The sequence below is a fragment of the Pseudomonas sp. 7SR1 genome (genome assembly GCF_900156465.1).
GTDB lineage: Bacteria > Pseudomonadota > Gammaproteobacteria > Pseudomonadales > Pseudomonadaceae > Aquipseudomonas.
The window spans coordinates 1980503-2037025 of sequence record NZ_LT707064.1; the positions used below are offsets into that span (position 1 = coordinate 1980503).

Sequence of the window (56523 nt, forward strand, 5' to 3'; positions counted from 1 at the left end):
CCGGCAACGGGCCAAGGCCCTGCTCGATGACGGTACGTTCCGTGAACTGCTCGACCCGTTCCAGCGAATCATGTCGCCGTGGCTGCTGCGCCAGGGTGTGGTGCCGCAAAGCGACGATGGCGTGGTGATCGCCAAGGGTTGCCTCGATGGCCTGCCGGTGGTGATCGCCGCCATCGAAGGCGCGTTCCAGGGCGGCAGCCTCGGCGAGGTCGGCGGAGCGAAAATCGCCGGTGCGCTGGAGCTGGCGGCCGAAGACAACCGCAAGGGCATCCCGACTCGCGCGGTGCTGCTGCTGGAAACCGGTGGCGTGCGTTTGCAGGAGGCCAACCTCGGGCTGGCTGCCATTGCCGAGATCCATTCGGCGATTGTCGACCTGCGCCAGTACCAGCCGGTGGTGGGTGTGGTGGCCGGCAGCGTCGGTTGTTTTGGCGGCATGTCCATCGCCGCCGGGTTGTGCAGCTACCTGCTCGTGACCCAGGAAGCGCGGCTGGGCCTCAATGGCCCGCAAGTGATCGAGCAGGAAGCGGGGATCGATGAATACGACTCTCGCGACCGGCCGTTCATCTGGAGCCTGACCGGCGGCGAACAGCGTTTCGCCACGGGCCTGGTAGACCGTTACGTGGCCGATGATGTGGCGCAGATTCGCCAGCAGGTCGGTCAGCTGCTGCACCTGGGAGTGCCCGCCGAATACCGCAGCGGCCAGGCCGAGCTGTTCCTGCAACGCCTGGCGCGGCTGGACACTGAAGTGCAAATCGAGCCGGCGGCGGTTCGTCAGCTGTATCAGGGAGAACGCCCATGAGTTCGTATTCATTGAGAGGCTTGCGCTGGTTCGAGGCCCTGAGTGGCGGTGCCGAGCCGCTACAAGGCCTGCCTGCTTCATTGAAAGTGGCCGATGTCAGGCTGGCGGGGCATGACGTTCGCCTGCTGGCGGTGGTGGCCGATCCCGACAGTCGCTTTCCCCGTGCTCGCAGCGGTGAAGTCGGTTTGCTGGAGGGCTGGGGGCTGGCCAAGGCAGTGGATGACGCCATCGCCGCGGACCGCGATGCGTCCGGCAAGCGTGCCTTGGTCGCCATTGTCGACGTGCCCAGCCAGGCCTATGGCCGGCGCGAAGAAGCCCTTGGCATTCATCAGGCCCTGGCGGGGGCGGCGGACAGCTATGCCCGTGCCCGGTTGGCCGGGCATCCGGTGATCGGCCTGCTGGTGGGCAAGGCAATGTCCGGAGCCTTCCTGGCCCACGGTTATCAGGCCAACCGGCTGATCGCCCTGCGCGATCCGGGGGTGATGGTCCATGCCATGGGCAAGGCATCCGCGGCGCGGGTGACGCTGCGCAGCGTCGAAGAGCTGGAAGCCCTGGCCGCCAGCGTGCCGCCTATGGCCTATGACATCGACAGCTACGCCAGCCTGGGGCTGTTATGGGAAACCCTGGAAGTCGAGCGTATCGAACAGCCATCGGCGGCCGATCTGGCGCGGGTGAGCGATTGCCTGCAGCAGGCGATCAATGATCTTGCCGGTGCGCCTCGAGACTTGAGCAGCCGTCTGGGGGCGCCTCATCGGGCGGCCTCCAGTATGGTTCGCCAGTTGTTGAGAGCGCAGTGGTGAGCCACCTCATGGCCCACGACCTGCTCTGGGGGATGACCCCGCAGCGGTTGCCTGCGGATGCACCAGCCTGGGTTGTCGAGATCCTGGGCCTCGGGCAGCCGGTGGTGGTGCGCAGGGCGACGAGCGCTGCGGGATACGTCGCGGTAGGCGTGCGCGGGCAATCCCGGGAGCAACGTTATGCCACGACGATGCCGGTGGCGGCGATCCAACGCCGGGTGCGCCCCGAGGACCTGTGTCACATCGAAAGCCGTCGCGACCTGCCTGCCTTGCAGGCACTGTCCCGACTGCGTCCGTTGCTCGACGCCAGCGGTTGGACCTGGGGCGTCGGTGGTAGCGCCGGGTTCGAGCTCGCCAGCGGCGTCGAGGCATTGCATGAGGGCAGCGACCTGGATTTGATCCTGCGCACACCAAGCCCCTTGGATCGCCTTCGGGCCAGGGAACTACTGGCGCAACTGGACGGCTCGGCATGCACCGTGGACATGCAATTGCAGACCCCCTGCGGTGCCGTCGCCTTGCGCGAATGGGCGGGCGTGTCGCGCCGGGTCTTGCTCAAGGACGACGTTCAGGCACGGCTGGTGAGCGATCCCTGGCAGTCGACGCGGGAGCAGGTCGCATGAGCAGCCTGTTGGTGTTTCCCGGCCAAGGTGCGCAACGAGCCGGCATGCTCCACGGGCTGTCGCCGCAAGTCTTGGATGAGGCGAGTGATGCCCTCGGCGAAGACGTGTTGCAACTGGACAACGCCGAGGCGTTGCAATCGACCCGCGCCGTGCAACTGTGCCTGTTGATCGCCGGCGTGGCGGCTTCCCGGCGCTTGCTGGAGCAGGCGCCTGCGCCGGACTACGTGGCGGGGCTGTCCATCGGTGCCTATCCGGCGGCGGTGGTGGCCGGTGCGCTGGGGTTCGAGGATGCGTTGCGGCTGGTCAGCCTGCGCGGCGAGCTGATGCAACAGGCGTTTCCCCAAGGCTATGGCATGACCGCCATCATCGGCCTGGACCTCGCCGCGGTGGAGGCATTACTGGCAAGGGTACACAGCGAGCAGACACCGGTTTACCTGGGCAATATCAATGCCGACAACCAGGTGGTCATCGCCGGCAGCGACGAGGCCATGAGTATCGTTGCCCGGGAGGCGCGAAGCCAGGGAGCCGCCAAGGCATGTCGTCTGGCGGTAAGCGTGCCGTCCCACTGCCCGCTGTTGGAGGCGCCGGCCCGCGCACTGGCCCAGGCCTTCGCCGACGTACCCTTGAAAGCGCCCAGCCTGGGTTATCTCAGCGGCAGTCGCGCCCGGCCGATGGCCAATATCGAGGCCTTGCGCGACGACCTGGCGTTCAACATGTGCCGCGTCGTCGATTGGCGCGGCACGGTGCAAAGCGCCTACGAGCGAGGCGCGCGGCTACAGATCGAACTGCCACCCGGCGCGGTGCTCACCGGCCTGGCGCGCCGGGTGTTCGAGCAGGGCACTGTCATTGCTTTCGACGGGGCTCGGCTCGATACCTTGCAGGCGCTACTGCGTGAGGAGGGCCGCCGCCGACCCTAGACACCGACTCAAGCTGGCGAAGCACAAAAACAACAACTTCGACGATGCACTTTGAGGATTACAACAATGATTATCTACGGTGTGGCATTTCTGGCTTTTTGTACCCTGGCGGGCATCTTCATTGGTGAGCTACTGGGTAAATTGATTGGTGTGCCGGCCAACGTCGGTGGCGTCGGCATTGCGATGCTGCTGTTGATCGGCCTGGGCAGTTACCTGAGCAAACACGGCTTTTTCAAAGGCAAGACCGAAGCCGGCGTCGAGTTCTGGAGTGCGGTCTACATTCCCATCGTGGTGGCCATGGCGGCCCAGCAGAATGTCTACGGAGCGCTCAAGGGGGGGCCGATGGCGGTACTGGCGGGCACCCTGGCCGTGGTGATCGGCTTCGCGATGGTGCCGGTGCTGGTGCGCATTGGCAACAAGGGGCCTGAAGCCAACGTTTCCGTCAAGACGCTCGGGTGATCGCCATGTACGAATCCATGATGAAGGTGATTACCGGGTACGGTCTGATCAGCGGTTTTGCGATTGTCGGCATCACGATGTGGGTGTCGTACTGGATCAGCGACACGTTCACCAGGGGCCGCCTGCACGGCTCGGCCATTGCGATCCTGCTCGGCCTGGTGCTGTCGTACATAGGCGGTGCAATGACCGGTGGACAGAAGGGCGTGGTGGACGTCCCGCTGTTATCGGGGATCGGGTTGCTGGGTGGAGCGATGCTGCGGGACTTCGCCATTGTCGCCACGGCGTTCGGCGTGAGTGTCGAGGAACTCAAGCGCGCCGGTTTCGTCGGCGTCCTTGCGCTGTTCGTCGGGGTGGCCACCTCATTCATCGCCGGCGTCGGCGTGGCGATGGCTTTCGGGTACACCGATGCGGTAAGCCTGACCACCATCGGTGCCGGCGCGGTGACCTACATCGTCGGCCCCGTTACCGGCGCCGCCATTGGTGCCAGTTCCGAAGTGATGGCCTTGTCCATCGCCGCAGGCCTGATCAAGGCGATCCTGGTCATGGTGGCGACGCCTTTCGTGGCGCCCCTGATCGGTCTGAACAATCCCCGCAGCGCGGTGATCTTCGGCGGCCTGATGGGCACTTCCAGTGGCGTGGCCGGCGGCCTGGCCGCCACGGATCCGAAGCTGGTGCCCTATGGCTGCCTGACGGCGGCGTTCTATACGGCCCTTGGATGCCTGCTGGGGCCTTCGTTGCTGTTTCTGGTCATGCGGGGATTGATGGGGTAGGGCTTTGGATTTTCGCTGAGCGGGCAGCCCTTGTTGCGAGCAAGCTCGTTCCCACATTGGATCGGCGTTCACATATTCCTTGTGGGAACGAGCTTGCTCGCGATGGGGGACGGCGCGATTTCAGGCCTGGCGATTGGCATACATCCGGCACTCGGCCAATAGCGCCAACAGGTTCGGATCGCGCTCCTTGGCCTTGAGGAACACCAGGCCGATGTGTTGCTGCAACCGGTACTTTTCCTGCAAAGGGATCAGCCTCACCCGGTTTTCGTATACCGCTGCGATCCGCCCCGGCAGCAAGGCGTAGCCCACGCCCGAACTGACCATGCTCAACAGGGTGAAGATATCGTTGACCTGCATCGCCACCTTCGGCTCGAAGCCCGCCTGCCTGAACACCCGCACCCCGTCCTGATGAGTGGCGAAACCCTGGGTCAAGGTGATGAACGTCTCGTCGCGCACCTCGGCCAGATCGACTTCGCTGCGTTGGGCAAAGGGAGAATCCGCTGGCGTAGCAAGAAAGATGTCGTCGCAAAACAGCTCGATATGTTCGCAGTCGGGGTCGTTCACGCTGTCGTCCAAGGAGATCAGGATCGCGTCCACCTCCATGTTCTTGAGCTTGTACAACAGGTCGATGTTCGAGCCCAGGATCAGGTCGATATTGAGTTCACTGCGGCGGATCTTCAGGCCCATGATCAACTGCGGGACGGTCTTGACCGTCAACGAATACAGCGAACCAAGCTTGAAGCGCTCGGCGGAGAACCCGGCGGCCTCGCGGGTCAGGCGCACGCTGTCGACCACATCCTGGATCAGTTTCTGTGCCCGCTCCTCCAGTACATAGGCACTCTCCAGCGGCGTGAGGTTGCGCCCCTCATGCTTGAACAGCGGACAACGCAGGGCGCTTTCCAGGGAATGAATGGCCCGGTGCACGCTGACATTGCTGGTCTGCAGCTCGGCCGCCGCCCGGGCCAGGTTGCCGGTGCGCATGAAGGCCAGGAACACCTCGAGTTTCTTCAGGGTCAATTCTTCGTCGATCAGCATGGGGCGGACTCTTATTCGTATCGCCTGATTGTGCCCCAATTGGCTTCTTTTTAGAGGGTGTCTGTGTGGCGCGGGGATTTATCCCCTCGCCACAGGGGTTCCAACCGGTCCAGACAGCTCGGGCCCAGGGGCAAGCAGCAAACCATTGCACTTTGCAGCGCCAGGCCTGAGCCTTGGCGTCTGTTTTGGAATGTGAGGGGGGATTGGATGTATCACGGGGAACGACTCAACGCCTGGACGCACCTGGTGGGGGCGGTGGCAGCGTTCATCGGTGCGGTGTGGTTGCTGGTGATCGCCGGAATGGCCGGCGATCCCTGGAAGATCGTCAGCGTGGCGATCTATGGCTTTACCTTGCTGGTGCTGTACAGCGCCTCGACCGTCTACCACAGCGTGCGCGGGCGCAAGAAAGCGATCATGCAGAAGGTCGATCATTTTTCGATCTACCTGCTGATCGCTGGCAGTTACACACCCTTTTGCCTGGTGACCCTGCGCGGGCCATGGGGCTGGACCTTGTTCGGGATTGTCTGGGGGCTGGCGCTGATCGGGATCCTGCAGGAGATCAAGCCGCGCTCCGAGGCACGGATCCTGTCCATCGTGATCTATGCCGTGATGGGCTGGATCGTGCTGGTGGCGGTCAAGCCGTTGTTGGCGGCCCTGGGCGGTGCCGGATTCGCCTGGCTGGCCTCGGGTGGAGTGTTGTACACCGTGGGCATTATCTTTTTCGCCCTCGACAGCCGGCTGCGGCATGCCCATGGCATCTGGCACCTGTTCGTGATTGCCGGAAGCCTGCTGCATTTCGTGGCGATCCTGTTCTACGTGCTCTAGGTCCTGTACGAAGTGTCTTGAGACGAGCCCGAGGGGCAAGGCTTTTCGCACAGGGCCTAGGACAAACGATCCAGCTGCTCCTGCGCCCGAGTGGCGAAAATCTCCAGCAGCGCGCCCAGGGCATGTGCCGGCGCCTCGTTGGCCCGGGTCACGGCATACAGCGAAATGGGCAGCGCTGGCGACAGCGGCCGGATGGCCGTGCGACTGGCCGAAGCGCCCAGGGCCGTGAACGGATCGATCACCGCCAAGCCGGTGCCGGCCTCCACCATGGCCCGGGCCAGGGAATAGGTCTGCACGGCGATGCTGACACGTGGTGGCGGCTGGACGGCTTCGAGGTAGCTGTCCAACCGGGCTGACAACGGGTCGGCGCTGGACAGGCCGATCAGCGGCGCGCCTGCCAGCTCCTGCAGCGGCATTGGCCTGCCCAGCGCCGCCTCGGCCCAATGTCCTTTCGGTGCCAGGGCCACCAGCACGCCGCTGGCCAGGACCTGGGCCTTGAGTCCGGGATGATCGGGCGGTTGCAGGGTCAGGGCGACATCGATTTCGCGCATCAGCAGGTTCTGCACCAGTTCGCGGCTGTGGGCGCTGGACAATTCACAGGCGATGTCCGGGTAGCGGCCGGTCCACTGGTGGATCGCGGTGGGTAACAACGACAGGGCCAGGGCCGGCGTCGCACCGATGCGCAAGCGCTGGCCAGGCGCGCGACGCAGGCTCTGGGCCAGCCGACGGACGCCCTGCAGGCTCTCGCTGACCTTGTCGACTTCACGTTCCAGTTCCAGCGCTTCGGGCGTGGGCTGCAGTTTGCCGCGCATTCGCAGGAACAGGGCAAACCCCAGTTGCTGCTCGGCGTGCTGCAAGACCTTGGTCACCGCCGGCTGGGATACGTGCAGCAATTGCGCGGCGCCGCTGATGGTGCCGGCCTGGCGGATGGCCTGGAAAATCTCGATGTGGCGAAGGCGCATGGCGAGCCCATAACCTTTGTCTATAGGTGGTCCATCTTTATTCATTGTCCCGACCCTGTCACCTGCTCCTACTCTCGGGCCATTGGAAACCGGGGCGAGACAGATATGGTTCAGCGGGTTTGTATCATCGGGGGCGGAGTGATCGGGTTGGCGACAGCCTACGCACTGGTGCGCGACGGCATCGACGTGACGCTGGTGGAGGCGCGGGAGACGCTGGGTCGTGAAACCAGTTTCGCCAATGGCGGCCAGTTGTCCTACCGCTACGTCGCGCCCCTGGCGGATGCCGGCGTGCCCTGGCAGGCGCTGGGCTGGATGCTGCGCGGTGATTCGCCGCTCAGGCTGCGACCGCGCCTGGACCCGGCGCAGTGGCGCTGGATGGCCTCGTTCCTGGCCGCCTGCCGGACGTCGATCAACCGTCGCAACGGTGGCCACCTGTTGCGCCTGGCGCTGTTGAGCCAGGCCACGTTGCAGGGCTGGCGCGAGGAGGATCACCTCGACGGTTTCCACTGGCGACGCAACGGCAAGCTGGTGACATTTCGCAATGGCGGACATTTCCAGCGCGCTCGCCAACGGATAACGCAGACGGCCTGTCAGCAGGTGCTGGACGCTGCCGAATGCGCGCGCCTGGAGCCGGCACTGAGCGGCGTGCCCTACGTGGGCGGCATCTACACACCGGATGAGGAAGTCGCTGACTGCCATGCCTTCTGCCTGAGACTGGCGGAGCGTTTGCGCTCATCGGGGCGCTGCGAGTTCCTGCTGGGCCGACCGGTGACCGGCATTCGCCATGCCGGCGACCGGGTGCAGGCCCTCGAGCGCGGTGGGCAATGGTTGCCGGTGGACAACCTGGTGATCGCCGCCGGCCACCGCAGTGGGGCGCTGGGGTTGCCGGGAGTGCCGATGCCCCTTTATCCGCTCAAGGGCTATAGCCTGACCGTGCCGATCGGCGCGCAGCATCGGGCGCCAGAATTGAGCATCACCGATTACGACCGCAAGGTGGTCTACTCTCGCATCGGTGAGCGATTGCGGGTGGCGGCCATGGTGGACATCGTCGGCTTCGACCCGGCGCCGGATCCCCGGCGCCTGGCCCTGATCAGGCGCCAGGCCCGGGAAACCTTCCCCCGGGCCGGCGACTACGAGCACGCCATCGAGTGGGCCGGCATGCGCCCGGCCACGCCCAGTGGCGTGCCGCTGATCGGGGCCACCCGCTACCGCAACCTGTGGCTCAACCTCGGCCATGGCGCGCTGGGTTTCACCCTGGCGTGCGGCAGTGCTCGCCTGCTCAGCGAACTGATTCGCCAGCGCACACCGTCCATCGATTTGCAGGGCCTCACGCCCCGCGCCGCCTGACCCACCCGCAACGGAGAATAACAATGCGAAAAATCACGTTGATCGGCTGCACCCTGAGCCTGCTGTTGGGCGTCCAGGCCCAGGCCACGCAAGCGCCTTCGGGCACCCTGGAAAAGATCGCCAGCAGCCAAGGCATCACCCTGGGCTATCGCGATGCGTCGGTGCCGTTTTCCTACATAGGCGACAGCAGCGGTAAACCCATGGGGTATTCGGTGGAACTGGCGAACAGGATCGTCGAGCGCATCAAGACACAGCTGGGGTTGTCGCGACTGGACGTGAAGTACAACCTGGTCACGTCCCAGACCCGTATCCCGCTGGTGCAGAACGGCACTGTGGATCTGGAATGCGGCTCCACCGGGGTCACCGCCGAGCGGCAGAAGCAGGTGGCCTTCTCCTACGGCTTCATCTACGTCAAGGGCCAGTTGCTGACGGCCAGGGACAGTGGCATCCAGCGTTTCGCCGACCTGCGCGGCAAGAACGTGGTCACCACCGCCGGCACCACCAACGAACGTTTCCTGAAAAACTACAACCAGGATAACAAGGCCGAGATGTTCGTCATCAGCGCCAAGGACCATGGCGAAGCGTTCCAGATGCTGGAGACGGGCCGGGCGGCGGCGTTCTACATGGACGATGCGCTGCTGTACGGTGAACGGGCCAAGGCCCGCGATCCGCACAAGTGGGTGGTGGTGGGAGAAGAGCAATCGCGGGAAATCTACAGCTGCATGGTGCGCAAGGACGATCCGCAATTCCTGGCCCTGATCAACGCGGCCCTGGGGGACTTGTACAAGTCAGGCGAGATCAACGCCATCTACGACCGCTGGTTCCAGCAACCGATTCCGCCCAAGGGCCTGAACCTGGAATTCCCGATGACCAATGAGTTGAAGGCGATTATTGCCAGGCCGACCAGTGATCCGGTGCAGTAGGTCGTCCGGATCCCCACGGCTCCACTGTGACTGATCGTTCCCACGCTGGCGCCCGGGAACGCCGCCAGGGAGGCCCCGCGTTCCGCTTCTGGAACGTGGCCCAGAGCCTTGCGGGATGCATTCCCACGTAGAGCGTGGGCGATCGACAGAGGTCTGTCAGAAGTCCCCCCACAACTGCTGTGCCACCGCAAGGGCCACCACCGGCGCGGTTTCGGTGCGCAGCACGCGGGGGCCGAGGCGGGCGGCGTGGTAGCCGGCGGTCTTGGCTTGTTCGACTTCGGCATCCGACAGGCCGCCCTCGGGGCCGATCAGGAATGCCAGTGCCTGCGGTCTGGCGTGGCTGACCAGCGGCTCGGCCACCGGGTGCAGGACCAGCTTCAGTTCGGCCGCGGTCTGCTTCAGCCAATCGGCCAGCAGCAGCGGTGGATGGATCACCGGCACGGTGGAGCGCCCGCACTGCTCGCAAGCGCTGATCGCCACCTGGCGCCAGTGCAGCAGGCGCTTGTCGGCGCGTTCGTCCTTGAGGCGCACTTCGCAGCGCTCGCTGAAAATCGGCGTGATCTCGCTGACCCCCAGTTCCGTGGCTTTCTGAATGGCCCAATCCATGCGCTCGCCCCGGGACAAGCCCTGGCCAAGGTGAATATGCAACGGTGACTCCACCTGGCCGGCGAATTGTTCGTCCAATTGCACCCGCACGCGTTTCTTGCCGACTTCCACCAGGGTGCCGCGAAATTCCTGACCGGAGCCGTCGAACACCTGCAGCGCATCGCCTTCGGCCATGCGCAGCACCCTGCCGATGTAGTGGGCCTGGGCTTCGGGCAGTTCGTGGTCACCGAGGCTCAAGGGGGAGTCGATGAAGAAGCGGGACAGTCTCATTTCGAATCTCTGCAAAAGTTAACGGTGCCATGGGGGCGGCACCTGTGGCGAGGGGATTCATCCCCTCGCCACCACGGTGTTCTCGCCAATGGAATCGAGGGCTCAGCCCGGGTCACGGAACCCAGGGTGGAAGTCCTTGGGCACCGCCACGCTGACCGTGTCCCGGGTGGCGATGTCGATGCCTTCGCTGGCGACCTGCGCCAGGAAATCGATCTGCTCCGGAGTGATGACATATGGCGGCAGGAAATACACCACGCTGCCCAGCGGACGCAGCAACGCACCGCGCTCCAGGGCATGCTGGAACACTGTCAGGCCGCGCCGCTCCTGCCATGGGTAGGCGGTCTTGCTGGCCTTGTCCTTGACCATCTCGATGGCCAGCACCATGCCGGTCTGGCGTACTTCGGCCACGTTCGGGTGGTCGGCCAGGTGCGCGGTGGCACTCGCCATGCGCTGGGCCAGCACCTTGTTGTTTTCGATGACGTTGTCTTCTTCGAAGATGTCCAGCGTCGCCAGGGCAGCCGCGCAGGCCAGGGGGTTGCCCGTGTAGCTGTGGGAATGCAGGAAGGCGCGCAGGGTCGGGTAGTCGTCGTAGAAGGCGCCGTAGACGTCGTCGGTGGTAAGACACGCCGCCAATGGCAGGTAGCCGCCGGTCAGGGCCTTGGACAGGCAGAGGAAGTCCGGGGTGATACCGGCCTGTTCACAGGCGAACATCGTCCCGGTACGGCCGAAGCCGACGGCGATCTCGTCGTGGATCAAGTGGACGCCATAACGATCGCACGCTTCGCGCAGCAGCTTCAGGTACACCGGGTGATACATGCGCATGCCGCCGGCGCCCTGAATCAGCGGCTCGACAATCACCGCGGCCACGCTGTCGTGGTGCTCGGCGAGGGTCTGTTCCATGGCGGCGAACATTGCCCGTGAATGTGCTTCCCAGCTCATGCCCTCGGGCCTGTGATAGCAGTCGGGGCTCGGCACCTTGAGGGTGTCCAGCAGCAATGCCTTGTAGGTTTCGGTGAACAGCGGCACATCGCCCACCGACATCGCCGCGATGGTTTCGCCGTGGTAGCTGTTGCTCAGGGTCACGAAGCGCTTCTTGCCGGGCTGGCCACGATTGACCCAGTAGTGAAAGCTCATCTTCATCGCCACTTCGATGCAGGACGAGCCGTTATCGGCGTAGAAGCACCGCGTCAGGCCTTCAGGTGTCATGCCCACCAGGCGTTCGGACAGCTCGATCACCGGCTGATGGCTGAAACCGGCGAGAATCACATGCTCCAGCTGATCGACCTGATCCTTGATCCGCTGATTGATCCGTGGATTGGCATGGCCGAATACATTGACCCACCAGGAGCTGACGGCGTCGAGGTATCGCTTGCCTTCGAAGTCTTCCAGCCACACGCCCTCACCACGCTTGATGGGGATCAGCGGCAGTCGTTCGTGGTCTTTCATCTGGGTGCAGGGATGCCACAGCACCGCGAGATCGCGTTGCATCCACTGGTTATTCAGGCCCATGTACAGTCTCCTCGAGGCGGCTCGCGGCGGGCGCGGGCAAAACAGTCGGGCAAGCCTATGCAATGGCGGCCCTGCGGACAACCCATTGTGTCGTTGCCGCTACTTTGTGCGAGGCGATAGACGCCGCTGGCGGCGCTTTGATGGCTGACGTATTCTTCGCCGTTCTCTGAGCCGGCTGGCTCGTAAACAGAAGTTTTCCCTGGTTTTATTCCGGAGTTTGCAGAATGTCTGCTGGTTGGCTGCGCGCGTGTGCGTTGATGATGCTGGTGATGGTGGGGCTGGGCAGCGTTTCGGCGTCGGCCAAGGATAAACAACCGACGGCCATCGTCATCGGCGGCGGCCTGGCGGGGTTGACCGCAGCTTATGAACTGCAGAACAAAGGCTGGGGCGTGACGCTGCTGGAGGCCCGGCCGAGCCTGGGCGGTCGTTCGGGCATGGCCACCAGCGAGTGGATCGGCAACGACAAGACCCAACCGGTGCTGAACAACTACGTGTCGACCTTCAAGCTGGGCACCACGCCGGCACCCGAATTCGTGCGCACTCCCAGCTACCTGATCGACGGCACTTATTTCACCGCTGCGGACCTTGCGACCAAGCAGCCGGCCACCGCCGAAGCCCTCAAGCGCTACGAGAGCACCCTGGACGACCTGGCGCGCTCCATCGAAGATCCACAAAACCCGACGGCCACCAGTACGTTGCATTCCCTGGACCAGATCACCGTGTCCAACTGGCTCGACCGACTGCAGTTGCCGGCCACCGCGCGGCAGTTGGTGAACCAGCAGATCCGTACTCGCTATGACGAACCGTCGCGCCTGTCCCTGCTGTATTTCGCCCAGCAGACCCGGGTCTATCGCGGTGTCTCCGACCGTGACCTGCGCGCATCGCGCCTGTTGGGCGGTAGCCCGGTACTGGCCCAGGCCTTCGTCAAGCAGCTGAAAACCATCAAGACCAACTCGCCCGTATCGGCGATTTCCCAGGACAAGGATGGCGTGACCGTCAAGGTCGGCAGCGTCGGCTACCAGGCTGACTATGTGGTGCTGGCGGTGCCGCTGCGGGCCCTGAACAAGATCCAGCTGACCCCGGCCCTGGACGCCCAGCACCTGGCTGCGATCAAGGGCACCAACTACGGCTGGCGCGACCAGATCATGCTCAAGTTCAAGACTCCGGTCTGGGACAGCAAGGCACGTATGTCGGGCGAGATCTACAGCAACACCGGCCTGGGCATGATGTGGATCGAGCCGGCCCTCAAGGGCGGCGCCAACGTGGTGATCAACCTGTCCGGTGACAATGCCCGGGTGATGCAGGCCTTTGGTGACAAACAGATGGTCGACCAGGTGCTGATCCGCCTGCATGCGTTCTACCCGCAGGCCCGCGGGGCGTTCACCGGCTACGAGATCCGCCGCTACAGCACCGACCCTTCTACAGGCGGCTCGTACTTGGCCTATGGCCCGGGACAGATCAGCAAGTTCTGGCGCTTGTGGGAAAAGCCATTGCAACGCGTAGCCTTTGCCGGCGAACACACCGATGCCCTGTATCCGGGCACCCTGGAAGGCGCGTTGCGCAGCGGCCAGCGGGCGGCCAGCCAGGTGCAGGACCTTGCGGCGGGCAAGTCGTTTGAACCGGCCAAGGTCGCACCGGCTGCGACGGCGGCAGCAGCGGCAGGTGCGGTGGCAGCGAAGAAAGGCAACTTCTTCACCAACCTGTTCGGTGGCTCGGATGACGAGAAGAAACCAGAGCCCGTCAAGGCGCCTGAGCCGGTAGCGCCGCCAGTACCGACGCCCGCGCCAACTCCGGCACCTGCGCCGGTAGAAGCGCCGAAGGTCGCGACCCCGGTAAAAGCCGAGCCGACCAAAAAGGCCGCAGCCAAAGCCACGCCGAAGAAGCCGGCAGCCAAGGCTCCGGCGAAAAAAGTCCCAGCCAAGGCGCCGGTGAAAAAGGCTGAAGCGGTGAAAAAGCCGGCGGTCAAGCCGGCGACGACCACTGAGCCCCAGGCTCAGTAACGCCCAGACAAAAAAAGCGCGACCCGAGGGTCGCGCTTTTTTTTGCCCATTCATGTAGCCCTTCGGTGTGTATGTACCGTGCCTTGGAATCGCACAATTCATAACCCCGGTCCTACACGCTATGCGATATATCAGCTGCTTCCCACAAGAGAGTCGGAAGGGAGCGATAGATTGCGCCAAGTGTTGCGCTCTAATCTGTGCAACCAAAAAGGTTGGAGTATTTATGAGATTATTAATTGCGGTTATAGCGGTGAGCGTACTTTCTGGTTGTGTGTATGGTGAATGTAGAGATCCTCTTATGATTCCGATGATTCCAAAAAAAGATCCTCATTTGGCTTATAAATGTCAAATGGATCCATACAAGCCAGAGTGCTCGGTCAACTAGTAGTGTAAAAACCTATTAGAACGGTCCTAATGAGAATTTCCATGTATGAATCGGTACATCTTCGAATAGGACCGTGACTCGCCTTGGCTTGGATAGGCGCCCGGGTGCAAAGCCAAAGCGAGCCCAGCATATCTTTCCCGTTCGCCTGTCATGGATGACCAGGTTGCCGTCATCCTGAATGCCCAGACAGGTGTTATACCAAAGCGATTTGTCTCTGCTATGAGTACTTTCCGCGATCCATAAGCGTCTTCTGGATGGATCATAGAGAAAGCCACTGTTGCTGATTACGAACTGTAGAGGCTCACGCATTCTTTTGAGGTGCAGAGTTACGCTATAACGCCGGTTGCCATCTGCGGTCCAGACTACAGCCTCGCCATCCTTGAGGACTAAGTTTCCATCAGTTTGCAATACCAGTCGAAATCGTCCGTTAGGTGATTGAAGGTATTGTCCCGCTGACATGGTTTGATTGGGAGGCAGTATGGGAGAACCGTCCCCTCTAAATGGAGTATAAGGAACTGCCATGTGATTCACCTTGTTAAATGAATGTCGAGCACTCATTTAATCAAAGATAGAAAATTGAAAGGGAGTACATATATATTACAGGGCCAATAACCGGGATGGTGGTTACGGCTCAGTGCGGTTCCTTACGGGAAGCTTGCAAGCGATGCGGTCCGTTTCACAGCCTGATGGTTGCTGGCCCCTCTCGACATCGTGCACCGTATTTGGCGTTAATCTTTCCTTAACCCACCTTACCCAGACTCATGATCGTATTTCTCGATATTTCAAAGCAAAAATTTCCGCTTTAAATCGATAGATAACTCGTTAGTCTTGGTGACAGTTCTTACAGGATATGAGCAATGCAGCTACGCAACTCTTCTTCTCGCTATGGCTGGGTCAGCATCGTCATGCACTGGGGTGTAGCGCTGGTGGTGTACGGATTGTTCGCCCTGGGGCTGTGGATGGTTGGACTGGACTACTACAGCAGCTGGCGTAAAGACGCACCGGACCTGCACAAGAGCATTGGGCTGGTGCTGCTGGCGGTGATGCTGCTGCGGGTGGTCTGGCGTTTTGTCAGCCCACCGCCACCGACCCTGGACACCTATGGGCGCATGACCCGTATTGGTGCAAAGCTCGGTCATAGTGCCCTGTATCTCGGGTTGTTTGCCGTGATGTTTGCCGGTTACCTGATTTCCACCGCAGACGGTGTCGGGATTCCGGTGTTTGGTTTGTTTGAAGTTCCCGCGCTGGTGTCCGGACTGCCCGATCAGGCAGACGTCGCCGGCCAGATCCACCTGTACCTGGCATGGGCGCTGGTAATTTTTTCCGGCCTCCATGCGTTGGCAGCATTGAAGCACCACTTTATCGACCGTGACGCGACCCTCAAGCGCATGCTGGGACGCCAAGCCTGATGTTCAACCTCGACTCCAAAGGAATAGAAAGCATGTTGAAAAAGACGCTCGCCGCCCTGGCAATCGGTTCCGCTCTGCTGACCGCCGGTCAGGCCATGGCTGCCGACTACGTGGTCGACAAGGAAGGCCAGCACGCCTTCGTCGACTTCAAGATCAGCCACCTGGGCTATAGCTACATCACCGGTACCTTCAAGGATATCGACGGCAAGTTCAGCTTCGACGCCGCCAAGCCTGAAGACAGCAAGATCGAGTTCAACGTCCGCACCGCCAGCGTGTTCACCAATCACGCCGAGCGTGACAAGCATATCGCCAGTGGCGATTTCCTCAATGTGAGCAAGTTCGGCGATGCCAAGTTCGTCTCCACCAGCGTCAAGCCCACCGGCAAGAACGCCGATGGCAAGCAAACCGCTGACGTTGCCGGCGACCTGACCCTGCTGGGCGTGACCAAGCCGATCGTGGTCAAGGCCACGTTCCTGGGTGAAGGCAAGGATCCTTGGGGTGGCTACCGTGCCGGATTCGAAGGCACCACCAGCATCAAGCGTTCCGACTTCGGCAAGCAGAAGGACCTGGGTCCATCTTCCGATGTGGTCGAGCTGTACGTGACGTTCGAAGGTGTCAAGGCGAAGTAAGATTCGCATGCGATAAAAAAGCCCCTGATCTCGCGATCAGGGGCTTTTTTTCGGCCTGGGAAAACTCAGCGATTGCGGGTCAGCAACGCAGGTTTTTCGCCCCGTGGGCGGCTTGGCAACTGGTCCAGCTGTTCAGGCGTCGGGAAGCGATCGAGCTTCGATTCCTTGTGCATGATTTTCGGCTGGTTGCTGCGAGGGTTCTGCACGGCAGGTTCCTGGCGGGCCTGGTCATCGCGGGCCGGGCGGCGCGGGCGGGAGTCTTCGCGACGGGCCTGACCATCACGGGAACCGCCGCTACGTGGGCCGCTGCGCTTGCCCGACGGGTTGCCGCTGGAAGGGCCGCTGCCATTGCGCGGACCGTTCTGGCGGCCCTGGGACTGGCCGCGTGGGGCGCCTGCGCCAGCGCCTTGGGCCGGTGCGCCCGGACGGCGACCGCGACCCTGGGCCGGTTTCTGCTGAGGCACGTAGTCGACGCGGTTGCCGAAGTTATCGATTTCGTCGTCCAGGAACTCGTCCGGGGCACGATCGGCAGCGGCGCGAGGAACCTGGCGCTGCGGCTCACGGGCCGGGGTGCCTTCGCGAGGCTTCTGCTCGCGGGCCGGACGTTCGCCACGACCATTGCTGGCCGGTTTTTCCTTGCCCTTGTCCTTGCCTTTATCCTTGCGACCGCCACCGCCGCCATTCGGGCCGTCGCCCCGCGGGCCGCGTGGATTGCGTGGGTTGCGTACGTCAGGACGCTCGCGCACTTCAGGCTTCTCGGCCTCGATGGTGCTGGCATCGAAGCCCATCAGATCACCATCAGGGATCTTCTGCTTGGTCATGCGCTCGATGCTCTTGAGCAGCTTCTCTTCGTCCGGGGCGACCAGCGAAATCGCTTCGCCCGAACGACCGGCCCGGCCGGTACGACCGATACGGTGCACATAGTCTTCATCGACGTTCGGCAGCTCGAAGTTGACCACGTGGGGCAACTGGTCGATGTCCAGGCCGCGGGCGGCGATGTCGGTGGCAACGAGGATGCGTACTTCGCCGGCCTTGAAGTCGGCCAGGGCCTTGGTGCGGGCGTTCTGGCTCTTGTTGCCGTGGATCGCCACGGCGGGCAGGCCGTGCTTGTCCAGGTACTCGGCCAGGCGGTTGGCGCCGTGCTTGGTGCGGGTGAACACCAGGACCTGTTCCCACGCCCCCGTGGTGATCAGGTGTGCCAGCAGCGCACGCTTGTGGCTGGCGGGCAGGCGGAACACCCGTTGCTCGATACGCTCGACCGTAGTGTTCGGCGGCGTGACTTCGATGCGCTCCGGGTTGTGCAGCAGTTTGCCGGCCAGGTCGGTGATGTCCTTGGAGAACGTCGCCGAAAACAGCAGGTTCTGGCGCTTGGCGGGCAGGCGGGCCAGGACTTTCTTCACGTCATGGACAAAGCCCATGTCGAGCATCCGGTCGGCTTCGTCCAGTACCAGGATCTCGACGTGGGACAGGTCGACGCTGCCCTGGCCAGCCAGGTCCAGGAGGCGGCCGGGGCAGGCCACCAGTACGTCGACGCCACGGGCCATGGCCTGGACCTGAGGGTTCATGCCGACGCCGCCGAAAATGCAGGCGCTGACGAATTTCAGGTCGCGAGCGTAGATCTTGAAGCTCTCGTGCACCTGGGCGGCCAGTTCGCGGGTTGGGGTCAGGACCAGTACACGCGGTTGGCGCGGACCGTGACGCTGGGATTTGTCTGGGTGACCGTTGGGAAATAGCCGCTCCAGGATCGGAAGGGCGAAACCGCCAGTCTTACCAGTACCTGTCTGTGCTGCGACCATCAGGTCGCGACCTTGCAACACGGCGGGGATGGCCCGCTGTTGCACCGGGGTAGGCTGGGTGTAGCCGGCGGCCTCGATGGCGCGGACTAAAGCCTCGGAGAGACCGAGGGAAGCAAAGGACATGAGCAATCCTGTATTAGTGAGGGCCTGGCCCAAGGGATGTCTTGCCTGGCGCGAATGACGTTCAACAAGAAGACGTCATCCCGTCCGGTCCTGCCGGGTCTGGAAGACAGCTCCGGACAAGGCTCGCGCGGGCTGGAAGCTGCGCTGTAGCGGTGTCGGGATGCCTTTCGCAAGACCGGGCGTCCGGGCGTGAGCCTGGCGGGAAGGGGCGAGTATAACAGAGCAATCGCCGTGCGTTGCTTTCCTGCTGCTCAACGGCTGATTTCAGCGTCGCACCGGTTGTGGCGGTGCGGCCTGGGGCGCAAGGGCGGTGTCATAACGGGCGCTCAGCTCGGCGTAGCCCGGTTCGCGCTTGAAGCGCTTGAGCTCGGCACTGAAGCGTTGCACCAGTAAATCCATCCCGGCCTTGCGGCGCACCGCCAGGTATTGGCTCTGGCGGCTCACCACGGTCGGGTTTTCGCTGATCTGGTCACCCAGTTGCATCTGCTTGAGCAGGTGGCGGCCCACTCGACGGTCAGTAATGAGCAGGTCGATCCGGCCCAGCTGCAACTTGCCGAAATTGGCTTCGTGGGTGGGCGCCGTTTCACGCCTGAACTGGGTCGACTCCCGGAAGGCCTGGCTGTAGAGATAGCCGGGAGAGGTGCCGACAGTGAGGCCGTTCAGGTCATCGAGCGTGCGAAACGGATGGGGCCGGGCGTTGGCATGGAATATCACGAATTCGACTTCCGACAACGGTTCACTGGGGTATAGCAGAAGGGCATCGCGTTCGTCGCTGCGAAAGATGTCCAGCGCACCATCGGCCAGCCCCTGCTCCAGCATCGCCAGGCAGCGTTTCCAGGGAAGGAGCTGCCATTCGACATCGATCCCCAGCCGCTTGAACACGATGGCGGTGGTTTCGTAGTCCAGGCCCATGAGCTTGCCACCTTCCTCATAGACATAAGGCGCCCAGGGCTCGGTGACAATGCGCAACTTCTCGGCCCGGACAGCCAGGCTCAGGCAGGAGAGAAAGAGGACGGTCAGCAGCTGGGCAATGACGGGCATGGCCTGAGGTTACGACGAGTGCCTATCAAATAGCTAGAGCGCTCTGGCACGAGGGTTGGGCTTTCGTTCAGGACAGGTCGTGGGCGTTGGAAGTCATCGGATGAAAAAGGCCCTAGTGTTCACCAGGGCCTGTCACAGCGCCACTTCGTCGTATCAACGCGGCAGCTTGAGGTTGTTCCAGATGGCGAGGCTGGGCTCGGCCTGGTTCAGGGTGTAGAAGTGCAGCCCCGGCGCCCCGCCTTGCAGCAGACGCTCGCACATTTGCGTGATGACTTCCTCGCCGAAGCTTTGGATGCTCGAAGAGTCGTCGCCGTAGGCTTCCAGTTGCTTGCGAATCCAGCGTGGGATTTCCGCACCGCATGCGTCGGAGAAACGCGCCAGCTTGCTGTAGTTGGTGATAGGCATGATTCCCGGTACGACAGGAATATCCACGCCCAGTCTGCGCACGCGCTCGACGAAGTAGAAGTAGCTGTCGGCGTTGAAGAAATACTGGGTGATGGCACTGTTGGCGCCGGCGTTAGCCTTGCGCACGAAGTTGAGCAGATCGTCTTCGAAATTGCGTGCCTGTGGATGCATCTCCGGATAGGCAGCCACTTCGATGTGGAAGTGATCGCCGGTTTCTTCACGGATGAAGCTCACCAGGTCGTTGGCATGGCGCAGTTCGCCGCTGGCCATGCCCATGCCCGAGGGCAGGTCACCGCGCAGGGCGACGATACGCTCGATGCCGGCAGCCTTGTACTGGGTCAACAGGCTGCGCAAGTCATCCTTGCTGTCACCAACGCAGGACAGGTGGGGGGCGGCGGGGATTTTGACTTCGCTTTCGAGCTGCAACACGGTGTTCAGGGTGCGGTCGCGGGTCGAGCCGCCGGCGCCATAGGTGCAGGAGAAGAAGTCGGGGTTGTAGCTGGCCAGCTGGCGCGCAGTGGCGATCAGTTTTTCATGCCCAGCATCGGTCTTCGTCGGGAAGAACTCGAAGCTGTAGCGACGTTCTTGGGACATGGTCGGGCTCCCAGCGACAAGCTGCAAGCGACAAGCTGCAAGAGGGCGGGGCGCCGTATTCTTGTGCTTTGGACTTGCAGCTCATGGCTGCGTAATAGCGATGAAGAAGTAAGCTCCAAGCCCCCAGTCGCAAGTAAACACACCGCTCTTACTTGCCGTTTGGGACTTGAAGCTTGCAGCTGCTGTCAGTACCTGTAAGCGTGCGGCTTGAACGGGCCTTCGACGGTGACGCCGATGTAGTCAGCCTGTTGCTTGGTCAGCTTGGTGACCACGCCGCCGAAACCGCGGACCATTTCCAGGGCCACTTCTTCGTCGAGTTTCTTGGGCAGCACTTCCACGGTCAGGCGTTCGGCTTTCTGGGCCGGCGGCAGGTCGGCGTACTTCTGGCCGAACAGGAAGATCTGGGCCAGGACCTGGTTGGCGAACGAGCCGTCCATGATGCGGCTTGGGTGGCCGGTGGCGTTGCCCAGGTTGACCAGGCGGCCTTCGGCCAGCAGGATCAGGTAGTCGTCGTTCTGCGGATCGAAGCTACCGGCGCCGGTGCGATGAACCTTGTGCACCTGTGGCTTCACTTCTTCCCATGCCCAGTTCTTGCGCATGAAGGCGGTGTCGATTTCATTGTCGAAGTGGCCGATGTTGCAGACCACGGCGCGCTTCTTCAGGGCCTTGAGCATGTTGGCGTCGCAGACGTTGACGTTGCCGGTGGTGGTCACGATCAGGTCGATCTTGCCCAGCAGTGCCTTGTCGATGCTGGCCTCGGTGCCATCGTTGTTGCCGTCGATGAATGGCGAGACCACTTCGAAACCGTCCATGCAGGCTTGCATGGCGCAGATCGGGTCCACTTCGGACACCTTGACGATCATGCCTTCCTGGCGCAGGGACTGGGCCGAACCCTTGCCCACGTCACCGTAGCCGATCACCAGGGCCTGCTTGCCCGACAGCAAGTGGTCGGTGCCGCGCTTGATGGCGTCGTTCAGGCTGTGACGGCAGCCGTACTTGTTGTCGTTCTTGCTCTTGGTCACCGAGTCGTTGACGTTGATGGCCGGGATCTTCAGCTCGCCCTTGGCCAGCATGTCCAGCAGGCGGTGCACGCCGGTGGTGGTTTCCTCGGTCACGCCATGGACCTTGTCCAGTACGGCTGGGTATTTCTTGTGCAGCAGCTCGGTCAGGTCGCCGCCGTCGTCGAGAACCATGTTGGTGTCCCATGGCTGGCCATCCTTGAGGATGGTCTGCTCCAGGCACCATTCATATTCCTGCTCGGTCTCGCCTTTCCAGGCGAACACCGGGATACCGGCTGCGGCGATGGCGGCAGCGGCCTGGTCCTGGGTCGAGAAGATGTTGCAGGACGACCAGCGCACTTCGGCACCCAGGGCTACCAGGGTTTCGATCAGCACGGCGGTCTGGATGGTCATGTGGATGCAGCCGAGGATCTTCGCGCCCTTGAGCGGCTGTTCGCCGGCATACTTGCGACGCAGGCCCATCAGGGCTGGCATTTCGGATTCGGCGATGATGATTTCGCGACGACCCCAGGCGGCCAGGGACATATCGGCGACTTTGTAATCGGTAAAAGCTGCAGGCGTGATGACAGCGCTCATGAAGAGCCTCCATTCGTAATGTATGCGAATGGGCGCCGTTGTGCGTTTTAGTGTCTGCGCGGGGTGCTCCGTACAAACAACGCCCCATCCGAGCCTGACAGGTCGAGCCTGCTGCAGCGCCCCTCGGACAGGTGGCGGGAACGGCCCAGTGGGTGGGCCGGATAAAACGGGGCGATTATAACGGGCTAATCGGATCTTCCAAAGGGTTTCTGTCGGCAAATCGAAATTGCCGATGAGCGTCATTGAACCAGCGGCATAGAGCGCTGCCCGGCCAATCTGCCATGATGCGGGCATCCATCGGCCAGACACTCAAGGAGTGATCATGAATTTCCACACCCGCAAATGGGTCAAGCCCGAAGACCTCAATCCCAATGGCACGCTGTTCGGCGGCAGCCTGTTGCGCTGGATCGACGAAGAAGCGGCGATCTATGCCATCGTCCAGCTCGGCAACCAGCGTGTGGTGACCAAATACATCTCCGAGATCAATTTCGTCAGCGCCTCTCGCCAGGGCGACATCATCGAGCTGGGCATTACCGCCACCGAGTTCGGCCGCACCTCCATCACCCTGACCTGCGAAGTGCGCAACAAGATCACCCGCAAGAGCATCCTGACCGTCGAGAAGATGGTCTTCGTCAATCTCGGCGAAGATGGCTTGCCGGCGCCCCATGGCCGGACCGAGATCAAGTACGTCAAGGATCAGTTCAAGGATGCCGTTGTCGAGTGAGAGGGTGGCGGTTTCAAGTTCCGGGAACTTCAGTGCACCACTGAACAGCTCCGGACGCCGCGTGTCGTAGCTACATCACGCCACCGGTTCAGGAGCTGTATGGACACCCACGAAGAAGGCAAGACCCCTGACCTGTCGGCTCAGGAGCAACACGATGTGGACCGCAACCAGCCCCCGCGGGCGGCGGTGCTGCACGAAATCATCCGTACCCAGGGCAACCAGGAATTGGAGCGCAGTATTGCCGCGCTCTGGTGGTCGGCCCTGGCGGCGGGGTTGACCATGGGCCTGTCGTTGATGGCGATGGGGTTGCTCAACTCCCGGCTGCCGGACCACGAAGGTTTCAAGGTGATCGCCAGTCTCGGCTACTGCGCCGGTTTTCTCGCGGTCATTCTTGCGCGCCAGCAGCTTTTCACGGAAAACACCCTGACTGCCGTGCTGCCGATCATGAGCAAGCCCACCCTGGGCAATTTCGGCCGTTTGTTGCGGCTGTGGGGAGTGGTGCTGGTGGGCAACCTGTGCGGCACCCTGCTGGTGGCCTACGTGATGTTGCACCTGCCGATCTTCGACCGCCGCACCGACCTGGCTTTCCTGGAAATCGGCCGCAAGGTCATGGAAAACGACACGGGCCAGATGTTCGCCAAGGGCATCATTTCCGGGTGGATGATCGCCACCATGGTCTGGATGATCCCCTCCATGGAGAGCGCCAAGATGTGGATCATCATCCTCATCACCTACCTCATGGCGCTCGGGGACTTCACCCACATCGTCGTCGGCTCGGCCGAAGTGTCCTACCTGGTCTTCGCCGGCCAGTTGTCATGGGAGGACTTCTGGCTGGTGTTCGCCGCGCCGACCCTGGCGGGGAACATCATCGGCGGCAGTTGCATCTTCGCGCTGATCAGCCACGCACAGGTGCGCAGCGAGAGCGGCACGCCTAGTCGGCCGCGCCCAGCGGGACCTCCTGGCGACGCTGGCGATAAATGAAATACACCGCGGTCAGCACGGTCAATCCGCCGACCAGGGCGCCGGTCCACGGCAGGTCGGCCAGGTTGACCCCGCTGGCCACCACCAGGCCGCCGATCCACGCACCGGTGGCATTGCCGAGGTTGAACGCGCTCTGGTTCAGGGTCGAGCCGAGGTTCGGCGCTTCGTGGGCCTGATCGATGATCAGCAACTGCAGGATCGGGCACAGGGCGAAGGCGAAGATTCCCCACAGCACCAGCGTGATCGCCGCTGGAATCACCGATTGACTGGTCTGGCTGAATGCCGCCAGTACCAGCACCACGGCCAGGGCCATGCCCACCAGTGACGGCAGCAGGCGTCGGTCGGCCAGGCGCCCGCCAAGAAAACTGCCGGCGGTCAGGCCGACGCCGAACAACAGCAACATGATCGTGATGCCGTGGGGGCTGACGCCGGTGATGTCCTGCAGGATGGGCGCGATGTAGGTGAAGACGCTGAAGAGACTGGTGGACGCCAGCACGCTCATGCCCAGGGCGAGCAACACATTGGCCTTGCCCAGGACCTTGAACTCACTGGCCAGGTCGGCTTTCTCCATGGGAATTTCCTTGGGCAACCAGGCCCATTGGGCAATGGCGGCGATCACTCCGATCACCGATACCGCCCAGAACGTCGAACGCCAGCCGGCGTATTGTCCCAACGCCGTGCCCAGCGGGACGCCGAGTACATTGGCCAGGGTCAGGCCGGTGAACATCATCGCAATGGCCTGGGCCCGCTTGTTCGGCGCCACCAACCCGGCCGCCACCACGGAGCCGATGCCGAAAAAGGCGCCGTGGCATAACGCAGTGATGACCCGCGCGGCCATCAGCGTCAGGTAGTTCGGGGCCAGGGCGCAGAGCACGTTGCCCAGGATGAACATCAGCGTCATGCCCAGCAGCGTGGCCTTGCGCGGCATGTTGGCGGTGCCCACCGCGAGCACGGGCGCGCCGAACACGACGCCCAGGGCATAGCCTGTAATCAGCAGTCCGGCCTGGGGAATGCTCACGGCCAGGTCGCGGGCGACATCGGGAAGCAGCCCCATGATGACGAATTCGGTGGTGCCGATGCCGAAAGCGGCAACGGCCAGGGCAAGCAAGGCGAGTGGCATGCGCAAGGTCTCTGTCTGTAGTCTTGACGCTGTGATCAGGCATACGCACGCCGATGCCTTTCAAGGAAGCGGGCAACAGCGAATTTTATTGGAATTGATTTATGCGCAACTGAGTGCGGCGTGGTCGCTTGCAGTATAAACGTCAGCCGGCGGATCGCGAAAAATTCATCAGCCTCAAGGGGTGCAGGCGTTGCCTGGGCAGCGCCCGCTGGAGCGGGGCAGGAAAAGGAGTATGCCGTGCTTGCAACGGCCTTGGTGTTGGTGGCTGCGCTGCTGCATGCGGCGTGGAATACATTGATCAAATTCAGTGGCGAACGTCTGCTGGTGGTGGCTTGCATGGACAGCGTGGCCTTGCTGTTCGCGGCGCTGGCCCTGGGTTTCGTGGCGCTGCCACCGATGGAAATCTGGCCATGGATCCTGGCATCGGCGGCGTTCGAGCTGTTGTATCGCTATTTGCTGATCCAGGCTTACCGGGTCGGTGACCTCGGGTTGGTCTACCCCTTGATGCGCGGCCTGTCGCCCTTGGTGGTGCTGGCCCTGACGCTGATCTTTGCCGGGGAGGTACTGACGACCCGGCAGGTCCTCGGCATCCTGTTGATTCCGTTTGGCATGCTGTGCCTGTTATGGCAAGGCGGGGGCGGCGAACGATTGCCCTGGTCGATGTTGCCAGTGGTGGCGCTGATCGGGCTGTGCATCGGTTGCTACACCTACATCGACGGCCAGGCCCTGCGGCGCTGGTCCCACCCGTTGGATTACCTGGTCTGGATCACGTTGTTCTGTGCCTGGCCGTTTCCGTTGCTGGCCTGGGTGAGCAAGCGCCCAGCGTTCATGCTGTTCTGGCGCCAACAATGGCGGCTGGGCCTGGCAGTCGGATTCTGCGTATTGTTCAGCTACGCTCTGGTGCTATGGGCCATGCAACTGGGGTCGATCGCCGAAGCGGCGGCGCTGCGGGAGATCAGCGTGATCCTGGTGGTGCTGTTCGGCATGCGCTACCTGAAAGAACCTTTCGGCCGGCCACGGCTCTTAGCCTGCGGGCTGGTGCTGATCGGCATGCTGGTGATGAAATTCTGACCAGCCCCCGAATTCACGATTCTCGATAAAACTCAAAGAAGGAACTGCCTCATGACGGTTGCCCTGTGGTGTATTTTGATTGCTTTTCTCCTGCCTTACCTATGTGTCGGCATCGCCAAGGCCGGCGGGAAATACCGGTTGCGGGATAATCACGATCCGCGGGACTTTCTCGACTCGCTCGAAGGCGCACCGCGGCGCGCCTACGCCGCACAACTGAACAGCTTTGAAATCTCCCCGTTCTTTGCCGCCGCGGTGATTGTTGCGCACCTGGCCGGCAATGCCGAGCTGGTCACCATCAACGTCCTGGCCGTGCTGTTCATCACCAGTCGCCTGCTCTACATCATCTGCTACCTGGCGGACTGGGCGATCCTGCGTTCGCTGGTGTGGTTCGTGGGGGTGGGGCTGGTGGCGAGCTTCTTCTTCGTTTCCATCTGAGCCTGGCGGTTGGGTCATTGCCGACCCCATCGCGGGCTGGCTCGTCCTGCATCGGGTCTGGCTCTGCAAGAGATCAGTTGCGGGAGCTAGCCTGTTAGCGATGGGGTGGGGCAATCACCCCCCTTAGGGGTTGGTGGTCACCGCATTCGCCACCTGTGGCACTTGCGGCAATGCCATGCCCTTGGGCCAGAGCATCCAGATCTGGCCTTGTTGCTTCATGTCTCCGGCCAGTTGCCCTGCGGCCTCGCCCGTGCCCCAGAACAGGTCCGCACGGACTTCGCCGGCGATGGCGCCGCCGGTGTCCTGGGCGGCGACGGGTCGATGCAGCGGGCTGCCATCAGGGCGTGTGGTGGAAAGCCATAACAGACTGCCCAACGGAATCACCTTGCGATCCACCGCCACGCTGTAGCCCGCAGTCAGGGGCACATTCAGCGAGCCGCGCGGGCCTTCGTTGCTGTCTGGGTTGCGGTTGAAGAATACGTAGCTCGGGTTGCTGGCCAGCAACTCGGGTATCCGGGTCGGGTGTGCCTTGGCCCAGGCGCTGATGCTGCCCATGGTCACGTCTTCTTTCTTCAACTCGCCCTGTTCCACCAGCCAGCGTCCGATGGGGCGGTAAGGATGACCGTTCTGGTCGGCATAGCCGATGCGCAGCAGGCGACCGTCATCGAGCCGGATGCGGCCCGAGCCCTGGATTTGCAGGAACTGGAGGTTCATCGGGTCCGTCAGCCAGGCGATCACCGGTGCCTTCACCCCATTGGTTTCGATGGTGGCCGCGTCGTCATAGGGCTTGAGCACCCGACCTTCGAGGCGACCGCGCAGGCGTTTGCCCTTGAGTTCGGGATAGATACTGTCCAGCGACACGATGATCATGTCTTCAGGCACGCCGTACACCGGCACGTTGGCAACGGCGGTCCGGGTCAGGCTGCCCGGGTAGACCGGCTCGTAGTAACCGGTGATCAGGCCGTTGGGGCTGTTGTCCCCGGAGCGCAAGCCGTAGACCTCCAAATTCTGCTTCAGGAAGTTGCGCACATCGGAGGCGGCCTGCGGCACGTTGGCCGCCGCCGCGCAGGTCGAACCCCAGGTCGCATCGGCCTTGAGCCGGGTGCACGCGCTGCGCCAGGCGCCAAAACCGGCCAGCAGGTCTTCATCGGAGACCGCCGGCAAGGCTTCCCAAGGTGCGCTGACATAGGTGGCGAGCGCGTGGGTCTTGGGCTCCTCGGTCTTTTCGCCGGGGTTGCAACCACTCAGCAGGGCAATCAGAGAGAGGGGCAACGCCAGGCTTTTGTGCCAGGTCTTGAAGCGGTTCATGAGATTTCCTTCGCGGGTCGTATGCGTGCCAGGGCGTGCGCACAACCCTCGTTGTGAATAGGGCTATTGGTCTTTGCCGGCGACACGAGGATACTGGCTGCCGTTTCCTGACCCGAGGCCAAGATGTTTGCAAAACGTTTTTTCATGGCAGTGCTGGCTTGCCTGACGTTGTCCGCCTGCGGCGGTGTCGACCCCAATTCTCCCTTGGGCCAGCGCAAGGCGATCTTCAAGCAGATGCTCAAGACCAATGAAGAGCTGGGCGGCATGTTGCGCGGTCGCATCCCGTTCGATGGGGCGCGTTTCGCCGAAGGCGCGGTGCAACTGGACCAACTGTCCCGCGAGCCGTGGAAACATTTCCCGCAGGTGCGGGAGGAGGACCACACCAGCGCCCGGGATGAGGTCTGGCAAAAACAGGCGCGCTTCCAGGAGCTGGCGCGCAGCCTCGAGGCGGCCACCGCTGAGTTGGTGACTGCCAGCAAGGTCCAGCCTTACAGGGCCAGCTACCTCGGGCCGGCGGTGCAGAAGGTCGAAGACGCCTGCAGTGCCTGTCATAAAGAGTTTCGGGACTACTGAGAACGGTTGCTTATTTATCCAGCTCCTCCACGGCTTCCTGCAATTCCTTGCGGGAGGCCGCCAACTTGTCCTTGCGCTTGTTGATCCGCTCCGGGTCGCCTTTTTTCATGGCCTTTTCCAGGTCGGCCTGACGCTGGCTGACTTCGTGCTTGGCTTCAAGCACTTTGTTCTCACGTTCCTTGCGCAAGGAAGCGTCGGTGCAATGGGTGGTGACTTCGTTCAGCGCCGTTTCGAGGCCGGCCTGCTGCTCCTGGTTGCCCCGGGACTTGGCCAGTTCGATCTGATTGATGATGCCTTGACGCTTGGCCGCGCAGCCGGTGAGTTCCGGTGCCTGCTCGTCCGCCCAAAGAGGGGCGGTCATGAGGCTGCATAAGGCCAGCAGGACGGGGGGCAGGAAATTCATAGCAACTCCAAAAAAGGCAAATCCGTAAAAAACTCGCAAGCCAGCGGTGCAGCTGCGCTGTTGGAACGCATGCCAGCCCCTTGGGTTCAACCGCGCGGCCTGATCAGAAACCGTCGATCCCGGCAGCACGCAATATCTCGCTTAACGCCAGCACGTGCGGGTCGCGGAAAAAAGCGCTCAGTTGCGCGGCGCGCCCCGGCCCGATACCGGCCTCGGCTTGCCATTGTCCGGTGTCTCGTTCGGCCAGCACCTGCCAAGGGCCCTCCAGCCGGGCCCCGCCAGCAGGTGGCAGGCCCAGGGCCTTGAGCCACTGCTCGAAAGGACGTTGTCTGGCACTGTGCAGGCCGGCGAGCAGGCGGTCGCGGCTGCGTTCGCCGAAGCCGGACATGTTAGCAAGCTCGGCGGCATCGAGGGTCATCCAATCCAGCAATCCGTCGAGTCGGCCCGCGGCCAGGAGTTTTTCCCAAGTGCCAGGACCAACATGGGGCAGGGCGAGCCCATGTTTGCCGCTCAGCCAATTCAGGCGCGCGAGAAACTGGCTTTCGCAGCCGGGTGTCGGCTCCCAGCAACTGAGGAAGTGATAGTCGGCTGCCACCGGAGCATCGATGTCCTGCCGCACGATGCTGCGCAGCACGACGCTGTCGAGGCGAGGAATGGTCAGCCCGGCCAGGCTGATGGCGACCTGGTCGCCGGGGCGGATATCCATTTCTTCCCATTGCTTGAGGGAGCTGACACTCACCCGACGGATTCGTCGATCGTCAAGCATGACGGGCTCGAGCTCAAGAACCGGGGTGATACGTCCGGTCCGACCGACGTTGAAGCGGACCTTGCGCACCCCGGCCAGGGCCTGGGCGTAGGGGTATTTCCAGGCCACGCTCCAGAAAGGCGCCCTGGCTTGCCAGCGGTTGGCCGGTGGGCGGCGGCTCTGGCGCAGGACGATGCCATCGCTGACGAACGGCAATGGTGTGCGATACCAGTGGTCGCGCCAATGTTCGACATCGGCCAGCGCCTGGACCGGCTGGTTGTAGTCGACGGTGTCAGCGAAGCCCAGTTCCTTCAGCATGGCCGTCCGCTCGGGCAAGGTCTGCGGCCCTGCCGGCCATTCCCAGACAAACAGGCCGATGTCTGCGGCTTCCTGTGCGGTCAGGTTGCTGCGGGCCACCAGGCCCGACACGGTGGCGCGGGCGTTGAGGCTACCGCTGCTGGCCTGGACATGCTCGCCCAGGCGCCAGTACAACTCGCCCTGCACCAGCAGGTCCACAGGTTGGCGCAGCTGTCGTGGAATGGCGCCGATCTTGCGCGCGTTCGCAGTCCAGTCCTGCCCCTTAATGCCATCCCCACGGCTGATTGCCCGATGCAGGCGCCCCTCGCGGTAGACCAGGGTCACCGCCACGCCATCGACTTTCGGTTGCACCCAGACGTCCTGGCGGCCATTGAGCCAGGCCTGTACGGCCGAGGCGTCCTTGAGCTTCTCCAGGCCTGTATGAATGACTGGATGCGGTACTTTCCCGCGAGCCGTGCGCAACGGATTGGCTGGCGCAGGAAGGTCGAGGCAGTTGCGCCATTGCTCCAGTTGCGCGCGGGACTGGTCGTAAAGCTCATCGGCCACCGGCGACCGGCCGAGGCGGTGGTAGCTGTCGTCCCAGGCGTCGATCTGGCGTTGCCGGGCGGCGATTTCCGCCTGGGTTCGTTCGGCCGGCCAGTCGGGACAGGGCGCTGCATTAACGGAGGCGGCTACGAACAGGGAATAAACGAGTACATGAAATAACGCTGGCATCGAAGCATCCTTGCTTGGTTGGGTCTTTCAAGGCTAGCCACGCTCGCGCAAGCTGCGAGGCCTGGAGCGTTACCGAGCGTTGCGGCGGCGGTACAGTGTGGTGCGATCTGGCTGTGCAACTGTCCCTTGAACCCAGCCTGGGCCGGGGCACAATGGTGCTTCGATCCGCCCAGCCAGGAGTGCCCCTCGATGGACCTGACGACACTCGCCGTTTTCATTCCGGCCTGCTTCGCGCTGAACATGGCACCCGGGCCCAATAACCTGTTATCCATCAGCAACGCCTCGCGTTATGGCTTTGTCCGGGCGTGCAGCGGAGGCATCGGTCGACTGGTGGCATTTGCAATCATGATCGCCCTGGCAGCGGTGGGGCTCACCGCCGTGCTGCATACCTCGGAAGTGCTGTTCCTGGGAATCAAGCTTGTCGGTGCCGGTTATCTGTTCTACCTCGCTGTGCAGTTATGGCGTGCTCAGCCTGAGGCCGGTAGCGAAGCGGCGATCACGACGATCAGCATGACCAGCCTGGCACGCCAGGAATTCCTGGTGGCGATCGGTAATCCGAAGGCGATCCTGTTGTTTACCGCGTTCCTGCCGCAGTTCGTCGACAGGGCGGGCACCGTTACCCAACAGTTCGCGGTGCTGGGCGGTTTGTTCCTGGCGCTGGAGTGCATTGCCATCGGGTTGTATTGCTACATGGGCATCCATGCGCGGCGGCTGTTCGCCCAGCCCAGTGGCAAGCGTCTGTTCAATCGGATGTGTGCGGGGCTGCTGGCCGGTGCGGCGTCGTTTTTGCTGGTGGCACGCAGGACTTAGATCACCTGAGGGCCCTATTTGGGCCGGGGACTTGTCCCTCGCCACAGGAACGGCGCCTGACTTTGATTTTTTGATGAAAAAGCCCCTGGCGACCGGATCGCCAGGGGCTTTTTCATGACTGCGGGGTGTTACAGGCCGGCAGCGGCGCGCAGAGCGTCGGCGCGGTCGGTCTTTTCCCAGGTGAAGGTGGTGAAGGTATCGCCATCGACTGTCTTGGTCTGCGGCGTGCGGCCGAAGTGACCGTAGGCCGCAGTCTCCTGGTACATCGGATGCAGCAGGTCGAGCATGGTGGTGATGGCGTATGGACGAAGGTCGAACACTTCGCGTACCAGCTTGATGATCTTGTCGTCGCCGATCTTGCCGGTGCCGAAGGTGTTCAACGAGATCGAAGTCGGCTGGGCGACGCCGATGGCGTACGACACCTGGATCTCGCAGCGCTCGGCCAGGCCGGCGGCCACGATGTTCTTGGCCACGTAGCGACCGGCATAGGCGGCAGAGCGGTCAACCTTCGAAGGATCCTTGCCGGAGAACGCGCCGCCACCGTGACGGGCCATGCCGCCGTAGCTGTCGACGATGATCTTGCGACCAGTCAGGCCGCAGTCGCCCACCGGGCCACCGATGATGAAGTTGCCGGTCGGGTTGATGTGGAACTGGGTGTCCTTGTTCAGCAGCTCGGCAGGCACTACGTGCTTGACGATCAGTTCCATCACGCCTTCGCGCAGGTCTTTGTAGGAGACTTCCGGGTTGTGCTGGGTCGACAGCACGATGGCGTCGATGCCGACCACCTTGCCATTTTCGTAGCGGCACGTGACCTGAGACTTGGCATCCGGACGCAGCCATGGCAGCAGGCCGGACTTGCGTGCCTCGGCCTGGCGTTGCACCAATTGGTGCGAGAACGTGATCGGGGCGGGCATCAGCACGTCGGTTTCGTTGCTGGCGTAGCCGAACATCAGGCCCTGGTCGCCGGCACCCTGGTCTTCCGGCTTGCTGCGGTCCACGCCCTGGGCGATGTCCACCGACTGCTTGCCGATGATGTTCATCACGCCGCAGGTCGCGCCGTCGAAGCCGACCTCGGAGCTGTTGTAGCCGATGCCCAGGATGACGTCGCGAACGATCTGTTCCAGGTCGACCCAGGCCGAGGTGGTGACTTCGCCAGCGATGATCGCCACGCCCGTTTTCACCAGAGTCTCGCACGCCACGCGGGCGAACTTGTCTTCAGCAATGATGGCGTCCAGCACCGCATCAGAAATCTGGTCGGCGATTTTGTCCGGATGCCCTTCAGACACGGACTCGGAGGTGAAAAGGGAGTATTCGCTCATCTCGATGTTTTCCTACAAGTTACCGATGGTGAGTGTCACCAGCCGGCCGCTGAAAATGGCGGACCTGGATCTGGAAACCATTTCGTAAGCCTACATAGAGGCTTTCCCCGGGCACGAGGCCCGCAGTGGTGGCCCAACGGGCCAGGTCGTCCTGTTCGAACCCCAGCCAGAGATCACCGCAGGCCTCCCTGGCCCAGCTCTGGTTGTGGCTGCATAACTCTGTCACCAGCAGGCTGCCGCCTGGTTGCAGCAGGCCGGCCATGTGCTTGAGGGCATCGGCCGGCGCGGCGAAATGATGAAGTACCATGTTCAATACGACGCAATCGGCCTGCAGGTTCACACCATTCAAGGCATCGGCCAATTGCAGGCTGACATTAGTCAGGGTTTCGCGCTCGCATACCTGGCGAGCCAGCTCGAGCATGGCCGGGCTGTTGTCCAGCGCCGTGACCTGGCTGAAGCGTCTTGCCAGTTCCGGCAGGAAGGCGCCATCGCCAGGACCCACCTCGATGGCGGTGGCGTCGGGCGCAAAGCTAAGTTTGTCCAGCAGCGCCAAGACACTTTCACGGTATTGCGGCAATCCTGCGATCAGGTCCTGCTGGGCGCGAAATTTCTCCGCGACCCGGGCAAAAAAATCCTGGCTGGCGGCGGCCCGTTGCCCATGGACCTGGGCAATGCGGGCCTGCACGTCCGTCGGCAGGCTCAGCTCGTCCACTTCTTCCAGCAATGCCGCGTGCAGCTTGCCACCCAGAAGGTCGGTGTGGGGCAGGGCGCGACGGTAGAAAATTGCATTGCCTTCACGGCGGGTCGCCACCAGGTCGGCCTGGGCGAGGACCTTGAGGTGATGGCTCATGCCGGACTGGCCGATGCCGAAGATCTGTGCCAGCTCCAGCACGCCGAACGAATCGTTGGCCAGGGCGCGCAACACATTGAGGCGCAATGGGTCGCCACCGGCCTTGCAAAGGGCCGCCAGTTCATCGCTATCGTTATGCTGAAGGGAAGGCGCACGTAAGTTCATAGGGCGGCAGTCTAGACAGGGGGTTATGTCATCGCAAGTTCAATATCAAAAAGTTTTGATATTGAACGATAAATGGCACTTCCCGGAGCGCGCCCGACTCTACAGCTCATCAGCGGAAAGGTTTCACCTGGCGAAAGCGACTTTATCCACCGGAAAAACCGCTCTGGATGACTATCTGTCATTGCCCCCGGGCGGGTGGGTGAGGGAAAATGCTCGCCTTTTTTCAGTTTCGTCTATTCAAAACCCAGGAGATCAGCGATGCCCAGCCGTCGTGAGCGTGCCAATGCCATTCGTGCCCTCAGCATGGATGCCGTGCAAAAAGCCAACAGCGGCCATCCAGGTGCCCCGATGGGCATGGCGGATATCGCCGAGGTGCTGTGGCGCGACTACCTCAAGCACAATCCGTGCAATCCGTCCTTCGCCGACCGCGACCGCTTCGTGCTGTCCAACGGTCACGGTTCGATGTTGATCTACTCGCTGCTGCACCTGACCGGTTACGACCTGTCGATCGATGACCTGAAGAACTTCCGCCAGTTACACAGCCGCACCCCGGGCCATCCGGAATACGGCTACACCCCGGGCGTCGAAACGACCACCGGCCCGTTGGGCCAGGGCCTCGCCAACGCGGTGGGTTTTGCCCTCGCCGAAAAAGTTCTGGCGGCCCAGTTCAACCGTCCTGGCCATAACGTGGTCGATCACCATACCTACGTATTCCTGGGCGATGGCTGCATGATGGAAGGTATTTCCCATGAAGTCGCCTCCCTGGCCGGCACCCTGGGCCTGGACAAGCTGATCGCTTTCTACGATGACAATGGCATTTCCATCGACGGCGAAGTCGAGGGCTGGTTTACCGACGACACCCCCAAGCGCTTCGAAGCCTATAACTGGCTGGTGATCCGCAACGTCGACGGCCATGACCCGGAAGAAATCAAGACCGCCATCGAGACCGCTCGCAAGAGCGCCCAGCCGACCCTGATCTGCTGCAAGACCACCATCGGTTTCGGCTCCCCCAACAAGCAAGGCAAGGAAGACTGCCACGGGGCCCCGCTGGGCGCCGAGGAAATCGCCCTGACCCGCGCCGCGTTGAAGTGGGAGCACGGTCCGTTCGAAATCCCTGCCGACATCTATGCCGAATGGGACGCCAAGGAAAAAGGTCGTGCGCTCGAAGCCGATTGGGATCAGCGTTTCGCTGCCTATTCCGCCGAGTTCCCTGCGCTGGCCAATGAACTGGTCCGTCGCCTCAGTGGCGAGCTGCCAGCCGACTTCGCCGAAAAGGCCTCGGCCTATATCGCCGAAGTCGCAGCCAAGGGCGAAACCATCGCCAGCCGCAAGGCCAGCCAGAACACCCTCAATGCCTTCGGCCCGTTGTTGCCCGAGCTGCTGGGCGGTTCGGCCGACCTGGCCGGTTCCAACCTGACCCTGTGGAAAGGCTGCAAGGGCGTCAGTGCCGAAGATGCCAGTGGCAACTACATGTACTACGGCGTGCGTGAGTTCGGCATGAGCGCCATCATGAACGGCGTAGCCCTGCATGGCGGCCTGGTGCCTTATGGCGCGACCTTCCTGATGTTCATGGAGTACGCCCGCAACGCCGTGCGCATGTCGGCGCTGATGAAAAAGCGCGTGCTCTATGTGTTCACCCACGACTCCATCGGCCTGGGCGAAGACGGCCCGACTCACCAGCCGATCGAGCAACTGGCCAGCCTGCGCTGCACTCCGAACCTCGATACCTGGCGCCCATGCGATGCCGTGGAGTCGGCGGTGGCCTGGAAATACGCCATCGAGCGCAACGACGGCCCGTCGGCCTTGATCTTCTCCCGTCAGAACCTGCAGCACCAGGCCCGTGAAGCTGGCCAGATCGACGACATTTCCCGTGGCGGCTATGTGCTCAAGGACTGCATCGGTGAGCCCGAGCTGATTCTGATTGCCACCGGTTCCGAAGTCGGCCTGGCCGTCCAGGCCTACGACAAGCTGACCGCCCAAGGCCGCAACGTGCGTGTGGTGTCCATGCCATGCACCAGCGTGTTCGATGCCCAGGACGCCGGCTACAAGCAGTCGGTATTGCCACTGCAGGTCAGCGCCCGGATCGCCATCGAGGCCGCTCACGCCGATTACTGGTACAAGTACGTTGGCCTGGAAGGCCGCGTGATCGGCATGACCACCTACGGTGAATCGGCACCTGCCGCAGCCTTGTTCGAAGAGTTCGGTTTTACCCTGGAGAACATCCTGGGTCAGGCTGAAGAGCTGCTGGAAGACTGATCCGCAAACAGGTTGTCTGTTCTGACGCCATCGCGAGCAAGCTCGCTCCCACAAGGGTTTTCACCGATCCTGTAGGAGCGAGCTTGCTCGCGATAGCGGTGGCCCAGACGACACTGCCTCAATGGATTCAACCAGGTCAGAGAACCCCATGCCCCAACCGCGTCCCTACAGAGTTGCACTCAACGGCTACGGCCGGATTGGTCGTTGCGTCTTGCGTGCGTTGTTCGAGCGAGGAGCCAAGGCCGGGTTCGAGATTGTGGCCATCAACGATCTGGCCGACATGGCCAGCATCGAATACCTGACACGCTTTGACTCCACCCACGGCCGGTTTCCCGGCGAAGTGCGGGTCGAGGGCGATTGTCTGCATATTAACGGCGACTGCGTGAAGGTCTTGCGCAGTGCCACCCCCGAAGGCATCGATTGGGCGTCCCTGGATGTCGATCTGGTGCTCGAGTGCTCTGGCGCCTACCACACCCGCGAAGACGGCCAGCGTTTTCTCGCTGCCGGCGCGCCACGGGTGTTGTTCTCCCAGCCGATGGCCAGTGAAGCGGACGTGGACGCCACCATCGTCTACGGCGTGAACCAGGATTGCCTGACCGGCGAAGAGCTGCTGGTGTCCAACGCGTCCTGCACCACCAACTGCGGCGTGCCGCTGTTGCGCTTGCTGGACCAGGCCATCGGCCTGGAATACGTGTCGATCACCACCATCCACTCGGCGATGAACGATCAGCCGGTGATCGACGCCTATCACCATGAAGACTTGCGCCGCACCCGGTCGGCGTTCCAGTCGGTGATTCCGGTGTCCACTGGTCTGGCGAGAGGCATCGAACGGCTGCTGCCGGAACTTGCGGGACGAATTCAGGCCAAAGCCGTGCGGGTGCCGACGGTCAACGTGTCCTGCCTCGATATGACGATGCAGACCGTGAGCGATACCGACGCCACCGAGGTCAACCGGATCCTGCGCGAAGCCGCCACCAGCGGCCCGCTCAAAGGCTTGCTGGCCTATACCGAGTTGCCTCATGCCAGTTGTGACTTTAACCATGATCCTCATTCGGCCATCGTCGACGCCAGCCAGACCCGCGTTTCCGGGCCTCGGCTTGTGAACATCCTGGCCTGGTTCGACAACGAATGGGGATTTGCCAACCGAATGCTGGACGTTGCCGGGCACTACCTGCAGGCGGCGACTTCGCTTTCTGATTCCCAGCGTTCTGTTTCAAAAAAACCTGCTCTCTAAACAGTTATCCAGGAATTGCGACCCATGACCGTGTTGAAGATGTCCGACCTCGATCTGCAAGGTAAGCGCGTACTGATCCGCGAAGACCTCAACGTCCCCGTCAAGGACGGTGTCGTCACCAGCGACGCGCGCATCCTGGCTTCGCTGCCGACCATCAAGCTGGCCCTGGAAAAAGGCGCGGCCGTGATGGTCTGCTCGCATTTGGGCCGTCCAACCGAGGGCGAGTTCTCGGCCGAGAACAGCCTCAAGCCAGTGGCCGACTACCTGAGCCGCGCCCTTGGCCGTGAAGTGCCGCTGGTGGCCGACTACCTGGGTGGCGTGGACGTAAAGGCCGGCGACGTCGTGCTGTTCGAGAACGTGCGCTTCAACAAGGGCGAGAAGAAGAACGCCGACGAGCTGGCGCAGCAATATGCCGCCCTGTGCGACGTGTTCGTGATGGACGCCTTCGGTACCGCGCACCGTGCCGAGGGTTCGACCCATGGCGTGGCGAAGTTCGCCAAGATCGCGGCGGCGGGCCCATTGCTGGCCGCCGAACTGGATGCGCTGGGCAAGGCCCTGGGCGCTCCCGCCAAGCCGATGGCCGCCATCGTGGCCGGTTCCAAGGTCTCCACCAAGCTCGACGTGCTGAACAGCCTGAGCCAGATCTGCGATCAGTTGATCGTCGGCGGTGGTATCGCCAATACCTTCCTGGCGGCCGCCGGTCATCCGGTCGGCAAATCCCTTTACGAGCCGGACCTGCTGGATACCGCCCGTGAAATCGCCGCCAAGGTCAGCGTGCCGCTGCCGGTGGACGTCGTGGTCGCCAAGGAATTCGCCGAAAGCGCCAAGGCCACCGTCAAGGCGATCGCCGACGTGGCTGAAGACGACATGATCCTGGACATCGGTCCGCAGACCGCGGCCAATTTCGCCGAGCTGTTGAAGGCTTCCCAGACTATCCTGTGGAACGGCCCGGTGGGCGTGTTCGAATTCGATCAGTTTGGCAACGGCACCAAGGTCCTGGCCCAGGCTATCGCCGAAAGCCCGGCGTTCTCCATCGCAGGTGGCGGCGATACCCTGGCGGCCATCGACAAGTACCGCGTGGCTGACCGGATTTCCTACATTTCGACCGGTGGCGGTGCGTTCCTCGAATTCGTCGAGGGCAAGGTGCTGCCGGCGGTGGAAATCCTCGAAAGCCGGGCCAAGGCCTGAGGTTAGGTTGACCGGGCAAAGGAGTGTTCTGATGGTCAAGACGTGGGCGCTTTTGTTTTCGACCGTGGCCCTGGCCGCTTGCGGGAGTCAACCGCAGGCTACGTCGGAGCCGGCTCCCCGTGAGCCGGAGCCAGGCTGCTACCAGGCGGAATGGCAGGCGGAAACCAACCCGGTGCTGAACAAGCGCTCCGGGCCGGACGGTCTGGACAAATACGAAACGCAAACCCCGGCCAAGGAACATGGCTGTCCTTGACGGGTCTGACCCTTTAACTCATGGCTGGCGGCCTGTGCCGTCAGTCGAGGAACACGGATGAAAGGCTTTATCGCCATCATGGCGTTGGCATTGCTGGCCGGTTGCGCGCAGTTGAACCTGTTGCATTCGTCCGAACCGGTGGCGGGTTGGACGACCTGGACTTGCGACAGCGAGGCCAAGGTCATCTGGCGCTATACCGACGATACCCGCAATGCTGTCGAGGTGCGCCTCGGCGGCGCCGAGCAGGTGTATCGCCTGAAGCAGGAACCGGGTGCGTCGGGTGCGCTGTACAGTGACGACATGCTGGCGTTCCATATCAAGGGTGAGGAAGGCCTGGCGTATTGGGTCGCCACCAATGATCTGATCGGACGCGGTTGCAAGGCCCAGTAATACGATTGAACCGACCACGAAAATCCAAATGTGGGAGCGGATCCAGCGTGGGAGCGAGCTTGCTCGCGATAGCGGTGTATCAGGTAACAGTAATGTTGAATGTACCCTCATCGCGAGCAAGCTCGCTCCCACAGGGATCGCGTCAGTATTTGGGTTTGGCGATACCGAACACGCAGGCCGGGGACAACCCCCGACCCGCAATGACTTGAATAGCCGCCGCCGCTCCGGCAGGCTGGCACGATTAACGACCCTCGACCGGGAGAGACACACAAATGGCACTTATCAGCATGCGTCAGATGCTGGACCACGCAGCCGAGTTCGGCTATGGCGTTCCAGCCTTTAACGTCAACAACCTTGAGCAGATGCGCGCCATCATGGAAGCCGCTGACAAGACTGACTCTCCGGTGATCGTCCAGGCTTCGGCCGGTGCTCGTAAATACGCCGGCGCCCCGTTCCTGCGCCACCTGATCCTGGCGGCGATCGAAGAATTCCCGCACATCCCGGTGTGCATGCACCAGGACCACGGCACCAGCCCGGACGTCTGCCAGCGCTCCATCCAGCTGGGCTTCAGCTCGGTCATGATGGACGGTTCCCTGGGCGAAGACGGCAAGACCCCGACCGACTACGAATACAACGTGCGCGTCACCCAGCAGACCGTGGCCATGGCCCACGCTTGCGGCGTTTCCGTGGAAGGCGAACTGGGTTGCCTGGGCTCGCTGGAAACCGGCATGGCCGGCGAAGAAGACGGCATCGGCGCCGAAGGCGTGCTGGACCACAGCCAGATGCTGACCGACCCCGAAGAAGCCGCCGATTTCGTCAAGAAAACCCAGGTCGATGCCCTGGCCATCGCCATCGGCACCAGCCACGGCGCCTACAAGTTCACCAAGCCGCCTACCGGTGACGTGTTGGCGATCGACCGCATCAAGGAAATCCACAAGCGCATCCCCAACACCCACCTGGTGATGCACGGTTCGTCCTCGGTGCCTCAGGAATGGCTGGCGATCATCAACCAGTACGGCGGCGACATCAAGGAAACCTACGGCGTGCCGGTTGAAGAGATCGTCGAAGGCATCAAGCACGGCGTGCGCAAGGTCAACATCGACACCGACCTGCGCCTGGCCTCCACCGGTGCCATGCGCCGCCTGATGGCAACCAATCCGAGCGAATTCGACCCACGCAAATTCCTCGGCGCCACCGTCACCGCCATGCGTGACGTGTGCATCGCCCGTTACGAAGCGTTCGGCACCGCCGGCAATGCTTCGAAGATCAAGCCGATCTCCCTGGAAGGCATGTACCAGCGTTACCTGAAGGGTGAGTTGAACGCCAAGGTCAATTGAGGCTTCAGTGGTGAGAAAACCCGCAGTGATGCGGGTTTTTTTATGATTGCTGGCTTAGCTGCAGGTAAAGCCTTTGATCTTGCCTTCCTGATCCACCGTGATGCTGAGACGATTCTTGTTTAAATCCTTGGTAAAAAAGATGCCACCTGGAGTGGTGCTTCTTACAGCATCTGCCCCGGCTTTGGCTTTGGCGTCATTCTCTGTGCTGGAATCGAATGTCTTGCCGACAAGATCCTTGACCAGCGTTTCATCGCAAGCGGCTTGGGCATGAGCGGCGGTGCTGAGCAGCAAGGCCGATACCAGGTTGAATAATCTGTGGCTCATGGTAGCTAAACTCCTTTTTATGGGGGCCTCCATCGAAGGAATGCTCCAGGCGTTATATGGTCTGTACGACGCGATAGTCATGCTGCGTTGAACAACATGACCTCGGTTTTCGATGACTTTCCGTACAAATCTAAGCTACTGCGCCCAGTTGTTTGAAACTACTGTCATAGATAACAGTTTTTTATGGGGATTTGGGCTTTGCGTCTGTGGTACCCGCCCGGGTGATTACAGCATTAGGAGGGGCGTGCCCTCTGGCTACTGTAGGAAATGACAGTTTTTATAACTTTTAAGATGGATTGATTCTTCTTGTTCCCCATTTGCAGCGTATCGCCGCTCCAGCTTTACTTCGGACGTTAATCCTAGCCCGTTAACCACGTTGGCCGAACGCAGGCTTTGTGCAGTGGGCATCCTGCCATGGATGATGGGATAGCTGCGCTGGGCCATGGATGGCCCTTCGCAGCGGGTCCTCGGAGCAAGGCCGGAGTGAGGGCGCACCGAGCCTGGGCGAGGTGCCGAGTGGTGGGACAAAAGCGCTTTGGTTGCTTTCGCGCTTTTCGAAAGTGACCCGCTGTAAGAACGGAACCGTCAGCAGCCCCGTTATCGCGGCAATGGACGTACACACGGTACCTGTCTATCGAAAGCACCCGATCAAGTGTTGTGATCGATATCCAGCTTGCTGAACGTCACTTTTCCGCCTTCGCTGGTATAGCCCGTGTTGTCCTGCACGTAGACACCGGCCTTGAAATACAACGGTTTGACGCGCCAGGCGCCGCCGACGGTGGTGTACCAGCTATACCCGGCGGCGGTGATGCCCAGGTCGCCGGTGCGGTCGAGGTGCAATCGGTAGGAAAAGGACCGATCGAGGGCTATGCCCGTGGCAATGGTGATGACCCGGCCCTCGTCGTCATCGGGGCGCATGCGCACCTTGGCGACAATATTTCCGGTTTTGCTGTCGTCCTTGTATTGGTATTCCAGCTTCACCATGGGCTTGTTGCTGTCCTTGGCGTGGATCTGGCCAATCACGACCTTGCCGCTGCTGGGGACCTGGTTGACGGCCAGCGTCGCGCTCAATTTATTGTCGGCCTCGGGGAACAGCCAGTTGCGCAAGGTGCCGTCTCTATAGGTCTCTCGCAATTCGCTGCGCGGATAGACGGCATTTTCAGTCTTGGTGCCGGTGACGGGCGACCAGAAATACACCGTGCTGCCTTCGGAGTTGAAGTACTTATTCTGGAACCCATCCACCAGCCGTGGTGTTTCGATGGTTTTCGGCGGGCTGCCTTCGGGAATGCTCAAGTTCCAGGTTGCAAGATCGACCATGTGCGGATCCCTCTACAGAGTAAAAAAGTTGCAAGACCTAGCCGAAGCCTCTAATTCGAGCTTTTCAGATGACTGGATGATGCGCGGGGTGACTTTTTCCTGTCCGTCAGAGTGGCCCTGGCCGATTTTGTGCCCGAGAAGCATGACCGTTGGTCGGCCAGGCTGAAAATTTTTTGAACGATGGCCCTATGGCATCTGTCGCTTGGTCGCCTCGCACAGGCAGCGTTCCCTGCTGCTGTGCCCCGTGAAAGTCAGATGTTGTGTTGGATTTCCAGCAGGCTGAACGTCACTTTTCCGCCTTCGGTGGTGTAGCCGGTGTTGTCCTGGACATACGCGCCGGCCTTGAAATACAGCGGTTTGACTTTCCAGCTCGGGTCGATGGTGGTTCGCCAGCTATAGCCCGCTGCGCTGATCCCCAGTGCACCCTTCGGGCTGAGGTGAATCTGGTAGGAAAAGTTGCGGTCGAGCTTTACGCCCGTGGCAATGGTGATGACCTGGCCTGTTTCGTCGTCGGGACGCATGCGTACCTTGGCGACGATGTTGCCCGTGGAGCTGTAGGTCTTGTACTGGTATTCCAGCTTGACCATGGGGCTGTTGCTGTCCTTGGTATGGATCTGGCCAATCACGATCTTGCCGGTGCTGGGCACCTGGTTGACGGCCAGGGTCGCGCGCAGCTTGTTATCCGCCGCCGAGTACAGCCAGTTGCGCAAGGTGCCATCGCTGTAGGTTTCCCGCAGTTCGCTGCGCGGGTAGATCGCGTTGGCGGTCGTGCTGCCGGTGACCGGAGCCCAGAAGAACGCAACACCGGTTTCGGCGTTGAAGTACTGGTCCTTGAACCCTTGCGCCAGGCGTGGGGTTTCGATGGTGATTGCTGGGCTACCTTCGGGGATGCTCAGGTTCCAGGTGTTAAGGTCAATCATGTTCAGATCCTGTCGTTAAAAAAAATGTGCACGCCACCGCGAAGGCTCTAACCCGCGCGTTCGGGGCGCCCTGATAACACCGGAATGAGCTTTTTGTGGTTTGTTCGGCGGATGTTTGACGTCAATAGTGCGTCGCTGAGGTCTATTGCAGTTTCTGTGCCTGAGGCGGGTGACCGTTAGTCGGCTATTTCGGGCTTTGTCAGGATGATGGCGTGATGACAGCTACTGCTTTTCATAAACCCGGTCTAGAGTGAGATCACAGTAATTTGTCCGTTTTGCTACTGAAAACGGACATGGCGCCCCGATAAGAGAAGCAGCATGGAATGCGTGCAACCTACGCTTGGTGAAGAGAACTCTGTCCTTCTGGTTGTTGATGATTACCCTGAAAACCTGATCAGCATGCGTGCATTGTTGCAGCGTCAGGATTGGCAGGTCATGACCGCGTCCTCGGGTGTCGAGGCCCTTAATCTGCTGCTTGAACACGACATCGATCTGGTGCTGCTGGATGTGCAGATGCCGGACATGGACGGGTTCGAGGTGGCGCGCCTGATGCGTGGCAGCCAGCGTACGCGGCTTACGCCGATTATCTTCCTGACCGCCAACGAGCAGTCCCAGGATGCGGTGATCAAGGGTTACGCCAGTGGCGCCGTGGACTACCTGTTCAAACCCTTCGACCCACAGATCCTCAAGCCCAAGGTTCACGCCTTGCTGGAGCACCAGCGCAATCGACGGGCCTTGCAGCGCCTGAGCCAGGACCTGGAGGCGGCCCGGGCATTCAACGCCTCGGTGCTGGATAACGCCGCGGAAGGTATCCTGGTGGTGGATGAAGACGGCTGCATTCGCTTCGTCAATCCGTCGGCCTGTCGCCTGCTCAATGCCACCGCCGAGCAATTGCAGGGCACGCCGTTCCTGGACTATCTGCAGAAGCCGCACATTCCCCAGTGGGCCGATTCCGACATCCACGTCGCTTATTGCCGAGGCCAGACCTGGCGCCTGCACGATGCGGTATTGCGTACGGCTCCCGGCCAGCAGGTGTCGGTGGCGTTGTCCTGCGCACCGTTGCCTTCGGAGCAGAAAGCCATGGTGGTGACTCTCCAGGACATGTCGGTGGTCCGCCACTTGCACCAGCAACTCGAATTCCAGGCCGTCACGGACCCGTTGACCGGTCTGCTCAACCGCAGAGGGTTCTATCAGACCGCCGAGAACCTGCTGATGCGCAGCGAGCGCCTGGAGAGCAACTGGGTGCTGTTATACCTGGATCTCGATGGCTTCAAGCGCGTCAACGATTCCCTGGGCCACGATGCCGGTGACCGGGTGCTGCGCTGGGTGTCGGAACAGTTGAAGGCGTGCCTGCGGCCGTTCGACATCCTGGCGCGGCTCGGTGGCGATGAGTTCACGGCCTTGCTGGATCTGGAGCACCCGGAGCAGGCCGCCAAGATTGCCGAGAAGCTCATCGAGCGTGTCTCGATCTGCCAGCAGATCGAAGGCATGGATGTGACCCTGGGAGCCAGCATCGGTATCGCGACGTACCCGGACTGCGGTGCCAACCTGGATGGCCTGTTGCGGGCTTCCGACATCGCCATGTACGAGGCCAAGCGTGCCGGTCGCCAGCAATACCGTTTCTATGATCATGAAATGAACGGGCGCGCCCGGTCCCGGCTGATGCTCGAGGAAAGCGTGCGTTCGGCCATCGAGAACCGTGACTTCAATATGGTCTACCAGCCCCAGGTCAGCATCGGCGATGGACGTATCCGCGGCTTCGAGGCGCTGTTGCGCTGGCAGCACCCGAGCGTCGGCGATGTTCCGCCGGGCCTGTTCCTGCCGTTGCTGGAGGAGGCGCGACTGATCAGCCGGCTGGGCAGCTGGATCTACCATCGCAGCGCGGCCCAGCGCAAAGTCTGGGAGCGGCTGTTCGCCGACGACCTGGTGCTGGGAGTGAGCCTGAGCAGCACCCAGTTCGGCATGCCGAACCTGGTGACCGAGTTGCGCCAGGTGCTGGAGCGCCATGCCTTGAAACCCCGACAACTGGAAGTCGAGGTGACCGAAGACGCGCTGATGCGCAACCCTGACGAAACCAACAAGCAATTGCGCCTGCTGCGTCATCTCGGCGTGCGGGTGGCGCTGGATGACTTCGGTTCGGGCCCCTGCTCGTTGACCCACCTGCGCGACCTCGAACTCGATACGCTCAAGCTGGATCGGCACCTGATCGCCCGATTACCGGACTCACCCCGGGATGCGGCCCTGGCTGCCTCGGTGATCGACCTGTGCTCGCAGTTGGGCTTGCGGGTGATCGCCGAAGGCGTGGAAACCGTGGAACAATATCGCTGGCTGCAAGCCCACGGCTGTGAATATGTGCAGGGCTTCCTCGTAGCGCGGCCCTTGATGGCCGAAGACACCGACGTCTTCGCCAAACCGTTCGACTGGAGCGCGGTGCAGGCTTGAATTCGCTACACTGACGGCCTTTTTCGACTGTCTTGCCACCGATGATTTCGCTCAAATACCTCCAGGCCTACCCCGCGGCCCTGCAAGCCCAGGTGCAGCAATTGATTGCCCAGGATCGCCTGGGGGATTACCTGCACCAGCGCTATCCCGGCCGGCATCAGATCCAGAGCGACAAGGCCCTTTACGGCTACGCGCTGGACCTCAAGCAGCAATATCTGCGTAATGCGCCGGCCATCGACAAGGTGCTGTTCGACAATCGCCTGGATCTCACCCACCGTGCCCTCGGGCTGCACACTACGGTGTCCCGCGTGCAAGGCAGCAAGCTCAAGGCCAGGAAGGAAATCCGCATCGCTTCGCTGTTCAAGGAGGCGGCGCCCCAATTCCTGAAAATGATCGTGGTGCACGAACTGGCTCATTTCAAGGAGTCCGACCACAACAAGGCGTTCTACCAGCTCTGTGAATACATGTTGCCGGGTTACCATCAGTTGGAGTTCGACTTGCGGGTATACCTGACCTGGCGCGACCTGCAATCAGCCAAGGAATGACCGGATGGACGTCAGCAAGACCAAAAGCAGTTTCTATCGCCGCCTGTATGTGGCCTACCTGATCGATAGTGGGGTGGCCAGCAACATTCCGGCGCTCACCGACGCCACCGGCATGCCGCGACGCACGGCCCAGGACACCGTCGCAGCGCTGGCGGACCTGGACATCGTGTGTGAGTTCGAACAGGAGAAGGGCGCCCGCAACCATGCCGGGCATTATCGGATCCGTGATTGGGGGGCGATTGATCGGCGCTGGATCGAGGCGAACCTGCAGCGGATCAAGGCGGTGCTCGAGTATCCCTGATGGTGGTGTGATGTCTTGGGCTGGCCCTATCGCGAGCAAGCCCTTCACATTGATCTTCAGACGCACGATCGAGGTACAACGTAGCCCCCCCCGTGGGCTTGCTCGCGAAGAGGTCAGCAGGGACGATGCATCCCGATGTGTGGAATACCATCCTCCAGATACTCCACGCCCACCACTTCAAACCCGTACCGTCCGTAATACCCCTGCAAATGCGCCTGGGCCGATAATGAGATCGGGATGCCGGGCCAGTGTTTCTCGGCGTGTCTGAGGCCCTGTTCCATCAGTTGATGGCCCAACCCCCTGCCCCGTGATTCTGGCGCGATCACTACGCGTCCGATCACCACGTCGCTGTTCTGCGAGTGGGGGTCGAGCAAGCGCAGGTAGGCCACCAGGTGGTTTTCCTGCCAAGCCATCAAATGACAGGTGTCGCCTGCCAGGTCCAGGCCGTCAACGTCCGGATAGGCGCAATTCTGCTCGACCACGAACACGTCGGCGCGCAGTTTCAAGATGGCGTACAGCTGTTCCTTGCTCAGGTCACTGTGGTGTTTGCAGACCCAATCGATATCCATTTTTTTGAATTTCCTGAAGAAGCCGATGCCGATATTAAGCGCCCTTTCTTCGGAAGTCGCTTATCGGCGCGACCGAAAAAACTGTGACAAAGGCCAAAATGCCATCATTCATTTATCACGGCGTTGTCGCCTTTATGTAATCTTTTGGCAAGGCCTGCGCAGCGGCTTCAATGAGCTAATGTTAGGACGCAGGTTGCTGACTGTTCCTGAGTTTCGGCTAAAAACACGGGCTTTGCACCCTTCAAGGATGTCTGGCATGCCGCGATTGCATCAAGCTCTTGTTTTGATCGGGTTGCTGTGGGTGGGCCAGGACGCCTTTGGGCAGAAACTGCGCCTGGTCGGCGATGGCTGGCCCCCCTTTACCGATTCCACGCTGGTCAATGGAGGACTGGCGACCGACATTGTCAGCACCGCGCTGGCGCGTGCCGGCTATGCCAGTGAGTTCGAGCAGGTGCCCTGGGCCCGGGCGATGCTGGGCATCAGCGAGGGTCGTTATGACGTGCTGGTCAACGCCTGGTACAGCGAGGAACGCACCCATATCGGCCGGTTCTCGGCCGAATACCTGGTTAACCGGGTGCGCTTTCTCAAGCGCAAGGACGCTGCGGTCCAGTTCGACACGCTGCAACAGCTCTACGCCTATCCCATCGCCGTGGTTCGTGGTTATGCCTACTCGAAGGCGTTCGACGAGGACTCGCAGATGCAGAAAGTCCCCGTGCACAACTTCGCGATGGCGGTGCGCATGCTGGCGGCCGACCGTGTGAAGCTGACCCTGGAAGACGAATATGTCGCCCGTTATTACCTGGCCCACGAATCCGCCAAGGTGCGTAACGCTGTCGAGTTCCTGCCCAAGCCACTGAGCGAGAACAGCCTGCATATCCTGGTCAGCCTGAAGAACCCGAACTATGAGCAGATCGTGGCGGGGTTCGATCGGGAGATCGCGGCGATGAAGGCGGATGGCAGTTACGCGCGGCTATTGAAGCAACATGGCATGTAGTGACGGGCTACTGATGGCTTGTCCCAAGCAGGCTCGCTCCCGCATCTGGAATGCATACCGTTGCAGGAGCGAGCTTGCTCGCGATGAGGACGCTCAGACACCGTATGCCTCAAGCCTCGTCAGTTTCCTTGATCAGATGCGCCGCCAGGGTCCGCAGAGGGCCCAACTGACGACAGATCAGGCCCAGTTGGGTTTGTACCAGCCGCTGGCCTTCATCGATTTCATCGGGCATCTGCTCCAGCTCATTGGCCAGGGCTTCTTCCTCGTCGCTCTGGACCACGATCGGGGTTTTGCTCGCCAGGCCTTGGGCGATTTCATCGATGCTGGTCGCCAGCTTCGCTCCCGCTCCGTCGATCAACTGTTCGCGTACCTGCGCCGGCAGTTCGGTTCCCCGATGGGCGCCCAGGCCGGACAGATAGCTGAGCAAGGTGTGCGAGAGCACCAGGAAGCGGAACCCGACATCGGCTTCCTTACGAAAGTGCCCCGGCTCCATCAGCATGTTGGCCAGTGTGGTGGACAGCGCGGCATCGGCGTTATGGGCATTGCGGCGGGCCAGGCGATAGGCCAGGTCGTCCCGTTTGCCGGCGGCGTATTGCTGCATGATCTGGCGCAGGTAGATGCTGTTGCAGGTCAGCGTGTTGGCCAGCACCTTGTTCAGCCGGCGGCCCTGCCAGTCCGGCAGGAACAGGAACACCGCAAGTCCGGCGATCAGGCTGCCGAGCAGGGTATCGAACAGCCGCGGCAGCAGCAGGCCATAGCCGTCGCCCACCTGGTTGAAGCAGAACAGCACCATGATCGTGATCGCGGCTGTCGCCAGGGTGTAGCGGGTGGTGCGGTTGGTGAAGAACACCACCCCGGCGGCAATGGCGAAGCACGATTGCACCAGCGGGTTGGGGAACAGATCGAACAGTGCCCAGGCCACGATCAGGCCAATGGCGGTGCCGATGATCCGCTGGCCGAGCTTGCGTCGGGTGGCGCCATAGTTGGGCTGGCAGACGAACAACGTGGTGAGGATGATCCAATAGCCTTGTGACGGGTGGATCAGATGCACCATGGCGTAGCCGACGCTCAACGCCAGGGGCAGGCGCAGGGCGTGCCGGAACAGCAGCGAAGTGGGCGTGAGCTGGGTGCGCAGGCGCAGCCAGACGTCCTTGAGGCTGCGTGGCGAGCGATCCAGCAGGCTGCTGTCGGTGGCGTCGGCCAGGGCGTCGGGGTTGCTGGCATCGCTGAGCAGGCGATCCATGGTGCCCAGGTTCGCTGCCAGTGCCCGCAACGAACGCAGCAGGCCACGCCAGGCCGGGTTGCTCTGGATTCGCAGGTGTTCCAGGGAGGCGTGCAGATCGTCGAGGGCTTCGGCAAAGGTATCGTCGTAGATGAACGGCTGGCGCATCTGGATCGATTCGGCAAGGGCCTGGCAAGCCTTGCCTTGCTGGCGCAACAGGCGCTGGCAGCGGAACAGCACGTCACTGTGGAAGAAGGCTTCGGCCAACGCGTTGTAGGGGTAGTGGGACGAACTGGCGCGTTCGTGGATGTCCTGGGCGAGGAAGTACAGCTTCAGGTAGCGGCTGACCTTCGAACCCGGTCGACCATTGCCCACGCGGTGCAGGATGATCTCCTTGGCCGAGTTGAGCGCGGCCACCACACGGCCGTTCTGCTGCGCCAGTTCCAGGCGCCGGGCTTCCACGTCCAGTTGCCGGATCGGTTCGAGCAGCGACGACTTGAGCTTCAGGTAACGCCCCAGTTCGCGAAACAGCCGCGCCAGGCTCTGCTGCACCGGCTGGTTGGAAAAGAGCATGTGCCACAGCACCGAGAGCATGCCGTACCACGCCGCACCCGCCACCAGCAGCAAGGGCTCATGCCAGAAGTCGTTGACCGCGCCGCCGCGCTGGTCCACGCCGATCATGGTGTAGACCGAAAGAATCAGGGTGGCCGAGGCGATCGCGCCATAGCGCTCGCCCAGGGCGCCGAGCATGGTCAGGCCGAAGCTCGCCAGGGCCAGGGCGACGACGAACAGCACGGGATAGGGAAACAGCAGCTCCACCGATAATGCGGCGACGCTGAAGCAGACCAGAGTAACGGCCAGTGCGTTGAGGCGGCCCTGCCAGTTGTCGTCGGTCTCGGCCAGGGCACTGGCGATGATGCCCAGGAACAAGGGAATCAGCAGGGCCATTTCGTCCAGGTACCAGCACAGCGTCATGCTGCCGGTCAGGGCGATGAATACCCGCACGCTATAACTGAATTTATCCAACGCCCAAAGGCGACGCAGAGACTGACGGAACGAGGTCGATGACATGAAATGCACGGGCCTGACGGGCAATGACACTAAATTGAGGCAGTAATGACGCCGACGCAATGGCGGCGATCACATCTGACAGCAAAAAGTGTTCCGGGAGCCATCACCAGCCGCTGTGGGAGCGAGCTTGCTCGCGATGGCGGCAGTCCTGTCACATCGATGTCGACTGAACCGCCACGATGGCGAGCAAGCTCGCTCCACAGGGTTAGCGCGTTCAAATCGTGTCGGATCAGACGTACTGCGCGGCGGCGTACCCCGAAGCCCAGGCCCACTGGAAGTTGAATCCGCCCAGATGACCGGTGACGTCCAGTACTTCGCCAATGAAATACAGCCCCGGGCTTTTCAGCGACTCCATGGTCTTGGACGAAACCTCCCGGGTGTCGACGCCGCCCAGGGTGACTTCGGCGGTGCGATAGCCCTCGGTGCCGGCCGGGACGACATTCCAGCTCGCCAGTTTCTCGGCAATGTCCGCCAGCTCCGCATGGGTGTATTGCTTCATGGGTTTGGAGACGAACCAGGTGTCGGCCAGCAGGTTGGCCATTTTCTTGGTGAACAACTCACCCAGCAGGGTTTTCAACTCACTGTTGGGGCGTTCGGCCTGTTGCTGTTGCAGCCATTGCGGCACGTCATGGTCGGGCAGCAGGTTGATCTGCACCGTGTCCCCCGGTTCCCAGAACGACGAGATCTGCAGGATCGCCGGACCGCTGAGGCCGCGATGGGTAAACAGGATGTTCTCGCGAAAGCTCTGGTCGTTGCAGCTCACCAGGCAGTCCACCGACGTCCCCGACAGCTCGGTGCACAGCGCCTTGAGCTGATCGGTGATGGTGAACGGCACCAGTCCGGCGCGGGTCGGCAGCAGTTGGTGGCCGAACTGCTTGGCCACCTGGTAACCGAAACCTGTGGCTCCCAGGGTCGGGATCGACAATCCGCCGGTGGCGATCACCAGGGATTGACAGGCGATGGCGCCGAGCGTGGTTTGCAGCAGGTAGCCGCCGTCGGTTTTTTCGATCTGGGTGATGGACGTATCCAGGTGAAGGCTGACGCCGGCCTGGTCGCATTCGTCCAGGAGCATGCCGAGGATGTCGCTGGACTTGTTATCGCAGAACAGCTGGCCGAGTTTTTTCTCGTGATAGGGCACACCGTGCTTGGCCACCAGGGCGATGAAATCCCACTGGGTGTAGCGCGCCAGGGCTGATTTGCAGAAATGCGGGTTCTGTGAGAGAAAATTGCCCGGCTCGGTGTACATGTTGGTGAAATTGCAGCGCCCGCCGCCGGACATGAGGATTTTCTTCCCGGCCTTGTTGGCATGGTCCAGCAACGTGACCTGCCGCCCGCGTCCAGCGGCGGTCAGCGCGCACATCAAGCCCGCGGCGCCAGCGCCAATGATCACGACTTCGGTAGAGCGCAAAACGGTGTCCTCTCAACTTTCTCGCATACTGAATGTGGGAGCGAGCTTGCTCGCGATGGCGGCGTGTCAGGCAGCATCAATGCCGCTGATCCACCGCTATCGCGAGCAAGCTCGCTCCCACAGTTTGATCTGTGTCGGGTTGCAGATCGCTTTACAGGATCCGCACCCGCAACGAGCGCCCCTTGATCTTGCCGCTGTTCAAGCGCTGCAGCGCCTGTTTGGCGATACCGCGCTCCACGGCCACGTAGGCCTGGAAATCGAAGATCGCGATCTTGCCGACCTGGGTGCCGGGAATGCCGGCTTCGCCGGTCAGCGCGCCTAGGATGTCACCGGGACGGACCTTGTCCTTGCGCCCGGCAGCGATGCACAGGGTGCTCATGGCCGGCAGCAGCGGACCGCCACCCTGGGGCTTGAGGTTATCCAGTTGATCCCAGTTCAACGGTGACTTCTGCAGTTGCTCGATGGCCTGGGCGCGGTGCGCTTCGGACGGCGCCACCAGGCTGATGGCGATGCCTTTCTCACCGGCGCGACCTGTGCGACCGACGCGGTGGATGTGGATTTCCGAGTCCCGGGCCAGCTCGACGTTGATCACCATGTCCAGGGCGTCGATGTCCAGGCCACGGGCCGCCACGTCGGTGGCCACCAGCACCGAGGTGCTGCGGTTGGCGAACATCGCGAGCACCTGGTCGCGGTCGCGCTGTTCCAGGTCGCCGTGCAGGCCGACGGCCGAGATACCCTTGGCGGCGAGGTGATCGACGGTTTCCTGGACCTGCTGCTTGGTGAAACAGAACGCCACGCAGGAGGCCGGGCGGAAATGCGCCAGCACCTTGACCACCGCTTCCATGCGCTCTTCGGGAGCGATTTCGTAGAAACGTTGCTCGATCTGCGCATCGGAATGCAGCGCCTCGGCTTTCACCTGCTGCGGGTTGCGCATGAACTTGGACGACAGCTGCTTGATACCTGCCGGATAGGTGGCGGAGAACAGCAGCGTCTGGCGGCGTTCCGGGGTCTGCTGGATGATGTCTTCGATGGCATCGTAGAAACCCATGTCCAGCATGCGGTCGGCTTCGTCGAGGATCAGGGTGTTGAGGCCATCGAGTACCAGCGAGCCCTTGCGCAGGTGCTGCTGGATGCGCCCGGGCGTGCCGACGATGATGTGGGCGCCGTGTTCGAGGGAGGCGATCTGCGGGCCGAAGGACACGCCGCCACACAGGGTCAGGACCTTGATGTTGTCTTCGGCGCGGGCCAGGCGGCGGATTTCCTTGGCCACCTGGTCGGCCAGCTCGCGGGTCGGGCACATCACCAGCGCCTGGCAACCGAAGAAGCGCGGGTTGATCGGGTTCAGCAGGCCGATGCCGAAGGCGGCGGTCTTGCCACTGCCGGTCTTGGCCTGGGCGATCAGGTCCATGCCCTTGAGGATCACCGGCAAGCTTTGCGCCTGGATCGGCGTCATCTGGGCATAACCGAGTGATTCGAGGTTAGCCAGCATGGCGGCGGACAGCGGCAAAGTATCAAAAGCGGTGGCGATGGTGGTCACGGGACAGGCCTGCAAAACAAAATGTCGCGCAGTGTAGCAGCCTCGTGCCACTTTCTTCGAAAGTTCTGGACGAGCGTGGATTTCTCAGGGCGATCACAACGGTGCTGATTGTTCGTTGCAAGGGATTTACCTGTAGAAAGGGACTTATCTGTAGCGAGGGATTCATGTGCGGCGAGGGGATTGATCTGTGGCGAGGGGATGAGTCCCCTCGCCACAGGGAGGGGCACGGCTTCAGTGCTCGATATGCTCATCATGACGTTTCTGCCGCCGCCCGTCCTGCTTGGACAGTTGGGAAAAAATCGTCGCCGCCAGCATCGCCATGATGCCCACCGTCAGGAATGTCAGCTGGAACGCGCCCAATACCGTGTCTACCCCGTCGTTACCGATCTGGGCCGTGAAGCCGCCAAGCAGGGCGCCGGCGCAGGCCACGCCCAGGCTCAGGGAGAGTTGCGCCACCACCGACAACAGGCTGTTGCCGCTGCTGGCGCTGGCGTCGTCCAGGTCGATCAGGGTCACGGTGTTCATGGCTGTGAACTGCAGCGAGTTGATCGCTCCCAGCACCGCCAGTTGCGCCAGCAGCAACCAGTACGGGGTCTGCTCGCTGACCAGCCCCATGCTCGCCAGCATCACGCCCAGGGCCACGGTATTGCCAGTCAGGACGATGCGGTAGCCCAGGCGCTCGATCAGTGGCCGGGCCACGGATTTGGCGACCATGGCCGCCGCCGCCAGGGGCAGCATGCTCATCCCGGCCTGGGACGGTGAGTAACCCAGGGCCACTTGCAGCAGCAACGGCACCAGGAACGGCAGGGCACCGCTGCCCAGGCGCGCGAACAGGTTGCCGAGAATACCCACGGCAAACGTCCGGGTCTTGAACAGCGATGGCGGGAACAGCGCGTTCTCCACATGCCCGGCCCGCAGCCAATAGGCCGCCAGGCAGGCCATGCCGCCGAACAGCAACAGCATCACCCGCAGGTGCGGCAGGTGCAGTTCACCCAGGCCTTCCATGGCGATGGTGATCAGCACCATCGCCGCGCCGAACAGCAGGAACCCCAGGCTGTCGAACCGGGTGCGCTCGCTGCCCCGCAGGTCCGGTATGAATTTCCATACCGCATAACAACCCATCACCCCCACCGGCAGGTTGATGATGAAGATCCAGTGCCAGGACAGGTATTCCACCATCCAGCCGCCCATGGTCGGGCCGATCAGCGGGCCAAGCAGGCCGGGAATGGTGATGAAGCCCATGATCCGCACCAGTTCCGAGCGCGGGTAGGCCCGCAACACTACCAGCCTGCCTACCGGGAGCATCAAGGCGCCGCCCAGGCCCTGGATGACCCGCGCACCGATCAGCATGTTCAACGAGTTGGACAGGGCACACAGCAATGAGCCGAAGCTGAACAGCAGGATGGCACCAAAGAAGATTTTCTTGGTGCCGAAGCGGTCGGCGATCCAGCCGGAGGCCGGAATCAACAGCGCCACGGTGAGCATGTAGGCGATGATCACGCCTTGCATGCGCAACGGGTTTTCCGCCAGGTCGCTGGCCATGGCGGGCAGGGCGGTATTGAGGATGGTCCCGTCCAGGGACTGCATGAAGAAGGCGATGGCCACCACCCATGGAAGCCAGCGGGCGGTGACGGCATCGAGCGGGGCGCGGTTGGGCATGGGACCTCTTGTATGAAGTATTGAAACGGGCGAACACAGCGCCTGTGGCGAGGGGATGAATCCCTGGCCACAGAATAATTCTCCTCACCAATGGCCTGGCGTCTGGTCGAGTGCCTATAACGTCAAGGTCAAGCGCTTGACCAGCGCCCCCGGCAGCAGCATCGAGGCCGTGGCCCGCTGGCTGTAGGTGCTGGCCGAGAGCAGCAGTTCCCGCTCCCGGGTCAGGCCTTCGAGCTGCGAGCCCAGCAGGCTGTAGACGCTGTCGTCGAATCGCATGGTGCTGACCGGCGCCACGATCTGGCCGTTCTCGACCCAGAACGTGGCGAAGCGGGTCATGCCGGTCAGACGCGCGGCCGGCTGGTCCGAGTAGTTCAGGTACCAGAGGTTGCTGATGTACAGCCCGGTGCCGAGTTGCTCGAGGATGTCGCGTTGTTCCAGCAGGCCTTCCTTCATGTCCAGCGCCGTGGGGTATTCATAGCGGCTGGCGCCGTTGGCGGTGAGGCCGTATTCGGCGGCGCTGCGGGAGTTGACCAGGCGAGCGTTCGCCATGCCCTTGGCAATCAGCGCCAGGTCATCCCGTGGATAACCTTCGTCGGAGAATGCCGGGCTCAGGGAGCCGCTGACCTGCTCCGTCAGCCATACGTCGGGGCTGAAATGCGCTTCGTTGGCGTAAAACTTCTGCAGCGGGCTTTGCTTGCTGGCGATAGCCCGTGCCGAGAAACCGCCCCAGCTGAGCATGCCCATGATTTCTTCCAGCGCGGCCGGCGCCAGGTAGGCGCGGTATTCGCCGGGGGCGAGGGTGCGCAGCGGCTGGCCAAGAAACACCAGTTGCTGGCGGGCCTGCTCGAAGCGCCGGGCAAACCCTTCGCTGCTCCATTCGTGGCCGGCGTAGCTGGCTTTGACGGCCTGGCCGTTTTCGTGGAACAGGCTGAAGTCGAAGTTGAAACTGTTGGCCTGGTGCCAGCCAAATGCCCCCGAGGAACTGGCGAAGCCTCGGCTGATGGGCCCGGCGGCGTAGATGCCCACCAGGTCGAGGCCTTCGCCGGCGCGGGCGATTTCAGCCACGGCCTGCTCGGTTTCCGGCAGCGGCAGGTCCTGGACCTTATGGCTCTGCCAGTGGTCATGGTTGAGCAGCAGATAGGGATCAGGGGGCAGTAGCGGCAAGGTCTCGCGCAGCTGTTGCAAGCCTTCGGCCAGCCGTTGCAGGTCTGTCTCGATGTGGCCGGACAAGGTGATCTGCAGGTCGGCATGCCGCCCGTCGTCGATCAGCTTGAGGCTGACATTGGCCTGCTGCACCTGCCCGGCCTGGCGAACCTTGCCATGATTGAAGCGCACGAAGGCCGAGGACTCGGCGGCATAGCCCACGGTGAACCGCTCTGATTCGCGCAATGCACCGCGCAGCCAGTCCACCAGTGTCTTGAAGGCTGCGGCCTGATTGTTGACGGTACTCATCAGGCGTCCCCTCCGAACACATCGACATGGCTGAATACACACGCCGGCGACGCATGGCCGACGCGAATGACCTGGTTCGGCTCGCCCTTGCCACAGTTCGGCGTGCCCAGCACCTGGAGGGTCGAGGCATCGCCCACGGCCCGCAGGCTTTTCCAGAATTGCGCGGAAATCCCCCGGTAGTTGGGGTTCTTCACTACACCCTTGAGCTCACCGTTCTCGATCAACTGACCCCATTCGCAACCGAACTGGAACTTGTTGCGCGCATCGTCGATGGACCATGAGCGGTTGGTGCGCATCAGTACGCCCCGCTCGATGCCCTGGACCAGTTGTTCCAGGGACTGGTTACCCGGTTCGATGTTCAGGTTCGCCATGCGGTCGATAGGAGGACGGTTCCAGCCGCAGGCGCGGCTGTTGGCGACGCCGTCCAGGCCGGCGCGGAACTGCGACAGGGCGCCGCCCAGCGGACGCAGCAACCGGCCTTCGCGAATCAGGAACTGTTTGCTGGCCGCCGTGCCGTCGTCGTCATGGCTGTAGCTGGCCAGCTCTTCGGGAATGTCGGGATCGAAGGTCACGTTCAACAGGCTGGAGCCGTATTGCAAGTGTCCAAAGTCGCTGGCCTTGACGAAACTGGTGCCGGCGTAATTGCGTTCGTCCCCCAGGATGCGATCCAGCTCCAGCGGATGACCGATGGATTCGTGGATCTGCAGCATCATCTGGTCGGGCATCAGCAGCAGGTCCCGGGGTCCTTGGGG

Annotated in this window: 52 protein-coding genes and 1 riboswitch (2 of these 53 only partly in view); of the genes, 28 read left to right on the forward strand and 24 right to left on the reverse strand. The window is 62.1% G+C overall.

The genetic code is table 11. The features are described from left to right. The 6 genes from BW992_RS08970 to madM all read left to right on the forward strand — a co-directional run. On the forward strand, positions 1–799 hold the 3' portion of the coding sequence (locus BW992_RS08970; protein ID WP_072430886.1) for a biotin-independent malonate decarboxylase subunit beta. It extends 53 nt beyond the left edge of the window; only the last 799 of its 852 coding nucleotides appear in the window; its start codon lies off the left edge, out of view; the stop codon is at positions 797–799. Next, positions 796–1599 carry a biotin-independent malonate decarboxylase subunit gamma gene (gene mdcE, locus BW992_RS08975; RefSeq protein ID WP_072390148.1) on the forward strand — a complete coding sequence of 268 codons (804 nt, stop codon included), beginning with the start codon at positions 796–798 and terminating at the stop codon, positions 1597–1599. Before BW992_RS08970 ends, mdcE begins: the two co-directional genes overlap by 4 nt. Beyond that, positions 1593–2216, forward strand: a complete 624-nt coding sequence (locus tag BW992_RS08980) for a malonate decarboxylase holo-ACP synthase (protein WP_072390145.1) — start codon at positions 1593–1595, stop codon at positions 2214–2216. Before mdcE ends, BW992_RS08980 begins: the two co-directional genes overlap by 7 nt. Then, a complete protein-coding gene (mdcH, locus tag BW992_RS08985; protein ID WP_076406029.1) occupies positions 2213–3133 on the forward strand; it encodes a malonate decarboxylase subunit epsilon in 921 nt (306 codons plus the stop codon). The genes BW992_RS08980 and mdcH overlap by 4 nt, the downstream gene beginning before the upstream one ends. Positions 3134–3199: 66 nt before the next feature. Further along, a complete protein-coding gene (madL, locus tag BW992_RS08990; protein WP_072430883.1) occupies positions 3200–3592 on the forward strand; it encodes a malonate transporter subunit MadL in 393 nt (130 codons plus the stop codon). A 5-nt stretch (positions 3593–3597) separates the two neighbouring features. Then, positions 3598–4362 carry a malonate transporter subunit MadM gene (gene madM / locus BW992_RS08995; RefSeq protein ID WP_072430981.1) on the forward strand — a complete coding sequence of 255 codons (765 nt, stop codon included), beginning with the start codon at positions 3598–3600 and terminating at the stop codon, positions 4360–4362. Between the two features lie 120 nt (positions 4363–4482). Here the strand turns inward: madM and BW992_RS09000 are convergent, their stop codons facing one another. Beyond that, positions 4483–5397, reverse strand: coding sequence for a LysR family transcriptional regulator (locus tag BW992_RS09000; protein WP_072390135.1), 915 nt, complete (start codon positions 5395–5397; stop codon positions 4483–4485). Between the two features lie 207 nt (positions 5398–5604). On the opposite strand from BW992_RS09000, the gene trhA reads away from it, so the two are divergent. Next, positions 5605–6222 (forward strand): PAQR family membrane homeostasis protein TrhA, encoded by a 618-nt coding sequence (gene trhA, locus BW992_RS09005; protein WP_072390132.1) that lies wholly within the window; start codon positions 5605–5607, stop codon positions 6220–6222. Between the two features lie 56 nt (positions 6223–6278). Here trhA and BW992_RS09010 read toward each other — a convergent pair whose 3' ends face one another. Beyond that, positions 6279–7184 carry a LysR substrate-binding domain-containing protein gene (locus BW992_RS09010; RefSeq protein ID WP_076406031.1) on the reverse strand — a complete coding sequence of 302 codons (906 nt, stop codon included), beginning with the start codon at positions 7182–7184 and terminating at the stop codon, positions 6279–6281. 105 nt (positions 7185–7289) lie between these two features. On the opposite strand from BW992_RS09010, the gene BW992_RS09015 reads away from it, so the two are divergent. After that, positions 7290–8531, forward strand: coding sequence for a D-amino acid dehydrogenase (locus tag BW992_RS09015; RefSeq protein ID WP_076406033.1), 1242 nt, complete (start codon positions 7290–7292; stop codon positions 8529–8531). Between the two features lie 23 nt (positions 8532–8554). Next, the gene (locus BW992_RS09020; protein WP_076406035.1) at positions 8555–9454 is read left to right on the forward strand and encodes a transporter substrate-binding domain-containing protein; all 900 of its coding nucleotides are present in this window, start codon (positions 8555–8557) and stop codon (positions 9452–9454) included. A gap of 156 nt (positions 9455–9610) precedes the next feature. On the opposite strand, the gene BW992_RS09025 is transcribed toward BW992_RS09020, so the two are convergent. Further along, entirely contained in the window at positions 9611–10330 is a 720-nt protein-coding gene (locus tag BW992_RS09025; RefSeq protein ID WP_072390120.1) for a 16S rRNA (uracil(1498)-N(3))-methyltransferase, read from the reverse strand. Between the two features lie 102 nt (positions 10331–10432). Then, a complete protein-coding gene (locus BW992_RS09030; protein ID WP_072390117.1) occupies positions 10433–11839 on the reverse strand; it encodes an adenosylmethionine--8-amino-7-oxononanoate transaminase in 1407 nt (468 codons plus the stop codon). Positions 11840–12063: 224 nt separating this feature from the next. Between BW992_RS09030 and BW992_RS09035 the strand changes: the two genes are divergently transcribed. The 3 genes from BW992_RS09035 to BW992_RS09050 all read left to right on the forward strand — a co-directional run bounded on the left by BW992_RS09035 (position 12064) and on the right by BW992_RS09050 (position 16262). Continuing rightward, the gene (locus BW992_RS09035) at positions 12064–13839 is read left to right on the forward strand and encodes a flavin monoamine oxidase family protein (protein ID WP_072430879.1); all 1776 of its coding nucleotides are present in this window, start codon (positions 12064–12066) and stop codon (positions 13837–13839) included. Positions 13840–15081: 1242 nt separating this feature from the next. Beyond that, a complete protein-coding gene (locus tag BW992_RS09045; protein WP_072390108.1) occupies positions 15082–15633 on the forward strand; it encodes a cytochrome b in 552 nt (183 codons plus the stop codon). Positions 15634–15665: 32 nt separating this feature from the next. Continuing rightward, a complete protein-coding gene (locus tag BW992_RS09050) occupies positions 15666–16262 on the forward strand; it encodes a YceI family protein (RefSeq protein WP_072390105.1) in 597 nt (198 codons plus the stop codon). 65 nt (positions 16263–16327) lie between these two features. Here BW992_RS09050 and BW992_RS09055 read toward each other — a convergent pair whose 3' ends face one another. The 4 genes from BW992_RS09055 to ahcY form a co-directional block, all read right to left on the reverse strand. Beyond that, a complete protein-coding gene (locus tag BW992_RS09055) occupies positions 16328–18181 on the reverse strand; it encodes a DEAD/DEAH box helicase (RefSeq protein WP_072390102.1) in 1854 nt (617 codons plus the stop codon). Positions 18182–18445: 264 nt separating this feature from the next. Beyond that, positions 18446–19222, reverse strand: coding sequence for a substrate-binding periplasmic protein (locus BW992_RS09060; protein WP_072390099.1), 777 nt, complete (start codon positions 19220–19222; stop codon positions 18446–18448). A gap of 153 nt (positions 19223–19375) precedes the next feature. Next, on the reverse strand, positions 19376–20221 hold the full coding sequence (gene metF / locus BW992_RS09065) for a methylenetetrahydrofolate reductase [NAD(P)H] (RefSeq protein ID WP_072390096.1): 846 nt from the start codon (positions 20219–20221) through the stop codon (positions 19376–19378). A 185-nt stretch (positions 20222–20406) separates the two neighbouring features. After that, positions 20407–21816 carry an adenosylhomocysteinase gene (gene ahcY / locus BW992_RS09070; protein ID WP_072390093.1) on the reverse strand — a complete coding sequence of 470 codons (1410 nt, stop codon included), beginning with the start codon at positions 21814–21816 and terminating at the stop codon, positions 20407–20409. Positions 21817–21839: 23 nt separating this feature from the next. Continuing rightward, a riboswitch (S-adenosyl-L-homocysteine riboswitch) is annotated at positions 21840–21947 on the reverse strand. 191 nt (positions 21948–22138) lie between these two features. Between ahcY and BW992_RS09075 the strand changes: the two genes are divergently transcribed. Both BW992_RS09075 and BW992_RS09080 read left to right on the forward strand, forming a co-directional pair. Further along, positions 22139–22540 (forward strand): acyl-CoA thioesterase, encoded by a 402-nt coding sequence (locus BW992_RS09075; protein ID WP_003206420.1) that lies wholly within the window; start codon positions 22139–22141, stop codon positions 22538–22540. A gap of 99 nt (positions 22541–22639) precedes the next feature. After that, entirely contained in the window at positions 22640–23521 is an 882-nt protein-coding gene (locus tag BW992_RS09080; RefSeq protein WP_072390090.1) for a formate/nitrite transporter family protein, read from the forward strand. On the opposite strand, the gene BW992_RS09085 is transcribed toward BW992_RS09080, so the two are convergent. Next, positions 23472–24641 (reverse strand): MFS transporter, encoded by a 1170-nt coding sequence (locus BW992_RS09085; protein ID WP_072390087.1) that lies wholly within the window; start codon positions 24639–24641, stop codon positions 23472–23474. The genes BW992_RS09080 and BW992_RS09085 overlap by 50 nt on opposite strands. A gap of 237 nt (positions 24642–24878) precedes the next feature. Here BW992_RS09085 and BW992_RS09090 point away from each other — a divergent pair, with 237 nt between their 5' ends. Both BW992_RS09090 and BW992_RS09095 read left to right on the forward strand, forming a co-directional pair. Further along, positions 24879–25712: an EamA family transporter gene (locus tag BW992_RS09090; protein ID WP_072430878.1), complete on the forward strand. Its 834-nt coding sequence runs from the start codon at positions 24879–24881 to the stop codon at positions 25710–25712. 51 nt (positions 25713–25763) lie between these two features. Beyond that, positions 25764–26147 carry an MAPEG family protein gene (locus BW992_RS09095; protein WP_072390081.1) on the forward strand — a complete coding sequence of 128 codons (384 nt, stop codon included), beginning with the start codon at positions 25764–25766 and terminating at the stop codon, positions 26145–26147. A 123-nt stretch (positions 26148–26270) separates the two neighbouring features. On the opposite strand, the gene mltA is transcribed toward BW992_RS09095, so the two are convergent. Beyond that, on the reverse strand, positions 26271–27455 hold the full coding sequence (mltA, locus tag BW992_RS09100) for a murein transglycosylase A (RefSeq protein WP_072390078.1): 1185 nt from the start codon (positions 27453–27455) through the stop codon (positions 26271–26273). 123 nt (positions 27456–27578) lie between these two features. Here mltA and BW992_RS09105 point away from each other — a divergent pair, with 123 nt between their 5' ends. Next, positions 27579–28028, forward strand: coding sequence for a c-type cytochrome (locus BW992_RS09105; protein ID WP_072390075.1), 450 nt, complete (start codon positions 27579–27581; stop codon positions 28026–28028). Positions 28029–28038: 10 nt separating this feature from the next. On the opposite strand, the gene BW992_RS09110 is transcribed toward BW992_RS09105, so the two are convergent. Further along, complete coding sequence (locus BW992_RS09110; protein WP_072390072.1) at positions 28039–28431, reverse strand: DUF1090 domain-containing protein; 393 nt, start codon at positions 28429–28431, stop codon at positions 28039–28041. Positions 28432–28534: 103 nt separating this feature from the next. Further along, complete coding sequence (gene ligB / locus BW992_RS09115; RefSeq protein ID WP_076406039.1) at positions 28535–30208, reverse strand: NAD-dependent DNA ligase LigB; 1674 nt, start codon at positions 30206–30208, stop codon at positions 28535–28537. A 189-nt stretch (positions 30209–30397) separates the two neighbouring features. On the opposite strand from ligB, the gene BW992_RS09120 reads away from it, so the two are divergent. Next, positions 30398–31018 carry a LysE family translocator gene (locus BW992_RS09120; RefSeq protein WP_072430876.1) on the forward strand — a complete coding sequence of 207 codons (621 nt, stop codon included), beginning with the start codon at positions 30398–30400 and terminating at the stop codon, positions 31016–31018. Between the two features lie 128 nt (positions 31019–31146). Here BW992_RS09120 and metK read toward each other — a convergent pair whose 3' ends face one another. Both metK and BW992_RS09130 read right to left on the reverse strand, forming a co-directional pair. Next, complete coding sequence (metK, locus tag BW992_RS09125; RefSeq protein WP_072390063.1) at positions 31147–32337, reverse strand: methionine adenosyltransferase; 1191 nt, start codon at positions 32335–32337, stop codon at positions 31147–31149. 19 nt (positions 32338–32356) lie between these two features. Next, positions 32357–33352, reverse strand: a complete 996-nt coding sequence (locus BW992_RS09130; protein ID WP_072390060.1) for an ArsR/SmtB family transcription factor — start codon at positions 33350–33352, stop codon at positions 32357–32359. Positions 33353–33610: 258 nt separating this feature from the next. Here BW992_RS09130 and tkt point away from each other — a divergent pair, with 258 nt between their 5' ends. From tkt to fba, 6 genes are all read left to right on the forward strand, one after another. Then, positions 33611–35608: a transketolase gene (gene tkt, locus BW992_RS09135; RefSeq protein WP_076406041.1), complete on the forward strand. Its 1998-nt coding sequence runs from the start codon at positions 33611–33613 to the stop codon at positions 35606–35608. Between the two features lie 148 nt (positions 35609–35756). After that, positions 35757–36842, forward strand: a complete 1086-nt coding sequence (gene epd, locus BW992_RS09140; protein ID WP_076406043.1) for an erythrose-4-phosphate dehydrogenase — start codon at positions 35757–35759, stop codon at positions 36840–36842. A gap of 24 nt (positions 36843–36866) precedes the next feature. Next, complete coding sequence (locus BW992_RS09145; RefSeq protein ID WP_072390051.1) at positions 36867–38030, forward strand: phosphoglycerate kinase; 1164 nt, start codon at positions 36867–36869, stop codon at positions 38028–38030. Positions 38031–38061: 31 nt separating this feature from the next. Then, positions 38062–38283 carry a hypothetical protein gene (locus tag BW992_RS09150; protein ID WP_072390048.1) on the forward strand — a complete coding sequence of 74 codons (222 nt, stop codon included), beginning with the start codon at positions 38062–38064 and terminating at the stop codon, positions 38281–38283. Between the two features lie 57 nt (positions 38284–38340). Next, positions 38341–38673 (forward strand): MliC family protein, encoded by a 333-nt coding sequence (locus BW992_RS09155; RefSeq protein ID WP_072390045.1) that lies wholly within the window; start codon positions 38341–38343, stop codon positions 38671–38673. 272 nt (positions 38674–38945) lie between these two features. After that, positions 38946–40010 (forward strand): class II fructose-bisphosphate aldolase, encoded by a 1065-nt coding sequence (gene fba / locus BW992_RS09160; protein WP_053156043.1) that lies wholly within the window; start codon positions 38946–38948, stop codon positions 40008–40010. 54 nt (positions 40011–40064) lie between these two features. Here fba and BW992_RS09165 read toward each other — a convergent pair whose 3' ends face one another. The 3 genes from BW992_RS09165 to BW992_RS09180 form a co-directional block, all read right to left on the reverse strand. Then, on the reverse strand, positions 40065–40334 hold the full coding sequence (locus tag BW992_RS09165; protein ID WP_072390042.1) for an I78 family peptidase inhibitor: 270 nt from the start codon (positions 40332–40334) through the stop codon (positions 40065–40067). Between the two features lie 648 nt (positions 40335–40982). Further along, positions 40983–41651, reverse strand: coding sequence for a polysaccharide lyase family 7 protein (locus BW992_RS09175; protein WP_072390039.1), 669 nt, complete (start codon positions 41649–41651; stop codon positions 40983–40985). A 251-nt stretch (positions 41652–41902) separates the two neighbouring features. Continuing rightward, the gene (locus BW992_RS09180) at positions 41903–42571 is read right to left on the reverse strand and encodes a polysaccharide lyase family 7 protein (RefSeq protein WP_072390036.1); all 669 of its coding nucleotides are present in this window, start codon (positions 42569–42571) and stop codon (positions 41903–41905) included. A gap of 318 nt (positions 42572–42889) precedes the next feature. Between BW992_RS09180 and BW992_RS09185 the strand changes: the two genes are divergently transcribed. The 3 genes from BW992_RS09185 to BW992_RS09195 are packed head-to-tail and all read left to right on the forward strand — an operon-like array spanning position 42890 to position 45859. Continuing rightward, positions 42890–45013 carry a putative bifunctional diguanylate cyclase/phosphodiesterase gene (locus tag BW992_RS09185; RefSeq protein WP_072390033.1) on the forward strand — a complete coding sequence of 708 codons (2124 nt, stop codon included), beginning with the start codon at positions 42890–42892 and terminating at the stop codon, positions 45011–45013. A gap of 41 nt (positions 45014–45054) precedes the next feature. Then, positions 45055–45558, forward strand: coding sequence for a M48 family metallopeptidase (locus BW992_RS09190; RefSeq protein WP_072390030.1), 504 nt, complete (start codon positions 45055–45057; stop codon positions 45556–45558). A 4-nt stretch (positions 45559–45562) separates the two neighbouring features. Continuing rightward, positions 45563–45859, forward strand: a complete 297-nt coding sequence (locus BW992_RS09195; RefSeq protein WP_072390027.1) for a winged helix-turn-helix domain-containing protein — start codon at positions 45563–45565, stop codon at positions 45857–45859. A 113-nt stretch (positions 45860–45972) separates the two neighbouring features. Here the strand turns inward: BW992_RS09195 and BW992_RS09200 are convergent, their stop codons facing one another. Beyond that, complete coding sequence (locus BW992_RS09200; RefSeq protein ID WP_072390024.1) at positions 45973–46428, reverse strand: GNAT family N-acetyltransferase; 456 nt, start codon at positions 46426–46428, stop codon at positions 45973–45975. Between the two features lie 256 nt (positions 46429–46684). Here BW992_RS09200 and BW992_RS09205 point away from each other — a divergent pair, with 256 nt between their 5' ends. Continuing rightward, positions 46685–47422 (forward strand): substrate-binding periplasmic protein, encoded by a 738-nt coding sequence (locus tag BW992_RS09205; protein WP_076406046.1) that lies wholly within the window; start codon positions 46685–46687, stop codon positions 47420–47422. A gap of 109 nt (positions 47423–47531) precedes the next feature. Here the strand turns inward: BW992_RS09205 and yccS are convergent, their stop codons facing one another. The 6 genes from yccS to BW992_RS09235 form a co-directional block, all read right to left on the reverse strand. Beyond that, positions 47532–49715 (reverse strand): YccS family putative transporter, encoded by a 2184-nt coding sequence (yccS, locus tag BW992_RS09210; protein ID WP_076406048.1) that lies wholly within the window; start codon positions 49713–49715, stop codon positions 47532–47534. 229 nt (positions 49716–49944) lie between these two features. Continuing rightward, complete coding sequence (locus BW992_RS09215; protein WP_072390013.1) at positions 49945–51123, reverse strand: NAD(P)/FAD-dependent oxidoreductase; 1179 nt, start codon at positions 51121–51123, stop codon at positions 49945–49947. Positions 51124–51274: 151 nt separating this feature from the next. After that, entirely contained in the window at positions 51275–52612 is a 1338-nt protein-coding gene (gene dbpA, locus BW992_RS09220) for an ATP-dependent RNA helicase DbpA (protein ID WP_231991124.1), read from the reverse strand. Positions 52613–52891: 279 nt separating this feature from the next. Beyond that, the gene (gene mdtD / locus BW992_RS09225; protein WP_072390010.1) at positions 52892–54319 is read right to left on the reverse strand and encodes a multidrug transporter subunit MdtD; all 1428 of its coding nucleotides are present in this window, start codon (positions 54317–54319) and stop codon (positions 52892–52894) included. A 114-nt stretch (positions 54320–54433) separates the two neighbouring features. Continuing rightward, positions 54434–55771, reverse strand: coding sequence for a TldD/PmbA family protein (locus BW992_RS09230; protein WP_072390006.1), 1338 nt, complete (start codon positions 55769–55771; stop codon positions 54434–54436). Beyond that, on the reverse strand, positions 55771–56523 hold the 3' portion of the coding sequence (locus tag BW992_RS09235) for a TldD/PmbA family protein (protein ID WP_076406050.1). The gene runs 690 nt beyond the window's last position; only the last 753 of its 1443 coding nucleotides appear in the window; the start codon falls outside the window, past its right edge — the gene reads right to left on this strand; it ends in the stop codon at positions 55771–55773. The genes BW992_RS09230 and BW992_RS09235 overlap by 1 nt, the downstream gene beginning before the upstream one ends.

Excerpts from the sequence above, each read along its gene's own strand:
- mdcE (WP_072390148.1), top strand. The coding sequence starts at position 796 with ATGAGTTCGTATTCATTGAGAGGCTTGCGCTGGTTCGAGGCCCTGAGT.
- mdcH (WP_076406029.1), top strand. The coding sequence starts at position 2,213 with ATGAGCAGCCTGTTGGTGTTTCCCGGCCAAGGTGCGCAACGAGCCGGC.
- madL (WP_072430883.1), top strand. The coding sequence starts at position 3,200 with ATGATTATCTACGGTGTGGCATTTCTGGCTTTTTGTACCCTGGCGGGC.
- madM (WP_072430981.1), top strand. The coding sequence starts at position 3,598 with ATGTACGAATCCATGATGAAGGTGATTACCGGGTACGGTCTGATCAGC.
- BW992_RS09000 (WP_072390135.1), bottom strand. The coding sequence starts at position 5,397 with ATGCTGATCGACGAAGAATTGACCCTGAAGAAACTCGAGGTGTTCCTG.
- trhA (WP_072390132.1), top strand. The coding sequence starts at position 5,605 with ATGTATCACGGGGAACGACTCAACGCCTGGACGCACCTGGTGGGGGCG.
- BW992_RS09010 (WP_076406031.1), bottom strand. The coding sequence starts at position 7,184 with ATGCGCCTTCGCCACATCGAGATTTTCCAGGCCATCCGCCAGGCCGGC.
- BW992_RS09015 (WP_076406033.1), top strand. The coding sequence starts at position 7,290 with ATGGTTCAGCGGGTTTGTATCATCGGGGGCGGAGTGATCGGGTTGGCG.
- BW992_RS09020 (WP_076406035.1), top strand. The coding sequence starts at position 8,555 with ATGCGAAAAATCACGTTGATCGGCTGCACCCTGAGCCTGCTGTTGGGC.
- BW992_RS09025 (WP_072390120.1), bottom strand. The coding sequence starts at position 10,330 with ATGAGACTGTCCCGCTTCTTCATCGACTCCCCCTTGAGCCTCGGTGAC.
- BW992_RS09030 (WP_072390117.1), bottom strand. The coding sequence starts at position 11,839 with ATGGGCCTGAATAACCAGTGGATGCAACGCGATCTCGCGGTGCTGTGG.
- BW992_RS09035 (WP_072430879.1), top strand. The coding sequence starts at position 12,064 with ATGTCTGCTGGTTGGCTGCGCGCGTGTGCGTTGATGATGCTGGTGATG.
- BW992_RS09045 (WP_072390108.1), top strand. The coding sequence starts at position 15,082 with ATGCAGCTACGCAACTCTTCTTCTCGCTATGGCTGGGTCAGCATCGTC.
- BW992_RS09050 (WP_072390105.1), top strand. The coding sequence starts at position 15,666 with ATGTTGAAAAAGACGCTCGCCGCCCTGGCAATCGGTTCCGCTCTGCTG.
- BW992_RS09055 (WP_072390102.1), bottom strand. The coding sequence starts at position 18,181 with ATGTCCTTTGCTTCCCTCGGTCTCTCCGAGGCTTTAGTCCGCGCCATC.
- BW992_RS09060 (WP_072390099.1), bottom strand. The coding sequence starts at position 19,222 with ATGCCCGTCATTGCCCAGCTGCTGACCGTCCTCTTTCTCTCCTGCCTG.
- metF (WP_072390096.1), bottom strand. The coding sequence starts at position 20,221 with ATGTCCCAAGAACGTCGCTACAGCTTCGAGTTCTTCCCGACGAAGACC.
- ahcY (WP_072390093.1), bottom strand. The coding sequence starts at position 21,816 with ATGAGCGCTGTCATCACGCCTGCAGCTTTTACCGATTACAAAGTCGCC.
- BW992_RS09075 (WP_003206420.1), top strand. The coding sequence starts at position 22,139 with ATGAATTTCCACACCCGCAAATGGGTCAAGCCCGAAGACCTCAATCCC.
- BW992_RS09080 (WP_072390090.1), top strand. The coding sequence starts at position 22,640 with ATGGACACCCACGAAGAAGGCAAGACCCCTGACCTGTCGGCTCAGGAG.
- BW992_RS09085 (WP_072390087.1), bottom strand. The coding sequence starts at position 24,641 with ATGCCACTCGCCTTGCTTGCCCTGGCCGTTGCCGCTTTCGGCATCGGC.
- BW992_RS09095 (WP_072390081.1), top strand. The coding sequence starts at position 25,764 with ATGACGGTTGCCCTGTGGTGTATTTTGATTGCTTTTCTCCTGCCTTAC.
- mltA (WP_072390078.1), bottom strand. The coding sequence starts at position 27,455 with ATGAACCGCTTCAAGACCTGGCACAAAAGCCTGGCGTTGCCCCTCTCT.
- BW992_RS09105 (WP_072390075.1), top strand. The coding sequence starts at position 27,579 with ATGTTTGCAAAACGTTTTTTCATGGCAGTGCTGGCTTGCCTGACGTTG.
- BW992_RS09110 (WP_072390072.1), bottom strand. The coding sequence starts at position 28,431 with ATGAATTTCCTGCCCCCCGTCCTGCTGGCCTTATGCAGCCTCATGACC.
- ligB (WP_076406039.1), bottom strand. The coding sequence starts at position 30,208 with ATGCCAGCGTTATTTCATGTACTCGTTTATTCCCTGTTCGTAGCCGCC.
- BW992_RS09120 (WP_072430876.1), top strand. The coding sequence starts at position 30,398 with ATGGACCTGACGACACTCGCCGTTTTCATTCCGGCCTGCTTCGCGCTG.
- metK (WP_072390063.1), bottom strand. The coding sequence starts at position 32,337 with ATGAGCGAATACTCCCTTTTCACCTCCGAGTCCGTGTCTGAAGGGCAT.
- BW992_RS09130 (WP_072390060.1), bottom strand. The coding sequence starts at position 33,352 with ATGAACTTACGTGCGCCTTCCCTTCAGCATAACGATAGCGATGAACTG.
- tkt (WP_076406041.1), top strand. The coding sequence starts at position 33,611 with ATGCCCAGCCGTCGTGAGCGTGCCAATGCCATTCGTGCCCTCAGCATG.
- epd (WP_076406043.1), top strand. The coding sequence starts at position 35,757 with ATGCCCCAACCGCGTCCCTACAGAGTTGCACTCAACGGCTACGGCCGG.
- BW992_RS09145 (WP_072390051.1), top strand. The coding sequence starts at position 36,867 with ATGACCGTGTTGAAGATGTCCGACCTCGATCTGCAAGGTAAGCGCGTA.
- BW992_RS09150 (WP_072390048.1), top strand. The coding sequence starts at position 38,062 with ATGGTCAAGACGTGGGCGCTTTTGTTTTCGACCGTGGCCCTGGCCGCT.
- BW992_RS09155 (WP_072390045.1), top strand. The coding sequence starts at position 38,341 with ATGAAAGGCTTTATCGCCATCATGGCGTTGGCATTGCTGGCCGGTTGC.
- fba (WP_053156043.1), top strand. The coding sequence starts at position 38,946 with ATGGCACTTATCAGCATGCGTCAGATGCTGGACCACGCAGCCGAGTTC.
- BW992_RS09165 (WP_072390042.1), bottom strand. The coding sequence starts at position 40,334 with ATGAGCCACAGATTATTCAACCTGGTATCGGCCTTGCTGCTCAGCACC.
- BW992_RS09175 (WP_072390039.1), bottom strand. The coding sequence starts at position 41,651 with ATGGTCGATCTTGCAACCTGGAACTTGAGCATTCCCGAAGGCAGCCCG.
- BW992_RS09180 (WP_072390036.1), bottom strand. The coding sequence starts at position 42,571 with ATGATTGACCTTAACACCTGGAACCTGAGCATCCCCGAAGGTAGCCCA.
- BW992_RS09185 (WP_072390033.1), top strand. The coding sequence starts at position 42,890 with ATGGAATGCGTGCAACCTACGCTTGGTGAAGAGAACTCTGTCCTTCTG.
- BW992_RS09190 (WP_072390030.1), top strand. The coding sequence starts at position 45,055 with ATGATTTCGCTCAAATACCTCCAGGCCTACCCCGCGGCCCTGCAAGCC.
- BW992_RS09195 (WP_072390027.1), top strand. The coding sequence starts at position 45,563 with ATGGACGTCAGCAAGACCAAAAGCAGTTTCTATCGCCGCCTGTATGTG.
- BW992_RS09200 (WP_072390024.1), bottom strand. The coding sequence starts at position 46,428 with ATGGATATCGATTGGGTCTGCAAACACCACAGTGACCTGAGCAAGGAA.
- BW992_RS09205 (WP_076406046.1), top strand. The coding sequence starts at position 46,685 with ATGCCGCGATTGCATCAAGCTCTTGTTTTGATCGGGTTGCTGTGGGTG.
- yccS (WP_076406048.1), bottom strand. The coding sequence starts at position 49,715 with ATGTCATCGACCTCGTTCCGTCAGTCTCTGCGTCGCCTTTGGGCGTTG.
- dbpA (WP_231991124.1), bottom strand. The coding sequence starts at position 52,612 with ATGCTGGCTAACCTCGAATCACTCGGTTATGCCCAGATGACGCCGATC.
- mdtD (WP_072390010.1), bottom strand. The coding sequence starts at position 54,319 with ATGCCCAACCGCGCCCCGCTCGATGCCGTCACCGCCCGCTGGCTTCCA.
- BW992_RS09230 (WP_072390006.1), bottom strand. The coding sequence starts at position 55,771 with ATGAGTACCGTCAACAATCAGGCCGCAGCCTTCAAGACACTGGTGGAC.